The sequence below is a fragment of the Baekduia sp. genome (assembly GCF_035996765.1).
GTDB lineage: Bacteria > Actinomycetota > Thermoleophilia > Solirubrobacterales > Solirubrobacteraceae > Baekduia.
Map to the genome: position 1 here is coordinate 1 of NZ_DASYJG010000033.1, position 44,216 is coordinate 44,216.

General features: G+C 70.5%; 42 protein-coding genes. 21 read left to right on the plus strand and 21 right to left on the minus strand.

Annotated features, from left to right (window positions below; genetic code table 11):
* The 4 genes from VGO10_RS07065 to VGO10_RS07080 form a co-directional block, all read left to right on the plus strand.
* Positions 1-499: hypothetical protein (locus VGO10_RS07065; RefSeq protein ID WP_327466613.1), on the plus strand; the 499-nt coding region annotated here is incomplete at its 5' end.
* Positions 499-963: a YbaB/EbfC family nucleoid-associated protein gene (locus tag VGO10_RS07070; protein ID WP_327466615.1), complete on the plus strand. Its 465-nt coding sequence runs from the start codon at positions 499-501 to the stop codon at positions 961-963. The genes VGO10_RS07065 and VGO10_RS07070, both read left to right, overlap by 1 nt.
* On the plus strand, positions 964-1,566 hold the full coding sequence (recR, locus tag VGO10_RS07075; RefSeq protein ID WP_327466617.1) for a recombination mediator RecR: 603 nt from the start codon (positions 964-966) through the stop codon (positions 1,564-1,566).
* Positions 1,567-1,595: 29 nt separating this feature from the next.
* Entirely contained in the window at positions 1,596-2,018 is a 423-nt protein-coding gene (locus VGO10_RS07080) for a cupin domain-containing protein (RefSeq protein WP_327466619.1), read from the plus strand.
* A gap of 58 nt (positions 2,019-2,076) precedes the next feature.
* Here the strand turns inward: VGO10_RS07080 and VGO10_RS07085 are convergent, their stop codons facing one another.
* The 4 genes from VGO10_RS07085 to VGO10_RS07100 all read right to left on the minus strand — a co-directional run bounded on the left by VGO10_RS07085 (position 2,077) and on the right by VGO10_RS07100 (position 8,084).
* Positions 2,077-3,705: a metallophosphoesterase gene (locus VGO10_RS07085; RefSeq protein ID WP_327466621.1), complete on the minus strand. Its 1,629-nt coding sequence runs from the start codon at positions 3,703-3,705 to the stop codon at positions 2,077-2,079.
* Entirely contained in the window at positions 3,702-6,092 is a 2,391-nt protein-coding gene (locus tag VGO10_RS07090; RefSeq protein ID WP_327466623.1) for an FtsX-like permease family protein, read from the minus strand. Before VGO10_RS07090 ends, VGO10_RS07085 begins: the two co-directional genes overlap by 4 nt.
* On the minus strand, positions 6,089-6,838 hold the full coding sequence (locus VGO10_RS07095) for an ABC transporter ATP-binding protein (RefSeq protein WP_327466625.1): 750 nt from the start codon (positions 6,836-6,838) through the stop codon (positions 6,089-6,091). Before VGO10_RS07095 ends, VGO10_RS07090 begins: the two co-directional genes overlap by 4 nt.
* Before the next feature lie 64 nt (positions 6,839-6,902).
* The gene (locus VGO10_RS07100) at positions 6,903-8,084 is read right to left on the minus strand and encodes a glycoside hydrolase family 3 N-terminal domain-containing protein (RefSeq protein ID WP_327466627.1); all 1,182 of its coding nucleotides are present in this window, start codon (positions 8,082-8,084) and stop codon (positions 6,903-6,905) included.
* 35 nt (positions 8,085-8,119) lie between these two features.
* Here VGO10_RS07100 and VGO10_RS07105 point away from each other — a divergent pair, with 35 nt between their 5' ends.
* Positions 8,120-9,400: an aspartate kinase gene (locus VGO10_RS07105; protein ID WP_327466629.1), complete on the plus strand. Its 1,281-nt coding sequence runs from the start codon at positions 8,120-8,122 to the stop codon at positions 9,398-9,400.
* 37 nt (positions 9,401-9,437) lie between these two features.
* Entirely contained in the window at positions 9,438-10,490 is a 1,053-nt protein-coding gene (locus tag VGO10_RS07110; RefSeq protein WP_327466631.1) for an aspartate-semialdehyde dehydrogenase, read from the plus strand.
* On the opposite strand, the gene VGO10_RS07115 is transcribed toward VGO10_RS07110, so the two are convergent.
* From VGO10_RS07115 to VGO10_RS07145, 7 genes are all read right to left on the minus strand, one after another.
* Complete coding sequence (locus tag VGO10_RS07115; protein WP_327466633.1) at positions 10,487-11,620, minus strand: PP2C family protein-serine/threonine phosphatase; 1,134 nt, start codon at positions 11,618-11,620, stop codon at positions 10,487-10,489. The genes VGO10_RS07110 and VGO10_RS07115 overlap by 4 nt on opposite strands.
* Positions 11,617-12,417 carry an alpha/beta hydrolase gene (locus VGO10_RS07120; RefSeq protein WP_327466635.1) on the minus strand — a complete coding sequence of 267 codons (801 nt, stop codon included), beginning with the start codon at positions 12,415-12,417 and terminating at the stop codon, positions 11,617-11,619. Before VGO10_RS07120 ends, VGO10_RS07115 begins: the two co-directional genes overlap by 4 nt.
* A gap of 25 nt (positions 12,418-12,442) precedes the next feature.
* Entirely contained in the window at positions 12,443-12,646 is a 204-nt protein-coding gene (locus VGO10_RS07125; protein ID WP_327466638.1) for a hypothetical protein, read from the minus strand.
* Positions 12,643-13,563 (minus strand): CoB--CoM heterodisulfide reductase iron-sulfur subunit B family protein, encoded by a 921-nt coding sequence (locus tag VGO10_RS07130; protein ID WP_327466640.1) that lies wholly within the window; start codon positions 13,561-13,563, stop codon positions 12,643-12,645. The genes VGO10_RS07125 and VGO10_RS07130 overlap by 4 nt, the downstream gene beginning before the upstream one ends.
* A 52-nt stretch (positions 13,564-13,615) precedes the next feature.
* A complete protein-coding gene (locus VGO10_RS07135; protein ID WP_327466642.1) occupies positions 13,616-14,770 on the minus strand; it encodes a succinate dehydrogenase/fumarate reductase iron-sulfur subunit in 1,155 nt (384 codons plus the stop codon).
* A gap of 2 nt (positions 14,771-14,772) precedes the next feature.
* Positions 14,773-16,470 carry an FAD-binding protein gene (locus VGO10_RS07140; RefSeq protein ID WP_327466644.1) on the minus strand — a complete coding sequence of 566 codons (1,698 nt, stop codon included), beginning with the start codon at positions 16,468-16,470 and terminating at the stop codon, positions 14,773-14,775.
* A gap of 80 nt (positions 16,471-16,550) precedes the next feature.
* Positions 16,551-17,699, minus strand: coding sequence for a site-2 protease family protein (locus VGO10_RS07145; protein ID WP_327466646.1), 1,149 nt, complete (start codon positions 17,697-17,699; stop codon positions 16,551-16,553).
* Positions 17,700-17,737: 38 nt separating this feature from the next.
* Between VGO10_RS07145 and VGO10_RS07150 the strand changes: the two genes are divergently transcribed.
* Positions 17,738-18,328, plus strand: coding sequence for a leucyl/phenylalanyl-tRNA--protein transferase (locus tag VGO10_RS07150; protein WP_327466648.1), 591 nt, complete (start codon positions 17,738-17,740; stop codon positions 18,326-18,328).
* Positions 18,329-18,369: 41 nt separating this feature from the next.
* Here the strand turns inward: VGO10_RS07150 and VGO10_RS07155 are convergent, their stop codons facing one another.
* The 5 genes from VGO10_RS07155 to VGO10_RS07175 all read right to left on the minus strand — a co-directional run bounded on the left by VGO10_RS07155 (position 18,370) and on the right by VGO10_RS07175 (position 25,769).
* Complete coding sequence (locus tag VGO10_RS07155) at positions 18,370-22,284, minus strand: hypothetical protein (RefSeq protein WP_327466650.1); 3,915 nt, start codon at positions 22,282-22,284, stop codon at positions 18,370-18,372.
* Between the two features lie 231 nt (positions 22,285-22,515).
* On the minus strand, positions 22,516-22,914 hold the full coding sequence (locus VGO10_RS07160) for a nuclear transport factor 2 family protein (RefSeq protein WP_327466652.1): 399 nt from the start codon (positions 22,912-22,914) through the stop codon (positions 22,516-22,518).
* 46 nt (positions 22,915-22,960) lie between these two features.
* Complete coding sequence (locus VGO10_RS07165) at positions 22,961-24,643, minus strand: isovaleryl-CoA dehydrogenase (protein ID WP_327466654.1); 1,683 nt, start codon at positions 24,641-24,643, stop codon at positions 22,961-22,963.
* Positions 24,644-24,645: 2 nt separating this feature from the next.
* On the minus strand, positions 24,646-25,254 hold the full coding sequence (locus VGO10_RS07170) for a TetR/AcrR family transcriptional regulator (RefSeq protein WP_327466656.1): 609 nt from the start codon (positions 25,252-25,254) through the stop codon (positions 24,646-24,648).
* A gap of 86 nt (positions 25,255-25,340) precedes the next feature.
* Positions 25,341-25,769, minus strand: coding sequence for a hypothetical protein (locus VGO10_RS07175; RefSeq protein ID WP_327466658.1), 429 nt, complete (start codon positions 25,767-25,769; stop codon positions 25,341-25,343).
* A gap of 55 nt (positions 25,770-25,824) precedes the next feature.
* Between VGO10_RS07175 and VGO10_RS07180 the strand changes: the two genes are divergently transcribed.
* Complete coding sequence (locus VGO10_RS07180) at positions 25,825-28,002, plus strand: NADP-dependent isocitrate dehydrogenase (protein WP_327466660.1); 2,178 nt, start codon at positions 25,825-25,827, stop codon at positions 28,000-28,002.
* A 42-nt stretch (positions 28,003-28,044) separates the two neighbouring features.
* Complete coding sequence (locus tag VGO10_RS07185; protein WP_327466662.1) at positions 28,045-29,022, plus strand: malate dehydrogenase; 978 nt, start codon at positions 28,045-28,047, stop codon at positions 29,020-29,022.
* A 97-nt stretch (positions 29,023-29,119) separates the two neighbouring features.
* Here the strand turns inward: VGO10_RS07185 and VGO10_RS07190 are convergent, their stop codons facing one another.
* From VGO10_RS07190 to VGO10_RS07200, 3 genes are all read right to left on the minus strand, one after another.
* Entirely contained in the window at positions 29,120-29,533 is a 414-nt protein-coding gene (locus VGO10_RS07190) for a hypothetical protein (protein ID WP_327466664.1), read from the minus strand.
* 129 nt (positions 29,534-29,662) lie between these two features.
* Positions 29,663-30,109, minus strand: coding sequence for an SRPBCC family protein (locus tag VGO10_RS07195; RefSeq protein WP_327466666.1), 447 nt, complete (start codon positions 30,107-30,109; stop codon positions 29,663-29,665).
* A gap of 30 nt (positions 30,110-30,139) precedes the next feature.
* Positions 30,140-31,099, minus strand: coding sequence for an NAD(P)H-binding protein (locus tag VGO10_RS07200; RefSeq protein WP_327466669.1), 960 nt, complete (start codon positions 31,097-31,099; stop codon positions 30,140-30,142).
* A gap of 228 nt (positions 31,100-31,327) precedes the next feature.
* Between VGO10_RS07200 and VGO10_RS07205 the strand changes: the two genes are divergently transcribed.
* From VGO10_RS07205 to VGO10_RS07245, 9 genes are all read left to right on the plus strand, one after another.
* Positions 31,328-31,558, plus strand: coding sequence for a hypothetical protein (locus VGO10_RS07205; protein ID WP_327466671.1), 231 nt, complete (start codon positions 31,328-31,330; stop codon positions 31,556-31,558).
* Between the two features lie 25 nt (positions 31,559-31,583).
* Complete coding sequence (locus VGO10_RS07210; RefSeq protein WP_327466673.1) at positions 31,584-32,690, plus strand: alcohol dehydrogenase catalytic domain-containing protein; 1,107 nt, start codon at positions 31,584-31,586, stop codon at positions 32,688-32,690.
* 129 nt (positions 32,691-32,819) lie between these two features.
* Positions 32,820-33,755, plus strand: coding sequence for a LysR family transcriptional regulator (locus VGO10_RS07215; RefSeq protein ID WP_327466675.1), 936 nt, complete (start codon positions 32,820-32,822; stop codon positions 33,753-33,755).
* A 49-nt stretch (positions 33,756-33,804) separates the two neighbouring features.
* On the plus strand, positions 33,805-34,611 hold the full coding sequence (locus tag VGO10_RS07220) for an MBL fold metallo-hydrolase (RefSeq protein ID WP_327466677.1): 807 nt from the start codon (positions 33,805-33,807) through the stop codon (positions 34,609-34,611).
* A 29-nt stretch (positions 34,612-34,640) separates the two neighbouring features.
* Positions 34,641-35,099: an Hsp20/alpha crystallin family protein gene (locus VGO10_RS07225; RefSeq protein WP_327466679.1), complete on the plus strand. Its 459-nt coding sequence runs from the start codon at positions 34,641-34,643 to the stop codon at positions 35,097-35,099.
* Positions 35,100-35,120: 21 nt separating this feature from the next.
* Positions 35,121-37,508 (plus strand): endopeptidase La, encoded by a 2,388-nt coding sequence (gene lon / locus VGO10_RS07230; protein WP_327466681.1) that lies wholly within the window; start codon positions 35,121-35,123, stop codon positions 37,506-37,508.
* A 65-nt stretch (positions 37,509-37,573) separates the two neighbouring features.
* Positions 37,574-38,032 (plus strand): hypothetical protein, encoded by a 459-nt coding sequence (locus tag VGO10_RS07235; protein ID WP_327466683.1) that lies wholly within the window; start codon positions 37,574-37,576, stop codon positions 38,030-38,032.
* A gap of 151 nt (positions 38,033-38,183) precedes the next feature.
* The gene (locus tag VGO10_RS07240; RefSeq protein WP_327466685.1) at positions 38,184-38,786 is read left to right on the plus strand and encodes a TetR/AcrR family transcriptional regulator; all 603 of its coding nucleotides are present in this window, start codon (positions 38,184-38,186) and stop codon (positions 38,784-38,786) included.
* 139 nt (positions 38,787-38,925) lie between these two features.
* Positions 38,926-39,288 (plus strand): hypothetical protein, encoded by a 363-nt coding sequence (locus tag VGO10_RS07245; protein WP_327466687.1) that lies wholly within the window; start codon positions 38,926-38,928, stop codon positions 39,286-39,288.
* Here VGO10_RS07245 and VGO10_RS07250 read toward each other — a convergent pair.
* On the minus strand, positions 39,285-40,655 hold the full coding sequence (locus VGO10_RS07250) for a glycine--tRNA ligase (RefSeq protein ID WP_349258927.1): 1,371 nt from the start codon (positions 40,653-40,655) through the stop codon (positions 39,285-39,287). The two genes, VGO10_RS07245 and VGO10_RS07250, sit on opposite strands and share 4 nt — an antisense overlap.
* A gap of 154 nt (positions 40,656-40,809) precedes the next feature.
* Between VGO10_RS07250 and VGO10_RS07255 the strand changes: the two genes are divergently transcribed.
* A complete protein-coding gene (locus tag VGO10_RS07255; protein ID WP_327466691.1) occupies positions 40,810-41,196 on the plus strand; it encodes an FmdB family zinc ribbon protein in 387 nt (128 codons plus the stop codon).
* On the opposite strand, the gene VGO10_RS07260 is transcribed toward VGO10_RS07255, so the two are convergent.
* Positions 41,193-42,374 carry an LCP family protein gene (locus tag VGO10_RS07260; RefSeq protein ID WP_327466693.1) on the minus strand — a complete coding sequence of 394 codons (1,182 nt, stop codon included), beginning with the start codon at positions 42,372-42,374 and terminating at the stop codon, positions 41,193-41,195. The genes VGO10_RS07255 and VGO10_RS07260 overlap by 4 nt on opposite strands.
* A 21-nt stretch (positions 42,375-42,395) precedes the next feature.
* Between VGO10_RS07260 and VGO10_RS07265 the strand changes: the two genes are divergently transcribed.
* On the plus strand, positions 42,396-43,355 hold the full coding sequence (locus VGO10_RS07265) for an ROK family protein (protein WP_327466695.1): 960 nt from the start codon (positions 42,396-42,398) through the stop codon (positions 43,353-43,355).
* Positions 43,352-44,179, plus strand: coding sequence for a 16S rRNA (cytidine(1402)-2'-O)-methyltransferase (gene rsmI / locus VGO10_RS07270; protein WP_327466697.1), 828 nt, complete (start codon positions 43,352-43,354; stop codon positions 44,177-44,179). The genes VGO10_RS07265 and rsmI overlap by 4 nt, the downstream gene beginning before the upstream one ends.
* Positions 44,180-44,216: the final 37 nt, after the last annotated feature.

The following is a 44,216-nucleotide window of genomic DNA, read 5'->3' on the forward strand; positions in this document are numbered from 1 at the left end:
CGCCGGCGAGCTGGCGACGGCGGACGATCCCACGCCCGCCGTCGCCGCCCTGGCGCTCGTCGAACCCGAGGCGGACGCGCCCGCGCCGAGCTTCTCGGCGGGCGTCGAGTTGTCGCTGGACGCGTTCGGCGACGTCTGGCCGGCGGTGGTCGACGCCCTGCGCGCGCAGTCGCCGATGCTCGCCGCGTCGCTCGAGGACGCGCGGCCGGCGGCGCTCGCCGACCAGGGCCTGACGCTCGCCTGGCCCGAGTCTTCGGCGTTCTCCAAGCGCAAGGCCGAGGTTCCCGCCAACCGCGAGCTGATCGCCCACGCGAACCGCACCGTCACCGGCAGCTCGCTGCGGCTCGCGTATGCGCTGCACGCGGACGCCGACGTCGCGGCGGCCGCCGCGGCCGGACCCGCCGCCGTCCCGGCGATGTCGGAGGATGATCTCGTGAAGCGGTTCATGGACGAATTCGACGCGGAGGAGCTCCCTCCGGAGCCCGAGGAGACCAGCTGATGCCCCAGCCGCCCAACCTTCAGAAGATGCTCGCCGACGCCCAGGCGATGCTCGCCGCCCAGCAGGAGGCCCAGGAGGCGCTGAAGTCCGAGCGCGTCGAGGCCAGTGCCGGCGGCGGCATGGTCAAGGTCACCTTGACCGGCGACCTGCGCATCGAGGCGCTCACGATCGACCCCGACGCGGTCGATCCCGAGGACGTCGAGATGCTCCAGGACCTCGTTCTGGCCGCGACCAACGAGGCGCTGCGCCAGGCCGTCGAGCTGCAGGAGAAGGCGATGGCGGGCGCGTCGGGCGCCGGTGGCTTTGACCCGATGGAGGCGCTGCAGGGGCTCGGCCTGGGCGACGCGCTCGGAATCGGGCCCGCCCACCCCGGCGGCGCTCCCGGCGGCCTTCCTGGCGGTGGGGCGGGTGGGGCCGGTCTCAACCGCGCGGCCCGCCGCGCCGCAGCGAAGAAGAACCGCTAGTTGTTCGCGCCGCCCGTCCAGCGCCTGGTCACCGAGCTGGGCAAGCTCCCTGGGATCGGCCAGCGCACGGCGCAGCGGCTTGCTTTCCACATCCTCGGCACCGACCCCGAGGACGCCAACGCGCTCGCTGATGCGATCCGCGAGGTCAAGGAGAAGATCCGTCCCTGCGAGATCTGCTTCAACTTGGCCGACGAGGCACGCTGCCGGATCTGTCAGGACGAGCGGCGAGACCCCGCGATCATCTGCGTGGTCGAGGGCCCGGGCGACATCGTTCCGATCGAGCGCACCCACGAGTTTCGCGGCCGGTACCACGTGCTGGGCGGCGCCCTCTCGCCGATTGACGGCGTCGACCCCGAAGACCTCAAGGTCGCCGAGCTGTACCGGCGGATCGAAGGCAGCGAGGTTCGGGAAGTGGTCATCGCCACCAACCCGACGACGACCGGCGAGGCGACAGCGCACCACATCGCCGCGGCGCTGCACGAGCGTACGCCGGACGTCGCGGTCACGCGCCTGGCCTCCGGCCTGCCGGTCGGCGGCGACCTGGAGTACGCCGACGAGGTCACCCTCGGCCGCGCGTTTGCCGGTCGTCGTGAGATCGCCTGAGCGGTCGCGCTCCTCGTAGGGTCGTCGGCATGGCCGAGCCCGACATCGCGTTCACCACGATCAAGACCAACGGCGCAGATCGCTTCCAGCCGCTGCGCCGGGAGCTCGGTGTCACGAGCTTCGGGATGAACCTCGTCACGCTGGCGCCGCGCCAGCGCGGGCGCATCCACGCCCACGAGCGCCAGGAGGAGGTCTACCTCGTGCTTGAGGGTGAGCTGACGCTGGGCGTCGAGGGCGTCGAGCACACGGTCGCGCGCAACGGGCTCGTCCGCGTGGGGCCGGGCGTGCGGCGCCAGCTGGTCAACCGCGGGACGACGACGCTGGTGCTGATCGCGCTTGGCGGTTCCGGCGAGCACGTGGGGCGTGACGGCCGCGCCTGGGAGTCCTGGGAGGAGAGCGGCGACGGCCGCTCACCGCAGGAGGTCCCGCTGCCGGTGGACCTGCCGGTGTAGGTCGATGCGGGGCGTCTCGTGGCGAATTATTGACCACGAGGCGACCCGGACCTCGGTCCTAGGAGGACGCGACCGCGTCGCCGGCGCCGAGGCGCTCGGGTGCGGTGGGCGGCGGGAGCGCGCGCGGCGTGCCGAGCGTTGCGGGCGCGCGCGGCGCGCGTGGCGGCAGGAAGAGGCGGACGTTGCGCGCGGTGGGTGGGCCTGCGGCGTGGGCGGGCCGGCCGCCTTGGGGATCGAGGAACGCGAGGTCGCGGGCGATCCCCGCGAGCGAGCCCTCGTCGTTGGGGCGGCCGGTGTGGTCGACCATCCACGTCTCCAACGCGACGCCGCCGCCCGCCGTCTGCACGAGGCGCAGCGCGCGCCACTGCTGCGGCCAGTCGATGATCGAGGCGGTGGTGATCAGCCAGTAGCCGCCGGCCGCCGAGCGGCGGGGCGCGATCGCGTTGCGGTGGGTGTGGCCGGCGAGGACGGCGACCACGCGCGGGTCGGCGTCGAGGAGGTCGAAGATCGCACCGCCGCCCGCGGTCTGGTCCAGCGGTTGATGGACGGCGACCAAGATGTAGCGGTCGCCCGCTGACGCCAGCTCACGCTGCAGCGTGGCGAGCGTCGCGGCGGTGACGAGGCCGCCAGAGCCCGCGTCGCGGCGGACGAGGTCGAGGACGATGACGCGCAGGTGGTCGGCGACGTCGACGGCGTAGTCGAGGTGGTCGTGCGCTCCGGTGCCTGGACGCAGTCGTGCCACGACGTCGGCCGCGTCGAGCTGGGTCCGATCCGGGTCGGGCGCGACGCGGATCGCGTCGCCCTGCAGGCCGGCGTGCAGGAGCGTGTCGATCTGCGCGCGCGTCGGCTGAGCGCCGCGCAGTTGCTGCAGGAGCTCCGGCGCCGGGGTGACCAGCAGGCGGTCGCCGGTCGCAGCCGCGCGCGTCGCGGCGGTGGGCGCGATCTCGCCGGCGACCAAGATGTCGTGGTTGCCCAGGACCGGATACCAGGGCGCGCGCAGACCGGCGCTGCGGACGGGCTGCACCGCGCGGGCAAGCAGGTCGGGATGACGCGGCGCGTCGACCGCGGGGCGGTAGTACAAGGGGTCGGGGATCGACGCGGCCTGGACGCCCTGGTAGCCGCGCCGGCCGGAGTCGGTCCGGACCGTCCCGCCGCGCAACAGCGTCAAAGCCCACAGCAGTTCGTTGCGCTGCGCTGAGTCCACGAGGTCGCCGGTGACGAGGACGGCGTCGGGATCGGCGGCGTTGACGGCGTCCACGGTCGCGGCGACGGTCTGCGCGGTGAGCGTCTCGTGCCAGCGAAACGCCGAGCCAAGCCGCGGGCCGAGCCGGTCCAGGAAGGCGACGCGGCCCGGGGATTGCGCGTCGCGGATGTGGAGATCGGAGAGTTGGGCGAACGTGGCGAGCGTCGCGCCGGTCCGAGCTCGGGGCGCAAGCTCGGTGCGGTCGCGCAGCGTCAGCGCCGGTCCGGTCTCCAGCAGGCCGTCACCGTCGGGATCGACGAGCGTGCGCTGCAGGGTGGAGCCGGGGGCCGCGGTGCTGCCGTTGCCGCAGCCCGGCAGGAGCGCCGCGGCGGTCGCCGCGCCGGCAGCGACAAGCAGCTCACGCCGGTTCGTCCGCGTGTCGACCTGCCATGGCCATGCGGCACCCGCGGGGCGAGCCGGCAGGATCCGACGCTCCGCCTTCACGCCTCCTCCCGCAGTCCCGCCACGACCGGCTCGCGCACGAGCCGGCGGCCGGTCAGCGCGGCAGCGGCCCAGGAGAGCAGCAAGAGGCCGCCGGCGACCAGGGCGATCTGGCCGGCTGTCGCGCCCAGCGGCAGGTCCGCGTAGCCCGCGGCGAGGTGGGCGACCAAGGGCGACAACAACGTCGTCTCCAGGACGACCGCCACGACGGCCGCGGGCGCGACCACGACGAGTGCCGCACCGCCGAGCAACCGGCGCAGCGCCCGTGCGTCGGCGCCGGCCGCACGCAACGTCGCGACGGCGCCGCGCCGCTCGCGGGCCGTCAATGCCAGCGCGCTGACCAGCGCGTGCAGGCACACGAGCGCGACCGTCGCCGCGACGATCTGCAGCAGGCCGGCGAGGACGTCGAGGAAGGCGGAGCTGTCGCCCGTCGCCCCGCGGACGGCATCAGCGCGCGCACCGAGCGCGTTCAATCCTTCAGCGATTCGTGCGCGGTTTGCGCCCGGCTTCAGCCGCAGGACCATGGGGCCGTCGAGCGCAACGCCGGCCGCCAGCAGCCGATCGGGGGCGACGTAGGCCACACGGCCCTCATCCTGCAACGCGCGCACGATGCCGACGACGCGGAAACGCACCTCCTGCTGTGCGAGTGGCTGGATGGCGAGCGTCGACCCGGGCCGCAGGCCGAGCGCGTCAGCGAGGCCGAGCCCGACCTCCGCCTCGTTCGGCGCCCGTGCTCGGCGTCCCGACGCCAGCGGCGGCGCTTCGAAGCGCGTGCGGTCGCCCGAGGAGTAGGCAATCACCTTGAGTGGCGAGCCGAGCGAGAACGCGCTGACCGCATCGGTCGAATAGCGCACGGCGGCCGCCTCAACGCCCGGGATCGCCTCGACCGCGGCGGTCGCCGAGTCGGGGAGCCGTGTCGTCAACTGGTAGCGCTTGCCGAGTGTCGCGGGGTCGTCACGCAGCGCCTGCAGCAGCGAGGCCAGCGCGAGCAGCAGCAAGACGACGCTCGCCGCCGCACCGAGCACTGCGACAACCGAGGCAAAGCGCAGGCGTCGGGCGACGACCAGCCGCGCGCCAAGCGCGGCGAGGCCGCCGCGCGTCGGTCTTCTGCGCGCCTCCCGGGTACGTTGACCGGGAATGGCCCGGCCAACGCGCCCGGCTCGGGCGTGGCGGTCGCGTTGACCGGCAAGGTGCCGCCTAAGTCGACCAGCACGCCGCGGCGTCGCGACATCGCCCCCGCGTAGCAGCGCCGCGGGCGTGCGCCGCGCCGCGCGCCAGGCGGGCAGCGCCGAGGCGGCCGCGACCAGCGCGACCGCGCAGAGCCACACCAGCGCCAGCAGCGCCACGAGCCGCCCCACACTCGGCGGCAGCTCGTTGAGCGACGCGAGCACGCGCTCGGTTGGCGCCCGGCCTACGACGGCGCCGACGCTCAGCCCCAGCGCCGCGGCCGGCGCCGCCACCAGCGCACCGCGCACCGCGTGCACGGCCACCACGGCACCCGACGTCACGCCGAGCGCCCGCTGCAGCCCGATCCGGTCCAGCGCGCGCTGCACCTCGGATTGCGCGCCCGCGCCCAGCAGCACGCCCGCCAGCCCCGTGGCCACCACACCGAAGGCCACCAACAACGCAACGACGATCCCGGCCGCCTGGCCGACGAGCGCCTCCACGCCGCTGCGCGTGAGGAAGCGCAGCCCGCGCAGGCCAAAGGACGATTGGCGTGCGGCCGAGACCAGGACGTCGGCGCGCGACCGATCCTGGGCCCAGAGCAGCGCGGTGTTGACCGGAAAGTGCCGCCCAGGAGGCGCGCCGAGACGCTTTAGCAACGGCCCCTCGCCGACCATCACCCGCGCGGTCTTGGCCAGCGGATAGGCGACGTTGTCGGGCGCGACCGAGATCCCGACGATCGGCACTGAACCGACCCGACCAATCTCGAGCTGATCACCGACGTGCAACCCCCACTGCGTCGCCAGCCCACGTTCGACCACGGCCTCCAGCGGCGCGCCGGCCGCCGAGCGGACGTCGCGCCCGGCGACGATCACGTAGCCACGCCGCCCGCCGCGCACGACCTCGATCACGCCCTGGTCGAGGCGATGCTCCCCTGCCGTCAGCCGCACCCGCGTCTGCTCAAAGCGGTAGGACGCCGCGGCGAGGTTCGGAAGATCACCGACGGCTGCAGCGACCGTTGCGGCATCCTCATCGTCGAAGCGCGCGACGATCGTCGGCAAGTCCGCCCGGTCGGCCGCGCGGTCAAAACCGGTCGACAGCGCATAGGCGACCGTCAACGCCACGCCGAGCACCAGCCCCGATGCGACGATCCCGCCCGCCGTCAGCGCTGCGCGCCCTGGTCGGCCGCGCAGCGAAGCCCACGCCGTGCGCAGCGCGAAGCTCATCCGGAGGCGTGGATCTGGTCGTCGTCGCGACCGCTGCGCCCATCGCCGGCGGCCTCGGCGAGCACGCCATCCTCCAGCCGCAGGACGCGATCGGCGCGCGCGGTCGCCTCAGCCTGATGGGTGACCATCACGACCGCGCGCCCCTGGTCGGCGACGCCCCGCAGCAGGTCGAGCACGACCTCGCCGGCGGCCGCGTCGAGGTTGCCGATCGGCTCGTCGGCGAGCACCAGCGAGGGGTCGCCGACCAGTGCCCGCGCCAACGCGAAGCGCTGCTGCTCACCGCCCGACAGCTGGTGCGGTCGCAACCCGGCGACATCGCTCAGACCCAGCTGCGCGATCAGCGCGCGGCCGCGCGCGGCGCCGCCACGGTCGGCGCCCGGCAGCGTCGTCGGCAGCAGGACGTTGGCCTCGCCGTCGAGCTCGTCCAGCAGGTGAAAGAACTGAAAGACGAACCCGATCTCCTCGCGGCGCAGCGCGCTGAGCTGCCGTTCCGACGGTGCCGGCGACCCGGCCACCGGGCGGCCCATGACCGCGACGGTGCCCGCGTCGGCACGATCCAGCCCGCCGAGGAGCTGCAGCAGCGTCGACTTCCCGCTGCCCGAGCGGCCGACGATCGCGACCAACTCGCCCGCGGCGACCTCGAGGTCGACGCCATCGAGGATGCGTCGCTCGCCGCGGCCGGAGCCGTGGACCTTCACGAGCCCGCGAGCCTGCAGCACCGGATCGGGGGTCGAGTCGAGCGCCATCACGCCCGGCCCAGTGTGACCGCTCAGCGCGCGGCGCACGCCGAATTGGCGTGCCAGGAGGCAGCTACTCCACGCCGTAGTCGGCCCGCAGCTTGCTCACGCGCGCGAGCGCATCGGCCACGCGCGAGGCCGGGATCGTCCCGTCGCGCAGCGCCCGGACCACCGCGCGCCAGGCCGCATCCTGGGCGGCCACGTCACCCGGGATCCAGACCAGGTCGACGCCCGCCTTGACCGCCCGCACGGCGAGCTCAGCGATCGAATCGCCGCCGGTCAGCGAGGCCGCAGCGAGGTCGCCGCTGACGATCACGCCGCCGAAGCCGAGGTCGTCCCGCAGCAACCTGACGACCTCGCGCAAGAGCGTCGCGGGCGTGACGCCGTCAAACGCCACGTAGGTCGCCGCGCTGAGCTGGATCGCCGGTGCGTGCTTGGCGATGGCCGCAAACGGCTGCAGGTCGCGGGCCTTCAACTCGTCGAGCGAGAGGCCGACGGTCGCGGCCTCCATCGACGGGTCGCCCGAGGCGGCGCCCTCGCCGGGGAAGTGCCCGGGCGCCGGCGCGACCTTGCCGACCTTCCAGCCCGCGACCGCGGACGTGACCATCGCCGAGACGGTCGCGGGATCGTCGGAGAACGCCAATCCCTCCCAGGGGCCGCCGGCCAGAGCGATGTCGGCGTCGGGCGCCAGCACCATCCGAACCCCGAGCGGGCGCAGTGCCTTGGCGGCGCCGACTGCCGCCGTCAGCGCCTGCGCCGGGGTGGCCGCGTCGGCCTGCGGGCGCGAGCCGATCGGCACCGCATCGCGCTCACCGCCGAGCTGTGAGGCGGCGACCAGCGGCGGGACGTGGCCGGCGCTGCGCGCGGTGCCCTGGATCGTGCCGATCAGGTCGGCGACCTGCTGCGGGGAGACGCCGTTGCCCGGCTCGAGGACGACGCCGCCCCACTCGTGCTGCGCGAAGCTCTGCAGGACATCCGGCGGCGCCTGCGTTCCGCCGAGCCCCACCAGGAACAACCGCGCCGCCGCGCGCGCCGCGGCGACGGGCAGGTGATCGCTGGCCGTCGAGACGTTGGTCGCCGGCACCGTCGTCGTCGTCGTCGGCGCGGCGGCACTTGCGGCGTTCGGGCTCTGCGTGGTGGTGGTCCTCGCGGTGCCGTTGGGGACCGTGTGGTCTTTGCCGCAGCCGCCGAGCGTCAGCACCACCATGACAATCGTCAAGGACCCGGCCAGGCGGGCGCTTCGGCGTCGGGTCATGGCTTCGCGCATCGACGCTCTAGCATTGCCCGTCCATGCCGGGCACCGTCGTCATGAAGTTCGGAGGAACGTCCGTCGCCGATGCGGGGCGGCTCAAGCGCGCCGCGCAGCGCATCGTCGCCAAGCGCGAGGAGGGCACGCGCGTCGTCGCCGTGCTCAGCGCGCGCGGCAAGGAGACCGACCGGCTGATCGCCGACGCGTTCGAGGTGTCCGCGCATCCCGACCCGCGGGAGATGGACATGCTCCTCTCCACCGGAGAGCGGGTGTCGTGTGCGCTGTGTGCCATGGCCATCAACGATCTCGGTCATCGGGCGATCTCGCTGACGGGATCGCAGGCGGGCATCGTCACAGATACGAGCCACACGAAGGCCCGCATCCTCGAAGTCCGCGCCGATCGCATCCGCGCGGCGCTCGACGAGGACTCCATCGTCCTGGTCGCCGGCTTCCAGGGCGTCAGCACCGCCAAGGACGTCACGACCCTCGGTCGCGGCGGCTCGGACACCACCGCCGTCGCGCTCGCGGCCGCCATCGGCGCTGATGAGTGCGAGATCTACACCGACGTGCCCGGCGTCTTCAGCGCCGACCCGCGCATCGTGCCCGACGCCCGCAAGCTCGACGTCGTCACCTTCGACGAGATGCTCGAGATGGCCGCCTCCGGCGCGGGCGTGCTGCAGCTGCGCAGCGTCGAGTACGCGCGCAACCACGGCGTGCGCATCCACTGCCGATCAAGCTTCGACGACTCCCACGGGACCCTCGTCGTCTCCGACGAAGAGGCCAAGGACAAGGACATGGAGAACCCCCTCATCACCGCCGTCACCCACTCGCGCGGCGAGGCGCGCGTGACGCTGATCGGCCTGCCCGACACGCCTGGCGTCGCGGGGCGCGTCACGACGGCGCTGGCCGACGCCAACGTCAACATCGACATGATCATCCAGAACGAGCCACGCACCGAGGGCGCGAAGGCCGAGCTGTCGTTTACCGTCCCGCAGGAGGACGTCGATGCGGCGCGCGCCGCGCTGCAGCCGATCGCCGATGAGATGGGGATCGAAGAGGTCCAGACCGACCCAGCGATGGGCAAGGTGTCGATCGTCGGCGCCGGCATGAAGTCCCACCCCGGCGTGGCGGCCAAGGTCTTCACCGTCCTCGGCGCCAACAACATCAACATCGAGATGATCTCGACCTCGCCGATCCGGATCTCCTGCGTCGTGCCGGTCGACGACGTCGAGATCGCGGTCAAGGCGCTGCACACGGCCTTTGACCTGCAGGGGGCGGACACGATCCGCCCGGAGCAGCCGTTTGGAGAATTTGCCTCATGAGCAGCTACCACAACGAATTTGTCATGAGGTTCGCCTCATGAGTGGCCAGTACCGCGTTGCCGTCGTCGGCGCCACCGGCGCCGTGGGCACCGAGATGCGCCGGTTGCTGCGCGACCGCGCGTATCCGGCGGCCGAGATCGTCCCGTTCGCGAGCGAGCGCTCCGCGGGCAAGGAGCTCGACGACGGCCTCGTCGTCCAGGGCCTGGCCGACGACGACCGCCTCGACGGCTTCGACGTCGCGATCTTCAGCGCCGGCGGCTCGATCTCGCGCGAGTGGGCGCCGCGCTTCGCGGCCCGCGGCGCGATCGTGGTGGACAACTCCAGCGCGTTTCGCATGGACCCCGACGTGCCGCTCGTCGTCTCCGAGGTCAACCCGGAGGCGCTGAACAACATCAACAAGGGCATCGTCGCCAACCCGAACTGCACGACGATGGCGATCATGCCGCCGCTGCACGCGCTGCACGTCGAGTTCGGGCTCACCGCGATGGTCGCGACGAGCTTCCAGGCTGCCGGCGGCGCCGGGCAGAAGGGGATGGACGAGCTGATCGCCCAGGTTCCGGGTCTGCTCGCCGACCCCTACGCCTTGCAGACGCGCGGCGCCGACGCCGCCGCCAAGGTCGGCGAGACGCCCGTCTTCGGCAAGCCGCTGGCCTTCAACGTCGTGCCGCTGTTGGGCACCGACACCGGCAACGGCTACACCGACGAGGAGATGAAGCTCCAGAACGAGTCGCGCAAGATCCTCGGGATTCCAGAGCTGGCCGTCTCGCCCACGTGCGTGCGCGTCCCGGTGATGGTCGGCCACGCGGTCGAGGTGCGCGCGCAGTTCGAGCGCGAGCCGTCGGTCGCTCGGGCGCTGGAGGTCATGGGCGCGCACGCGGGCGTGGAGCTCGACGACGTCCCGACGCCGCTGGAGTGGGCGGGCAAGGATCCTGTGGCGGTCGGCCGCGTCCGCCAGGACCTCAGCGACCCGTATGCCTTGAACCTCTTCATCGTCGGCGACAACCTGCTCAAGGGCGCGGCGCTCAACACGGTGCAGATCGCCGAGCTGCTGCACGAGCGCGGATTGCTCGGCACGCGCGCGGCGGCTTAGACCCCCACGTAGCGCAGGGCGAGCAGGCAGACGTCGTCGGTCGTCTGCCTCCCGGCGAGCGCGGCCTGGGTGACGGCGCCGGCGAGCTCGTCGGCCGGCTCGTGGCGGTGCTCGTCCAGTGCGGCGAGGACGAGGTCGAGCCCTTCCTGCAGCGGCCGGTCGACGCGCTCGAAGAGCCCGTCGGTGAAGAGGACGACCGTCGCGCCGGGCGTCAGCGTGATCGTCGCCTGCGGGCGCGCCGACGGCCGGTTGGCGGCGTCCAGCGGCGTCGAGCGCCCGTCCCAGAGGAAGCGCGCCGGATCGCCGGGCGCCGTCACCGCCGGCGGCGGATGGCCCGCGCAGGCCAGCACCAGGATGCCACTATCGAGGTCGAGCTCGGCGTAGGCGAGCGTCGTCATCTGGCCGACCTCGTGGCGGCGCGCGTAGCCGTCGAGCGCATCCAAAAGCGGCCCGGGCGTCAGCTCGGTGGAGGCCAAAGCGCGAACCGCGCTGCGCAGCTGCCCCATCGTCGCGGCGGCCACGATTCCGCGACCGACGACATCGCCGACGACCACGCCGATCCGTCGCTCGTCGAGCCAGAACGCGTCATACCAATCGCCGCCGACATCGAGGCCGGCCACGGCGGGGCGATAGCTGACGGCGAGCTCGAGCGCCGGATCGTGCGGCAGCCCGCCGGACAGCAGGCCGCGCTGGAGCTCGGCGGCCACGGCGTGTTCGCGGTCGCGCGCCGCCAGCAACTCCTGCTCGTAGCGACGCCGGTCGGTGGCCTCGAAGACGACGGTGCGGATCGACTGCGGCTGTCCGTCCTCGTCGCGCTGCAGCACCGAGTTGACCAGCGCGGGCAGCTTGGCGCCGTTGGCGCCGACGACGTCGACGGCGATCTCGCGCACCCAGCCCTGCATCTGCAGCAGCGGCGCGTAGTGCGTCTCGTAATAGATCCGGCCCCCGACCGTCAGCAGCTCCTGGAAGCGGCGCCCCACCAGCGCGTCCCGCTCGTAGCCGGTCAGCGCCTCCAGCGTGCGGTTGACCTGCAGGATCGTGCCGTCCAGTGCGGTCGTCAGATAGCCGCACGGCGCGTTTTCGAAGAGCTCCTCGGGACTGTCGCGGATCAGGTCGTCGCGCCCGCTCACGACGCGGCGAGAAACGCCTGGATCGCGGCGGTGGTCTCGCCGGGCGCGCTGAGATTCGGGCAATGCCCGGTCGCCTCGAGCTGGACGAGCGTGCTGTCGGGCAAGTGCTCGTCGACATAGGCGCCCACGCCGACCGGGGCGATCACGTCGGCCGAGCACTGCAGGACGAGCGTCCGGACCGGCACGCTCGCAAGGTCTGCGCGGTTGTCGGACAGGAACGTGACGCGCGCGAAGTGCGCGGCGATCTCCGGATCGGTCGCGCAAAACAGCTCGGTCAGTTCGCCGCCGAGCTCGGGACGGTCCTCGTTGCCCATGATCACTGGCGCCATCGCGCCCGACCAGCCCAGGTAGTTGCTCTCCAGGGACTCCAGCAGGCCGTCGATGTCCTCGCGCGAGAAGCCGCCCGTGTAATCGTCGTCGTCGATGTAGCGCGGCGACGGCCCGACCATGACCAGCCGTGAGAAGCGCTCGGGCTCGGCGACGGCGGCCAGCGCGCCGATCATGGCGCTGACGGAGTGGCCGACGAAGATGGCGTCCTCGACGTCCAGCGCGGCCATGACCTCCAGGACGTCGGTGGCGTAGCCGTCCAGCGACCGGTAGCGGTCCGGATCGAAGGCCGAGTGGTCCGAATGGCCGTGGCCGATGTGGTCGAACAGGATCACGCGGTACTCGTCGGCGAACGCGGGCCAGACGAAGCGCCACATGTTCTGATCGCAGCCGAAGCCGTGGGCGAAGACGATCGGCGGACCGTCGGGCTGGCCAGCGACGCTGACGTTGTGGCGAAGGAGAACGTCCATGCGCGAACGATCCTACGCCGGGCTGCTACTCGTCGTCTGCGACCGGCGGGATCGCGCGGCGCAGGCGCTCGCGGGCGGCGTCGATGTCGCGCGCCAGCGGCGTCGCCGCACCATCGACGATCGGGATGATCGTCGTCGGCCCATCAGGGCGCACAGGGCGCCGCCGACGGCGAGGCGGCGAGGCCTCGCGCGCCGACGGCGCCCCACGCAACAGCTTCGAGAGCTTCACCAGCCGCCGCTGCCCGCGCCCACGCCGGCGACGACCGACGTCGTCCAGTCGATCACGGCGGTGGGCTTGACGACGTGCTTGTCGAGGCCGAGATCCTTGGGCTCCAGGCCCAGGGCCAGCCCGACGAGCTGGGGGAGATGCAGGACCGGCATGTTCAGCGACCGGCCCACCTGGCGCTCGGCCAGCGGCTGCTGGAGGTCCAGGTTGAGGTGACAGAGCGGGCACGGCGTCACCAGGCAGTCGGCGTCGGCATCTGCCGCGTCGCCGAGATGGCGGCCGGCTTGGGCCAGCGAGGCCGCCTTGTTCATGGTGATGATCGGGAAGCCGCAGCACTTGTGCGAGCCGGCATAGTCGATGACCGTGCCGCCGAGCGCCTCGATGACGAGCCCGAGGTAGGTATCGCGCGGGTTCTCCTCGTCGATGCCCAGCCGGTCGGTCGGGCGGACGATGTAGCAGCCGTAGAAGGGGCCGACCTTGAGGTTGGTCAGCGGCCGCCGGACGCGCTCGCGCAGGTTGTCGAGGCCGAGCTCCTCCACCAGCACCCAGAGGAAGTTCTTGTTGGCGATGCCCGCGCGGTACTCCAGGTTGTACTTGGCCAGCGTCTGGTTGATCTGGCCGCGGTACTCCTCCGAGGCGTCCAGGCGCTCCTGGCACTCGCCCTGCGCGCCTTGGCAGGTCGAGCAGATGTTCATCATCAACTCGGCGCCTTCGACCTGCTGGGCCAGCGCGAAGGTCCGTGCGTTGAGCGTGTCGGCCAGCTCGGTGTTGTGCTCGGCGATGACGCCGGCGCCGGTGCAGCAGGCGCGGTCGAGCTCAACCAGCTCGATGTCCAGCATCGGCGCGATCTTGGCCATCGAGCCGTGCAGCTCCGGGGTGAAGCCGCGGCTCACGCAGCCGGGCCAGTACGCAACCTTCATCAGCGAATGTCCTTCCGCGACGTGCGCGCTTCGGTTGTGGCGGCAACCTTCATCAGGCCTTGTCCTCTGCCGTCGGGTTCTCCGCGTTGTCCTCGTCGGTCCCGGAGATGTACAGGTTGAACTCGATCCGCTGCTCGCGGCCCTCGATCTCCTCGTAGATCTCCTGGACCTGCTTGAGGTCGGCGGCGGGGATCTTGTGGGGCTTGAGCGCGCCCATCGGCGTCACCTTGCGGCGCAGGACCGCCTTGGTGATCGCCGGCAGCGAGCTGAGCAGCTCCTGGCCGGCGGCCGGGTGGAACTTGCCGAACCACGAGTTGCCGCCGTAGGAGCGCGGCAGCAGCTCGGCCTCCCAGAGCAAGCCATAGTCCTTGATCAGCTTGATGAACACCGCCTCGTGGCGCTCGCCGTTGTTGCGGTCGACGATGTGATGGTCGCTGCCCGCGCGCCGGCGCAGGCGCATGATCTGGTTCATCGGGGCCACGCCCTTGGGGCAGGCCTCGATGCACTTGAAGCAGTGCGTGCAGTCGTAGATGCCGTGCGGGTCCTCGGCGAGGTCCTTGAGCCGCTCGTACTGCTCGGCGTCCCGCGGGTCCCCGACGAAGCGGTAGGACTTGGCCAGCGCAGCGGGGCCGATGAAGAGCGGGTCGACCTCCATCGCCAGGCAGTCCGAGACGCAGGCGCCGCACTGGATGCAGGCCATCGTCTGGGTGACGTCGACCATCGACTCACGGTCGACGAGGTACTCGCGCTCGGGAATCGGCTCCTTGTTGATGAGCCACGGCGTGACGCGCTGGATCTTTTTCCAGTGCACAGCGTCCATGTCCACGATCAAGTCCTTGATGACGGGCATGTTGCCCATCGGCTCGATCTCGATGACGCCGTCCTTGGACGTGCGCTTGGCCTTGTCGAGGTGGGTGTGGCACGCCAGGCCGGGCTGGCCGTTGACGCGCACGCCGCACGAGCCGCAGATCGCGGCCTTGCACGAGCAGCGGATGCCGATCGAGCCGTCGAAGCGGCCCTTGGCCTGGAGGATCCCCTCGAGCACGGAGCGGTGGGGCTCCAGCTCGATGGTGTGCTCGACCCAGTACGGCGCCTCGCCGGACTCCGGGTCAAAGCGGCGGATGCGAAGCGTGAAGCTTTCCGACTGGTCGTCGCGCACCGGCTTGGTGGCGACGTCTTCAGTGGGGCTGAGCGGTTCGGCGGCCATGGCTAGTACTTCCTCTCCTCGGGCTGCCACTGGGTGATGGTCACTGGCGAGTAGGCCACGCTGGGCTCGTCGCTGCCGTTGCGCGAGAGGGTGATGTGCTTCTGCCACTCCTCGTCGTTGCGCTCGGGGAAGTCGGTGCGGAACTGCGCACCGCGCGACTCCTTGCGCTCGATCGCGCCGACGACCGTGCACTCGGCGCAGTCGAGCATGTACCCCAGCTCGATCGCCCCGAGGACGTCCTGGTTGAAGACCGTGCCCTTGTCGTCGACGTAGGCGGTCTTGGCCTCCTCCTTGAGCCGGCGGACGACCTCGAGCGCGTGCTCCAGGCCGGCCTGCTCGCGGAAGACCGCGACGTTGCGGTTCATCTCGGTGCCGAGGTCGTCCTTGATCTCGGAGATCCGGCGGCCGGTCTTGGGCCGGTCGAGGATCGCGTCGAACATGGCCTGCTCATCGTCGAGGCGGGCCTGGCCGGCGGCCTTGGGCAGCGCCATCCCGGCAGCGCGCTGGGCGGCGTGCTCGCCGGCACGGCGGCCGAAGATCAGCGTGTCCAGCAGCGAGTTGGCGCCGAGGCGGTTGCCGCCGTGGACCGAGACGCAGGCGACCTCGCCCGCGGCGTAGAGACCCTCGATCGGCGTCGCGCCGTCGATGTCGGTCTTGACGCCGCCCATGATGTAGTGCTGGCCGGGGCGGATCAGGATCGGCTCGCGCGTGATGTCGACGCCGGCGAAGTCCTTGCCGATGTTGACGATCTCGCGCAGCGCCTCCAGCGTGCGCTTCTTGGGGACGACGGTGATGTCGAGGTAGATGCCGACGCCGCCGGGCCCGACGCCGCGGCCCTCGTTGATCTCGGTCTGCTCGGCGCGGGAGACGACATCGCGCGAGGCCAGCTCCATCTTGTTGGGGGCGTACTTCTGCATGAAGCGCTCGCCCTCGGAGTTGAGCAGGTGCGCGCCCTCGCCGCGGGCGCCCTCGGTGATGAGGAAGCCGTTCTCGACCAGACAGGTCGGGTGGTACTGGACCATCTCCATGTCCATCAGCGGCGCGCCGAGACGGTAGGCCTGGGCGATGCCGTCGCCCGTGCAGATCAGGCCGTTGGTCGTCGGCTTGAAGCACTGGCCGGCGCCGCCGGTGGCGAGGATGACGTTCTTGGCGGTGAAGATCTCCAGGCGGCCCGTGCGGATGTCGCGAGCGATGCAGCCCGAGACCGCGCCGGCCTCGTCCTGCAGCAGCGAGGTGGTGAACCACTCCTCGTAGCGGTCGACGCGCTCGTGGTACTTCATGAGCTGCTCGTAGAGCACGTGGAGGATCGCCTGGCCGGTGATGTCGGCGACGTAAGCGGTGCGCTTCATCGAGGCGCCGCCGAACGCGCGGAGGTCCATCTGGCCGGTCTCGTTGCGGTGGAACGTGACGCCGATGTGCTCGAGGTGCATGACCTCGTGCGGCGCCTCGCGGCACATGACCTCGATCGCGTCCTGGTCACCGATGAAGTCGGAGCCCTTGACGGTGTCGTAGGCGTGTGAGCGCCAGTCGTCGGCGGGGTTGATGGCGGCGTTGATGCCGCCGGCGGCAGCGACCGAGTGGGAGCGGACCGGGTGGACCTTGCTCATGATCGCGACCGACGCGCCAGCGTCCGCGGCGGCCAGCGCGGCCCGCTGTCCGGCAAGGCCGGCGCCGAGGATGAGGACGTCATGTGCAGGCATGTATACGGCTCTTCGTCTCGAAGTTCGGGGGCTGGGACTCTATACGTCGGGCCCTTTTAGGCCCGCCTACGTCGAGGGCCTCAGGTGGACCCCACGCTCGCCGCCAAGGCCCGGCGCACGCGGTCCAGCGTCAGCACCCCGCACAGCCGTCCGTCGCCGTCGACGACGGCGAGCGCGCCGAAGCGCCGCAGCGGCTCGGAGCCCAGCAGCGTCTCCAGCGGCGTGTCACGTGCGACGCTGGCCTCGTCGCTCTCATCGCCCTCCAGCAGGTCGTCGGCGGTGAGGGTGGGTTGGCCACCGGCGACCGCGACATCGACGCGCTCCTGGCGCAGCAGGCCGACCAGCCGGCCCGAGGTCGTGTCGATCACCGGAAACCACGGCAGCTGGTAGCGCAGGAAGAACTCGTCCTGGGCCGCGAGCGCGGTCGTGTCGCGCGGGACCGCGACCGGCTCGTCGTCCATCAGGTCGGCGGCGGTGACGCCCTCGATCCGCTCGGCGAACTGCGAGGACACGACCGCGCCGCGCGCGCCTTGGCTCAAGAACCACCCGAGGATCGCCAGCCAGATGCCGTCGGCGGCGTCGCCGGAGGCCAGCAGGAAGAGGCCGAGGCCGATCAAGATGTAGGCGAAGGCCTGGCCGAGGCGGCCGGCGAAGCGCGTCGCGCGGTGGCGGTCGCCCGTCGCCCTCCACGCGATCGCGCGGGCGATCCGGCCGCCGTCGAGCGGGAAGCCCGGCACGAGGTTGAACACCAACAACCCGGCGTTGACGAGCGCGAGCCAGCTCAGCAGCGCCAGGACGGGGGTGCTGTCCTCGGAGTCGGCAAAGAGGCTGACGCTCCAGTCCGGATGCGAGAGCAGCGCGACGCCGACCGCGGAGAGGACCGTGATCAGGAGCGTCACGGCGGGGCCGGCGGCGGCGATGCGGAACTCCTCGCCCGGCGACTGCGAGTCGCGCGAGAGCTTGGCCAGGCCGCCGAAGACCCACAGGTCGATGCCGAGCACCTCGATGCCGTTGCGGCGCGCGACGACCGCGTGGCCGAGTTCGTGCAGGGCGATCGACAAGAAGAACAGGAGCGCGCCGGCGACGGCCGTCACGTAGGTGGTGGTGTTGGACGCGTCGGGCAGCGTGGTGGCGAACTGGTCTGACAGCCACCAGATCATCAAGAACAGGAAGACGAACCAGCCTGGGCTGGCCCCGATGCGGATGCCGAACACCCGCGCGAGCTGCATCGATCCACCGCCGCCGAACATCGGGCACAGTGTGACGGGTGCAGCGGGCCACCATCCTCGGTCTCTATGCCCAGGGGCTCTTCCCGATGGATGAGTCGGGGGAGTCGCCACCCGCTGAGCTGCCGTGGTGGATCGCCGATCCGCGCACGATCTTCGAGCTCGACGAGGCCTCACGTGCCGCCGTGCGCCGCCGTGTGCGCCGCTCGCTGAGGGCGCGCGGTGACTGGCAGCTGCGGATCTCGACGGCCTTTGACGCCGTCATCGCGCACTGCGCTGCGCCCCGCGGCGCCGGCGATGGGGTCTGGCTGACGGAGCGGATGCAGCGGCTCTACCGGCTGCTGCACGCCAGCGGCCACGCGCACACGTTTGAGATCTGGGTCGGCGACGAGCTCGCGGCCGGCCTGATCGCGGTGACGCTTGGGCGCGCGGCGATGCTCGAGTCGATGTGGCACCGCGTGCCGCACGCGGGCAACGTCCTGGTCTCGCGGACGCTCGACGTGCTGGCCGACGGCGGCGCGGAGCTCTGCGACATCCAGACCGCGACCGAGCACACGCTGCGGCTCGGGGCGGTCCAGATCTCGCGCGCGGAGTACGAGGCGCGGCTGCGCGCCGCGCTCGCCTACGGGTGAGTTGGTTCACTCGGTAAGGCCGCGCTCGACCTACAGCTCGGCTAGTCGCGGCGCAGCAATCGGCCGCGATGTTCGGCGATCAGGGCTCGGATGCCCTTTGGGATGCCGGGAGACGAGGTCAACGCATCGAGCAAGCGCTGGAGGTCATCCCGTGCCTGTTCGTTGAATGCCTCGCGCAATTCCCTCCAGCTGTCGTCGTCGGTGGCCGGAGGAGAGAAAAGCGCGTGGCCGTAACGCAGGAAGTCCGCTGAGATGTGCCAGTGACCCCTGGAGTCGCGGACCATTGCGGACGGAATCTCTCCGCCCGCATCGCTGAGCTGCTGGAGCGTGTCGGCCCGAGCGTCATCGTCGTAGATCTCCTGCCCGCCGATCTCAGGCTCGGTTCTGAAATCGAAGATACGCAACGTCTCCCAGTAGTGCCAGAAGACAAGGAAATACCGGCCGGAGTCAACCAGCTGCGGGAGCTTTTGGAGGCCGTCGCGCTCCTGGCGTGCGACCTCCCAAGTATCGCGGTAACGGAGGAGATCGTCGCGCGAGCCGGTCTCGTAATCCAAGAGGGTGTCGATCATGTCGATGTTGGCCTCGATCGACAGGCGCAGCTGCCACTCCGGAAATTGTGCGCGCAGGTAGCCGAGAGCCGTGGACATCGATGCGTCACGGTTCGGGAGCAACGTGTTCTGGTCCAGCCGGGTGAGAAGCTCCTGCGCCAGCAGCAGTGGCCCGGACGTCGTCGGGTTGTCGGGAGCGTTCTCGAGGTACTCGATTGCAGCTTCGAGGACCTCGCCGAGATCCTGGGCATTGGCGTGCAAAAGCAAGAGATACAGCGCGAATGGATAGTGGCGGCTCTCCTTCCAGGCGCTCCAGCGGGTAAGTGTCGCGCCGACGTCGAGGGAGTGGCTTCGGCGCTTCTGCTTGATCAGGTGGATGTCAAACAGTTGCGCGATCTCGGCGCTCGCCACCGGATCTTGGCAGCGATCGGTGCGACGCTGGAGGGACGCGAGAACGGTGTCCCGAACCTCGGTGGAGAGGTTCTGATGGGAAACGGCGTTGAGGATGAACATCGTCATCTGCTTAACGCGGCGATCCGTAGCTCCATCAAGGACCGTCTCGAGCGGGGTCGGCGTGGCGCCGGGAGCGGATAGGCGCTCGAGGAACCCTTCGTGGTGGAGTTGCGGATAGGAGTGAGCCAGCGACAGCGCTGCGAGGCAAAGGTCGGTTTCGAGCCTCGGCCCGTAGCCTGCCATCAGCGCACCGTGTACCGCGTCGATTCCAAGGACGGCGGTCAACTCGACGCTACTCTCGTCAGCTGCTGTGGCAGCTACGCCATGGGCGAGCAAGCTGATGACGCCCCGTGCGCCGAGCTGGCTCGCAAGTGCGGACAAGGCATTGTGGACGCCTCCGACGCCGCCGCCGCGCGATTGAGTCAGGACGGCGAAATGCGCGCGCCGAATCGTCGCGTAGGAGGAGAGTTGCTCGAAACCCAGCGGGCTTTTCGGGCTGTAGCCGAGCTGGACCCACAGGTACGCCAAGAGGCTCAGGCGCCCGTCAATCGCCCGCGCACGCCCCTTGGACGTCGACGCATCAGGGACCATGTCGATGAGGTGCTGTTCCAGCCGTTTCCGCTCAGCGGCTGGAGCAATGCGTGCCGCGATCGTGTCCGCGACGATCAGCGCCGCGGCGGCCGCAACGACCTCTAGCTCCTGGACGAAGGCGCGCAATACGAAGTCTTCGGTAGCGCCCGTCGCGCGGGCGTCGCGGAGGTTGTCTGCTAGCTGTCGGCCTGCGAGATAGACATCCTCCAGCAGTTCGTTGGCATCCGTGAGCATCGCGTGCTCCGCGTGAAAGGCGAGGGCGTATGACCATAGGCCGAGTGAGGTCGTCAGCGCGTCAATCGCGGTGCGACCGTGATGCGGATCCAGGAGCCGACCGAGTGCCTCACGCGTGATCTCCGCTGCGTCCTGTAGGGGACGCTTCGCCGCCGGGAAGATGAGCGAAACCTGCCCACCGAGCGGCTTGCCGAAGGTGAGGTCCAGCAGCAGAGCCCGTACCCGGCCATAGGCGCGGACGTCGGGGTCCAGCGACTGCAGCCGGCTGACGGAGAGTGCCCGATGTCCGTTGTGGCCGTTCTTCACCAGGCTTAACGACTCCAGGAACAGCTCGTCCAGGGCCGACGGCTGCGGGGCCTTGCTGCTGGGTGCTCGGTGCAACTGCAGCAGTAGTCCGAGCACTTCCTCATCGCCCAGGACGGCGTATGCCTGCCAGCAGACCGTCCGTAGCTGTCGACGGTGGCGGTCGCTGCGTGCCTGCTGCTCGGCGTGCCGCAGCAGCCGTGGTATGTCGTTAGGAAGGGAGGCACGGAGCAAATGCCGCGTGGTCCAGATGAGCGCCTCGACGTAGCGGCTGGTTGCCTGTTTGCCCGGCGGGCTCTTGAACCCGCCAGGCGCCGTCGCTGTGGCGAGGTGCCGGCCAAGCTTCTGTAGGCGATACGCGTCAACTTCAGCGGCGCCGGCCAGGCGACGATGCCAATAGAGCCCCCAGAAGAGGTGCACGGCGCCGGGGTCCACGAGGTCATAGGCCCCGCGGCGTTCCCGGATCAGTTCGGACGCCTCGCCGCTTAGGTCGAAGACCCGAACGGCGAGCCGGTCCTCGTCCAACGTCCGGCGCAGTTCGTCGCCGAACCGCTCGACCGCGCGCAGCACCCCTTCGTAAGAGGGCCAGCCGGGGAACACGTGGCGGAGGACCTGGCCATCGGGCGTAGTCGCGTTCGTCCCGAGAAGCTGAGCCAGCTCGGCCGCGCTGAACGGCAAGGACCCCGTCGACTGCTCGATGGCCAACAGGTAGAGAAGCGTTAGGGAGCCGGGCGGACCGTCACCATGTTCGTCGATCACATGCTGCTCATCGAGAAGCTGCCCGTAGGCATCCGACGCATCGGCGATGCGCCGAGAGATCCACTTCACGCGGCGATAGTCGGCGCGGTCTGGTGCGCCGACGGTTTGGGCGAGCTTGAGGCGCTGCGTGTCGTCGAGGTTCCGCTGGCGTAGGTACGTGCGCTTAACGACGTATGGGGGCTTGCGGTGGGTGGTTTCGATGAGTATGTGCTTGCTGGCGGTCCGGCGGTCTGCCTCCTCGAACACACACCAGAGCTCCCGGTGTTCCGGGAGGACGTCGACGCGGCTGAGACGGCGTAGGACGACGGCACGCGTGACCGGGTCAAGACGGTCGATGTCGTCGATCACCACGAGGCGGTCATGCTGGGGTACGGCCAAGGCATTGGCGAGCTGCTCGATGAACCGCACCCACGCGTCGACGCGCTCGCACGGCGCGGACTCCAGAGCATCGAGAAGCGTGCGGCGCGCCTCCTCACGCGCCGTGCGGCGGACGACATACACGAGTTCCTGGCCCGCCGTCAGTGTCACCGCGATCACACCGCTGAGGACCGGTAGCCACCATGTGGACCCGCCGCCCTTGACCACCGCCGCCAGGAACGCGCCCAAGACGCTGAGCAGGAAGAACCCGACTGCGGCCAAGACAACGAGCCGGTGGCGGAACGCGGGCAACCGGGCCACGACCCCTGTGTCCTGGGCGAGTTGTATGAGCGTTCGCCGCCGGATGAGCTCGACGATCCGCGGGTAGCCGTCTGGGGTCCGGTCGGCCGGGAGCCAGCAAGGCTGGAAGCTGGGCAGCTCCTCGGCGAGGTACCGCTGGGCGGTTTCGGCCGACCATGTCATCCCGTCACCCTCCTCGACGGCGACGAAGATGGCTGTCCAGGCCCCTGCCGCGAGGCCGTGTAGCCGCTGTGTCTGGTGGCGCAGCGCCGCGACGAGAGCTTCGGGGGGCTTCCCAGGTGAGGCAGACGGCCCGATGTCGACCACTCGACGCGGGAACTGCGCGTGCAAGCTCTCGAATCGTTCGAGTTCCTCGGATGAACCGATGATCGAGTCCTTGATCTGCTTCACCGAGATAGTCGCTCCTCCTTGTGACCGCCTGATCGGCTTCGCGAAAGTCGCGAGCGTACAGAATTAAGGCACAGCGGAGCAACAGGATGATCGATCATCATCGATCAGGGAAGATTTATCACTAGCCTTGCCGGACTGGCAAGACGATCAGGCTCGATCGCGTGCGCCCGAACTCGCATGGGTGCAGCACGCCAGCCCGATGAACGACCGTCGCGCAGTCGTCGTTAACGGCTAGCCGGCCTTCAGCCCCGCGGCCTCCACCTTCGGCCCCATCGCCTGGGCCAGCGCGATGAGCCCCGACAGCGGCCGGACCATGACCGTGAAGTCGGCGATCAGCCCGTCGGGGCCGATGCGCAGCAGGTCCATGCCCTCCAGCGTGCGCTCGCCGACGCGTGCCCGGAAGATCAGCGCGTGGACCGGGTCGTCGCCGCTGCCGGCGAGTTCGTCGGTGTAACGAAAGTCCTCGAAGGTCTCGAAGACCAGCCGCAGGAGTCCGCTGACGGTCTCCACACCGCGGTACTCCTGAAAGACCGCGGGGCTGTGGAAGGTGATGTCCGGTGCCAAGGTGGCGAGCCCGGCTTCGAGGTCTCCCGCCTCGACCGCGGCGCGGAACCGCTGCGAGGCGCTCATGCTGACCGCATGATGTTGGACTCGTTTGCTTTCCGGTATTTGGTCATCATGCGGCTGCTACCGGAGCGTGGCGGTCGAGGATCGCGTCGACGTTCGTCCCGGGCGGCAGCGTGCCGTAGTGCATCCCGCCGTCGCCGGCCAGCCGCGTGGCGACGAACGCGTCGGCGACCGCGGCGGGCGCGTGGCGCAGCAGCTGGGAGGCCTGCAGCGCGAGCGCCATCTCTTCGACGACCAGCCGCGCGCGATGCTCCAGCTCGGCCGGTCGGGAGAACTCACCGCGCACGGTCTGCACGTAGGCGTCGTAGCGCGTGTCCTGGCCGGTGGCGGCGTCGAGCTCCTCCAGGAAGACGTCGAGCGACTCGGGCGAGCGCGCGAGCGCGCGCAGGACGTCCAAGGCCATCACGTTGCCCGAGCCCTCCCAGATCGAGCACAGCGGCGCCTCGCGGTAGAGCCGCGGCATGCCCGACGCCTCGACGTAGCCGTTGCCGCCGAGGCACTCGAGCGCCTCGAAGGCGTGGTTCGGGACGCGCTTGCAGACGTGGTACTTGGCGACCGCGGTGGCCAGGCGCTTGAAGAGGTCGGCGCGCTCGTCGCCGGCGGCGGCCTCGTCGTAGGCGCGGCAGAGGCGCAGCGTCAGCGCTGTGGCGGCCTCGCTCTCAACCGCGAGGTCGGCCAGGACGTTGCGCATCAGCGGCTGGTCGATGAGCGTCTTGCCGAACGCGGCACGGTGCATCGCGTGCCAGGTCGCCAGCGAGACCGCGGTGCGCATGCCGCCGGCGCCGCCCATCACGCAGTCCAGCCGCGTGTGGCCGACCATCTCGATGATCGTCGGGACGCCGCGGCCGGGCTCGCCGAGCATCTGGCCCCACGCGCCCTTGAACTCCACCTCGGAGGACGCGTTGGACTTGTTGCCCAACTTGTCCTTGAGGCGCTGCAGCTGGAAGCCCTCGTTCTTGGTGCCGTCGGGCAGGAAGCGCGGGACGGCGAAGCAGCTGAGGCCTTCGTCGGTTTGGGCGAGGACGAGGAAGAGGTCGCTCATCGGCGCGCTGCAGAACCACTTGTGGCCGACCAGCTGGTACTCCGCGCCCTCGCCACCGCCATTGAGCGGGGTCGCCACGGTCGTGTTGGCGCGGACGTCGGAGCCGCCCTGCTTCTCGGTCATCGCCATGCCGCAGATCGCGCCCGGCTTCTCGGAGGCGGGCTTGAGTGCGCCGTCATAGCCGCGGGCGGTCAGGCGCGGGATCCACTCGTCGGCGATGCTCTGCGTTGCCCGTAGTGCCGGGACCGCTGCGAACGTCATCGTGATCGGGCAGCCGAAGCCGGCGTCGGCCTGCGTGCCCGACATGTAGATGGCGGCGCGCGCGACCTGCGCGCCCGGCTGCGGGTCGTTCCACGGCAGCGCGTGCATCTCGTCGTGGACGCCGCGCGCCATCAGCTGATGCCAGGCGGGGTGGAACTCCACCGCGTCGAGGCGGTTGCCGAAGCGGTCGTGGGTGTGCAGCAGCGGTGGGTTGCCGTTGGCCTGCTCGCCCCACGCCAGCGGCTCGCCGCCCCAGAACGCGCCGACCTCGACGGCGCGTTCATGCGCCCAGCCGCCGCCCTCACGCGCAAGTCCTTCAACAAGGGCGGTGTGGTCGAGGAAGAGGTTGCGGCCCTCCAGCGGCGGCACCTGGTTGCGGACCTCGTGGGTGGCGTACGTCTCGGCCTCAGGCCGCGCGACGGTGGACATCTTCAGTCGACCTCCTGATCGGTGGTGGAACGCAGGCAAAAGGTGATGAGCCGGGAGACCAGCACGTCGACGTCGGTGTCGGCGTGGGTGGGGGAGAGCGGGCCGACGAGCGCCTCGCCGATCGCGCCGACGAGCGCGGTGGCGGTGAACGCGGGGTCCTGAGGCGGCAGTTCGCCGCGCGCGACGCCCTCGGCGATGGTCGACGCGAACGCGTCGGCGTAGGCGCGACGGAACTGCAACCGCTCGGCCTCGACGGCGGGGTCGACCGGCTCGGCCAGCAGCGCCCAGGCCAGCCGCCGTCCTTGCAACGCGCGGCGGGCGAAGGTGTCGACGGCGGCGATGAGCCGCTCCTGTGCGGTCTCGCCGCCGGCCTGGGCGACCGCATCGACCTCACGCTGCGAGGCGACCCGGAAGACCTCGGTCAGCAGGTCGGCCTTGGACGGAAAGTGGCGGTAGACGGTGCCGGTGGCGACACCCGCGCGCTTGGCGACCGCAGCCACCTGCGCTTCGCGATAACCGCCTCGGGCGACGAGCGCGAGCGCCGCGCGCACGATCTTCTCGCGCGTCTGCGTACGGCGGGCCTCGGTGCGCTCGGTGGGTCGATAAGCCATGGCGGTCACCAAGAAGTGAACCACCGTTCAGGCTTTGAAGCAACTCGACGACACCGAACCCGCGATATACGCGGGTTCGGTGTCGTTCAGCGACTGATGGTGCGGCGCGCTCGCCGCCGCCGGCGCGCGCCTTCGATCGCCATGCCGGTAAAGCCGATCGAGGTCGTGATGAAGGAGGCGCCGGCGAACGCCTTGTACACGGGCGACTTGTCGACCTCCGGCGCGAAGGCGAGCGGGAGGAAGGACATGGCGTTGGTCCACGCGCCGACGCCGAGGGGGATCGACGCCCAGCGTGGAGCGTCCGGCACGGCGGAGCCGACGGCGACGGTCAGGCCACCGAGCATCGCGAGGTCCAGGTGCCACTGCTTGATGCGGGCGCCGGACTTGATCCCGATCTTCCGCGCGGCCTCCGGGTTCTGGCGCACGAGCGTGTACGGCCAGCCCGCGAGGGCGCCCACCGCGACCTCCGCGAGGCCGGAGACGACGAGCGCGCTGGGAACGTGCGTGGTGGCCATCCGCGGGATCTTGACAGAGTGTCAAGCCGCTGCGTCGATAGCGTGCGGCGCGCCCATGAAGATCATCTACACCCACACCGACGAAGCACCGGCGCTCGCGACGAAGTCGCTGCTGCCGATCGTCGAGGCGTTCGCCGCCACGGCCGACATCGAGCTCGAGCTGCGCGACATCTCCCTTGCGGGCCGCATCTTGGCGCACTTCCCCGAGCAGCTCACGCCCGAGCAGCGGGTCGCCGACGCGCTCGCAGAGCTCGGCCAGCTGGCTCAGACGCCCGAGGCCAACATCATCAAGTTGCCGAACGTCAGCGCCTCGGTGCCCCAGCTGAAGGCCGCGATCACCGAGTTGCAGGGTCAGGGCTACGCGATTCCCGACTACCCCGAGGATCCCTCCACCGACCAGGAGCGCGACATCCGCGCCCGCTATGACGCGGTGAAGGGCAGCGCGGTCAACCCGGTGCTGCGCGAGGGCAACTCCGACCGCCGCGCGCCCGCGTCGGTCAAGGCGTTCGTGCGCAAGCACCCGCACTCGATGGGCGCGTGGAGCAAGGACTCCAAGACGCACGTCGCCACGATGAGCGACGGCGACTTCCGCTCCACCGAGCGCTCGACCACCGTCGCCGCGCCGACCGACGTGCGGATCGAGCACGTCGCGGCCGACGGCACGGTCACGGTCCTCAAGGCGTCCACGCCGCTGCTGGCGAGCGAGGTCATCGACGCGTCGGTGATGCGTCGCGCCGCGCTGCAGCAGTTCTTCACGGAGCAGATCGCCGACGCCAAGGCCCACGGCGTGCTCTTCTCCGTGCACCTCAAGGCCACCATGATGAAGGTCTCCGACCCCGTCATCTTCGGCCACGCCGTCCGGGCGTTCGTCGGCGACGACGTCTTTGCCGGACTCGGCGACGTGCGCCCCAACGACGGCCTGGCGAGCCTGCTCAGCGCCCATCCCGAGGTCCAGGACGCCGTCGACCGCGCGCTCGCCGCCGGACCGGACCTCTTCATGGTCGATTCGGACCGCGGCATCACCAACCTGCACGTGCCGTCTGACGTGATCGTCGACGCCTCGATGCCGGCGCTGATCCGGGCCTCCGGCCAGGGCTGGAACGCGGCGGGCGCCCAGCAGGACACCAAGTGCGTCATCCCCGACTCCAGCTACGCCTCGCTGTACGCCGAGACGATCGCGCACTGCAAGGAGCACGGTGCCTTTGACCCCACGACCATGGGCACGACGCCGAACGTCGGCCTGATGGCCCAGAAGGCCGAGGAGTACGGCTCGCACGACAAGACGTTCGAGATCGCCGGGCCGGGCGTTGTGCGGGTCGTTGACGCCGCCGGCACCACGCTGCTCGAGCACGACGTCGACACCGGCGACATCTGGCGCATGTGCCAGGCCAAGGACGCGGCGATCCAGGACTGGATCGGCCTCGCGGTCGCTCGCGCACGCGCGACGGGCGCGCCCGCGGTCTTCTGGCTCGACGAGACGCGCCCGCACGACGCGCAGCTGCTCGCCAAGGTCCGTCCGGCGCTCGATGCCCTCGACACCGACGGCCTGCAGCTCGAGATCCTTCCCGTCGCCGAGGCCACCCGCTTCACGCTGGAGCGCGCGCGCCGCGGGCAGGACACGATCTCGGTCACCGGTAACGTCCTGCGCGACTACCTCACCGACCTGTTCCCGATCCTCGAGCTCGGCACCAGCGCGAAGATGCTGTCGATCGTCCCGCTCATGAACGGCGGCGGCCTGTTTGAAACCGGCGCCGGCGGCTCGGCACCCAAGCACGTCCAGCAGTTCCTCAAGGAGAACCATCTGCGATGGGACTCGCTCGGCGAGTTCCTGGCACTGGCGGTCTCCCTGGAGATGCTCGCCGAGAAGACGGGCAACGCGCGCGCCCAGCTGCTGGCCGACACGCTCGATCGCGCGACCGGCAGCGTGCTGGAGGAGGGTCGCTCACCGTCGCGCAAGGTCGGCGAGCTCGACAACCGCGGCAGCCACTTCTACCTCGCGCTGTATTGGGCGCGGGAGCTGGCCACCCAGACCGACGATGCCGACCTCGCGGCGCGCTTCGCGCCGCTGGCCCAGCGACTGGCCGACGAGGAAGCGACGATCGTGGCCGAGCTCGACGGCGCCCAGGGCTCGCCCGTGGACGTCGGCGGCTACTACCGGCCCGATCCGGACCGCGCCGCAGCGGCCATGCGTCCCAGCCCGACGCTCAACAAGGCGCTGGCCTCGCTCGTCTGAGCCACCACGCGGCAAGCGTTCGGCCCCGATAGGTTTTGGGCTATGCCCAAGACTGTCACGGTGACCGGCGCGGCCGGCGCCATCGGATACGCCCTCCTCTTCCGCATCGCTTCAGGCCAGCTGCTCGGTCCCGACGAGAAGGTCCGGCTCCGCCTGCTGGAGATCGAGCCCGCGCTGAAGGCCGCTGAAGGCACCGCCATGGAGCTCGTCGACTGCGCCTTCCCGCTGCTGGAGGCCATCGACATCACCTCCGATCCCAACGAGGCCTTCGACGGCACGAACGTCGGCCTGCTCGTCGGTGCCCGTCCGCGCACCGCCGGGATGGAGCGCGCCGATCTGCTCGAGGCCAACGGCGCGATCTTCAAGCCCCAAGGCAAGGCCATCAACGACCACGCCGCCGACGACATCAAGATCCTCGTCGTCGGCAACCCGGCCAACACCAATGCGTTGATCGCCATGAGCAACGCGCCGGACGTCCCGAACGAGCGCTTCACCGCGATGACGCGCCTGGACCAGAACCGCGCCTACGGGCAGCTCGCCAGCAAGCTTGGTATCGCACTGACCGATATCCAGGATCTCGTCATCTGGGGCAATCACTCACCGACGATGTTTCCCGATCTGTTCACCGCAAAGATCAACGGCAAGCCGGCCGTCGAGGCCGTCGACGACATGGCCTGGTACGAGAACGAGTACCTGCCCAACGTCGGCAAGCGGGGCGCGGCGATCATCGAGGCGCGTGGCGCCTCCAGCGCCGCGAGCGCGGCCAATGCAGCGATCGACCATGTTCACGACTGGGTGCTGGGCGCCGATGGCCTGGTCTCGATGGCGGTGCCGTCGGGCGGCCAGTATGGCGTCGACGAGGGCCTGATCTCGAGCTTCCCGGTCCGCGTGAGCGGCGGGAGCTATGAGATCGTCGAGGGCCTCGAAGTCGGCGAGTTCGCGCAGTCCAAGATCGACATCACCGTCGACGAGCTCAAGGGCGAGCGCGACGCGGTCAAGGGCCTGGGCCTCATCGGATAGGACTCGGGGGCGGCTCAGCCTCAGTCGTCCGATGAGGCCGGGCCTCATCTAGGTACTACGCCGGAGGGCTCGCGCAGGCGAGCCCTCCGGGGATGCTCTAGGCCGTCTCGTCCATGGCGTGCCAGCCGCGGCCCTCCTTGCGGATGAGCCCCTCCTTCTGGAGGCCGGGAAGCACCCGGTAGAGGTAGTTCTGCTGGATGCCCATCTTCTGGGCGATCTCCGGGATGGTGATGCCCGGATTGGCCTTCACGAGCTCCAGCGCCTGCTTGCCGCGCGTGCCCGAGCCGCGCGGGCGGCCACGACGGCCATTGCTCGATCCGCTTGGCGCGGCTCCACCGGTGGAGGCCCTGGACCGACGGCGAGGCGCCGGGGTGGGAACGGCGGCGTCGTTGCCGACGCCATCTAGTGCGGAGACGGCGGCCTCCAAGCGGTGGAACTCGTCCACCAACGGGCGAAGCTCCTTGAGACGCTCTTGGAGCTCGCGTCGCTTCTCGTCCAGGAAATCTGCCATGACAGGGGTCGTTGCCTTCGTCAGAGTTACTATTAGTGGAAGTGAGTGTCACATGGAAGTAGGTGAAGGTCAATGCGAAGCACGGGAACGTGCACCGCTCAGACATTCACGGGGAACCGCTGGTAGCCGTCAGGCGCGCGAGCGCAGGGAGCCCTCGACCAGCGCCTTGAGCTTGCGCAGCGAGGCGTCGGCCTCCTTGGCCGGCAGGCCGCCGACCAGCGCGTGGCTGGCAAAGGCGCCGAGCGGACCGAGCGGGGCCTTGAACTCGTTGCGGTAGTCGAAACGCGTGCCGCCGTTGCCGTTGTCGGTCAGGCGGTACTCGGTCTCGGCGTGCGAACGCGCGGGGCCGCGACCCTTCCAGGTGGCGTGGTGCGGCGCCCGGCTGGAGTCCAGGTGCCACTTGACCTTGAAGCTGGCGCCGCGGAGATGCAGCACCTGCTCCATCTCGTCATCGGAGTACGACACCAACTTGCGGTGGATGGTCACCCACTTCTCCAGGCGCGTGGGGTCCATCACGGTGCGCCAGACGTCCTCGGGGGACGCGTCGATGTCGATGCTCGTGGCCACGTCGCTCACGTCGGAAGACCCTAGACGGTGGGGCGCGCGTCAGCGCGCCCGCAGCACCTCCGTCGCCTCCCAGTCGCGCAGCGCGCGCTCGATCGCCGCGTCGAGGCGGTGCAGCCGGACGCCGAGGAGCTCCGCGGCGCGGCTGTCGCGTGGCAGCAGGTCGCCTTCCAACCCCTCCATCAACGGCCCGATCAGCGCATGGTCCTCGCCGGCGATGGCCGCGGCGACGCGGCTGGCCACCGGCGTCAGGCTGAAGCCCAGCCGGATCGGCGCGCGGCCCACCAGCAGCGCATCGCGGATCCGCGTGACCAACTCGCCGTAGGTGACGATGTCGGGGCCGGCGATGTCCAGCGACAGCGGCCCGTCGATCGCCGGCGAGCGGCCACCGGCGACCAGCAGCGCCAAGACGTCGCGGCCGTCGATCGGCTGCGTCCGGTTCTCCCGCCAGGCCGGCAGCGGCATGACCGGCACGCGCTCGACCAGGCGCACCAGGAATCGAAACGAGCGCGAGCGGGCGCCGATGACGATCGAGGCGCGCAGCGCCAAGACCTCCGGCGCAGCGTCCAGCAGCGTCTGCTCGACCTCGAGCCGGCTGGCGAGGTGGGCGGACGCCATGCCGGTCTCGGGCACGAGCCCGCTGAGGTAGACGACCCGCCGCACGCCGGCGAGCCGGGCGGCAGCGGCGAAGCGCTCCGCGGCGCGGCGGTCGCGTGAGCGGAAGCCGTCGGGTGGGTCGAGACTGTTCCCACCCACCCTGCCGCTCTCCATCGAGTGGATCAGGAAGTAGGCGACGTCGATGCCGTCCAGCGCGGCGTCGAGCCCAGCGCCGCTGACGGCGTCGCCGGTGGCGATCTCCAGCCCGGCGACGTCGACGCCCGCTGCGGCGACGCGTGCCGGGTCACGGGCGAAGGCGCGCACCGTCTGACCGTCTGCCTGCAGGCGGGGAACGAGCGCGGCGCCGACGTAGCCGCTGGCGCCGGTGACGAGGACACGCGACATCGCATCCATCAAGATATAGGACTTCGATAGCAGGTCGTCCTCGGTCGCGCGGGCCTTCGCGCCATCCTCGCCGCAAACACCGGTAAACGGCGCCAAATTCCCGCTCTTAGCAGGTATTTCCGCATTTGTCGGCATTTGCGGGAAGGGCCGTTGCAGGGGTCGGTCCGGACGTGGTTCGATGGCTCTGTCGTGAACGGGCCGGTCGAGCAGAGGGAGTCGGGACCACGGATGTCGAAGGCGCGCGCCAAGGCCAAGAAGCCGAGCTGCGAGGAGTGCTACTTCCGCTGCAACATGCTCTGCGCGCTGGCGCTTGACGAGCCCTGCTCGACGTTCCGTCCGGACCATCCGGAGGGGCTGCGACCGGCACGTCAGCTGCGCTTCCACTTCCGCCAGCAGGGTCGCACCACCGCCGCCTGGGCGTTCCCCAACGCCCAGGAGCAGGCAGCGCTCCACAGCTGACCCGCACGGCGTTAAGGTCGGCGCCATGAAGATCCGCGCCGCCGTCCTCGAGGAGTTCGCTGCACCGCTGGTGGTCCAGGAGGTCGACCTCGACGGTCCGGGGCCGGGCGAGGTTCTTGTTCGCCTCCACGCGTGCGGTGTCTGCCACACCGACATGTACACGGCGTCGGGCGCCGACCCCTCGGGCTATGCGCCGACGGTCCTCGGCCACGAGGGCGCCGGCGTCGTCGAGGCGCTGGGCGAGGGCGTCACGGATCTGGCGGTGGGCGATCACGTCGTCACGCTCTTCTCGCCGCAGTGTCGCGAGTGCCTGCACTGCCGCAGCGACAAGACGAACCTCTGCCTGGCGATCCGCGAGCAGCAGAACCTCGGCTACCTGCCCGACGCGACGACGCGCCTGCATCGCGGCGAGGAGCGCATCCGTCACTTCATGGGGACCTCGACGTTCGCCGAGGCGACCGTCATGCCGTCGATCGCGCTGGCCAGGATCAACCCGGAGGCGCCGCTGGACGTCGTCGCGACGCTCGCGTGTGGCGCGACCACCGGCATCGGCGCCGCGCTCTACGTCGCCAAGGTGGAGCGCGGCTCGACCTGTGCGGTCTTCGGCGCGGGTCTCGTCGGCCTCGGGGCCGTCGCGGGCGCGCGGCTGGCCGGTGCGGAGCGGATCATCTGCGTGGACTTAGACGAGGGCCGGCTGGAGCAGGCGCGCGAGCACGGAGCGACCGAGACGTTCATTGGTGGGGAGGACGCCGTTGCGCGCATCCTCGAGATGACCGACGGCTTCGGCGCCGACTACACCTTCGAGGCGACCGGCAACGTGAAGGTCATGCGTCAGGCGGTCGAGGCCGCGCGAATGGGTTGGGGGCTGGCGACGGTCGCCGGCGTGGCCGGCAAGGGCGAGGTCCTTGAGGTCGTTCCGCGGTTCCTCATCACCGGGCGTCGGATCGCCGGCGCGTCGTTCGGGGGCGCCAAGGGGCGCGACCGCGTGCCCGAGCTCGTCGAGCTCTACCTCGCCGGTGACCTCGACCTCGACGCCTTCGTCACCAACCGCATCGCGCTCGACGAGGTCAACGAGGCCTTCGCGGCGATGGATCGTCACGAGGGCGTGCGGACGGTCATCACCTCCTTCTAGCCGCCACGTCCCTCGCGTCGAGGGACGATCTTTGGTCGCTATGGACCCATAAGTCGTCCCTCGACGCGGAACTTGCCGGAATGGATCAAGTCCGTTGATGGCTTGACCTGACTGAGATCATGGTTCGTGATGCTCGATCTCAAGCTCCTGACGACGTTTCGTGAGGTCGCGCTGCGGCGGTCGTTCAGCGACGCGGCCACCGTCCTGGGTTACACGCAACCGGCGGTCTCTCAGCACGTCGCGCGCCTTGAGGCTGCGGTCGGCGTCCGGTTGCTGGACCGCGATGCGCGCGGCGTGCATCCGACGCCCGCAGGCGAGCTGCTGCTCACCCGCGCGGCCGCCCTGCTCGATGCCGCCCGTCGGGCCGAGGAGGACGTTCGCGAGGCGGCGGGCGCCGGCCGGCCGACCGTGCGCATCGGCGCCTTCGCGACCCTGGCGGCCGGCCTGCTGCCCGGCGCGACTCGCGACCTGCGCGCGCGGCGCCCCGACCTGCGGGTGGACGTCAAGGTCATTGAGCCCGAGGACGCGATCGACGCGATGCTCGCCGACCGCCTCGACCTCGCGACGATCATCGACTCCGAGCTGCTGCCGATGGGCGTGCGGCCCGGCGTCGAGCACGTCCACCTCTGCGAGGACCCGCTGCTGCTCGTCGTCGCCAGCGACCACCCGATGGCCAACCGTCCGTCGGTCGGCCTCGAGGAGCTCGCCGGCGAAGGCTGGCTGATGCCCGACGTCGGTGGCACGTGCCCGGACTCCAACATCGTGCTCCGCGCGTGCCGCGACGCGGGCTTCGAGCCCGACGTCCGCCTCGCCTTCGACGACTACCCGGCGCTGCAGGGGATGGCGGCCGCCGGCGTCGGCGTGGCGCTGATCCCGAGCCTGTCGACGGCGAACATCCGCGCCGACGTCGCGATCATCCCGCTGCGCGGTCAGCCGCCCGCACGCCGCATCCAAGCCGCCGTCCGCGTCGGCGAGGTCAACCCCCTCGTCGACCACGTCATCGAAGCGCTGCGCGCCGCAGCCCGCGCACTGCCGACCGGCCGCGCGCTGGCAGCCGTCGCCTAGACGCTCCCCGGCGTTTACGCTCTCGCCCAGCGGAGAGAGGGGGTCGAGGGTGCGAATCACCGTGCTGGGCAAATCGCCTTCCTGGCAGGACGCCGGAGGGGCATGCAGTGGGTACCTCGTCGAGGAGGATGGGACGTTCCTGCTGTTGGACTGCGGCAACGGCGTCTTCTCGAAGCTGCGGCGCTTCCGCGACTACGTGGCGGTGGACGCGATCGTGATCTCGCATCTGCACGCTGACCACTTCCTCGACCTCGTTCCCTACGCCTATGCCTTGACCTACGCGCCGCGCCAGCAGCCGGTGCCGGTCGATCGCTGGCCGGGCACGGCGCAGCCGGCCAGGCCCAAGCTGTTCGCGCCGCAGGGCGCGCGGGAGGTCTTTCGGCAGATCGTCGGCGCGTGGGGCGCGGAGGAGCTGATCGACGACGCCTTCGACATCCACGAGTACGCGCCTGACGAGGAGCTGGCCGTCGGCGCGCTGGCGCTGCGGTTCCAAGAGGTGCCGCACTGGCTGCCGACCTGCGCGATCGAGGTGCGCTCCGCAGAGACCGGTCCCCACCCACCCGGCCGCTTCACCTATGGCGCCGACAGTGCGCCGACCGACGAGCTGGTGCGCTTCGCCGAGGGCTCTGACCTCCTGATGATCGAAGCGACGCTCCCGCGCCCGGAGCGTGACGGCGTGCGCGGGCACCTGACGCCCGCCGAGGCCGGCGAGCACGGCAGACGCGCGAATGTCGGCCGCCTGGTCATCACGCACTTCTCCGACGAGCTGGACGAGCTGTGGGTGCGCCGCGAAGCCGAGCGTGGCTTCGGAGGTCCCGTGTCCGTTGCCCGCGAGGGCGCCGTCTACGAGGTCTGAGCGCCAGCGCGCGCGGTACATTCGTGCGCGTGGCCCCCGAGCGCGATCTCTTCGCCAACTTCGAGCGGATGCGCCGCGAGATGGACGAGCTGTTCGGCGACGTCTTCGGCGCCGGCGTCCTGGGGCCCCGCCATCGCGGCGGCTTCTCGCCGGCGGTCGACGTCTTTTACGAAGGCGAGCCGCCACGCGCCGTGGTCCATGCCGAGCTTGCCGGGATCGATCCCGACGAGATCGGGCTGGAGATCGAAGGTCGTGAGCTGGTCATCGCCGGCCATCGCCGCCCGGCCGACAGCGAGGGCCGCGTCTACCAGCAGCTCGAGATCGACTTCGGGCCGTTTCGGCGCGTGATCCCGCTCGGCGCTGATGTCGTCGCCGAGGAGGCGCGCGCCACCTACCGCGACGGGATCCTGCGCGTCGAGCTGCCGCTCGTCCGGCCCGAGCCGCGCTCGCGGCGCGTGCCGATCGAAGTCGCCGATGACGCCATCTAGGTCGGCGTAAGGTCCGGACTGGTGATCGAGATCAGCGCCGAGGGCAGCGGTCGCCCGGTCGAGGTTGGGACACGCAGCCGCGTGCCCGACACGCTGCCCGTGCTGCCGCTGCGCGAGACGGTGCCGCTGCCCGACACGCTCATGCCGCTGGCCATCGGCCAGGAGCGCTCGATCGAGCTCATTAACAACGTCCTGGCTGGCGACCGTCTGCTGGTCATGGTCGCTTCTCGTAGCCCCGAGCTCGAGACCCCGGGCCCCGACGAGCTTCATGACGTCGGCGTGGTCGGTGCGGTCGCTCGCATGATCAAGGTTCCTGATGGGTCGCTGCGGATTCTCGTGCAGGGAGCCCAACGGGTGAAGCTCACCGAGTGGGTCGGCGAGCTTCCGTATCTGGTGGCGCGCGTGGAGGAGCTGCCCGACGTTGTCCGCGAGTCGCCCGAGCTGACCGCGCTGACGCGCAACGTCCAGGAGACCTTCACGCGCATCGTCGAGTTGGTGCCCTACCTGCCCGAGGAGCTGCAGCTCGCGGTCGCCAACATCGACGACCCCTCGACACTGAGCCACCTGATCGCCGGCTCGCTGCGACTGCCGACCGAGGAGAAGCAGGGGCTGCTGGAGGAGGTCGACGTCGGCCGCCGGTTGCGTCGCCTCGTTGAGGTGCTCGCGCGCGAGCTGGAGGTCATCTCGATCGGAACCGAGATCCAGTCCCAGGTCCAGTCCGAGATCGACAAGGGCCAGCGCGAGTACGTCCTGCGCCAGCAGCTCAAGGCGATCCAGGACGAGCTGGGCGAGTTCGACGAGTCCGTCGAGGAGGCGCGCGAGCTGCGCGACCAGCTCGCCGATGTGCAGCTGCCCGCCGACGTCCGCAAGCAGGTCGACCGCGAGCTGCACCGCCTCGAGCAGCTGCCGGCCCAGGCCGCCGAGCACGGCGTGATCCGCAGCTACCTGGAGTGGATCGCGATGCTGCCCTGGGGCGTCAGCACCGAGGACGACCTCGACCTCGTCCACGCGCGCGAGGTCCTCGACACCGACCACTACGACATCGAGCAGGTCAAGGACCGCATCCTGGAGTTCCTCGCCGTCCGCAAGCTCAAGCCGGACGCGAGAGGGACCATCCTCTGCTTCGCCGGCCCGCCCGGCGTCGGCAAGACCTCGCTGGGCAAGTCGGTCGCCCGCGCGCTGGGGCGCAAGTTCGAGCGCATCAGCGTCGGCGGCGTGCGCGACGAGGCCGAGATCCGCGGCCATCGCCGCACCTACATCGGCGCGATGCCGGGAACGATCATCCGCGCGCTGCGCGACGCGGGCTCCGACAACCCGCTGTTCATGATCGACGAGATCGACAAGATGGGCGCCGACTTCCGCGGGGATCCGTCCAGCGCCATGTTGGAGGTCTTGGACCCCGAGCAGAACGCGACGTTCCGCGACCACTACCTCGACGTGCCCTTCGACCTGTCCAAGGTCATGTTCATCTGCACGGCCAACGACCTCGACCGCGTGCCGGGCCCGCTGCGCGACCGCATGGAGATCATCCAGCTCGCCGGCTACACCGAGGACGAGAAGCTGCAGATCGCCAAGCGCTACCTCGTCCCGCGCCAGATCGAGCGCAACGGGCTCAAGAAGTCGTGGATCGGCTTCGGTGACAAGGCGCTGCGCCGGATCATCTCCGACTACACGCGCGAGGCGGGCGTGCGCGGGCTGGAGCGGGAGATCGGGACGATCTGTCGCAAGGTGGCGCGCGGGGTGGCGGAAGCGAACGGTTCGACGACCCCGAAGAAGACGACGGTCACGCCCGAACGCGTCCGCGAGCTGCTCGGCCGCGCCAAGGTCCACGCCGAGGCCAAGCGTCGCACGCAGACGCCGGGCGTGGCGACCGGCCTGGCGTGGACGCCGGTCGGCGGCGACGTCCTGTTCATCGAGGCCAGCGCCACGCCCGGGACCGGCAAGCTGCAGCTCACCGGTCAGCTCGGTGACGTCATGAAGGAGTCCGCGCAGGCCGCGTTGACGTGGGTCAAGGCCAACGCGCACCTGATCGCTCCCGAGCTCGGCGACGCGTGGTTTGCCGACCACGATGTCCACGTCCACGTGCCCGCCGGCGCGACGCCCAAGGACGGCCCCAGCGCAGGCATTACGATGGCGACCGCGCTCGCCTCGTTGATCTCCAAGCGCACGGTGCGCGAGGACGTGGCGATGACCGGCGAGATCACGCTGACCGGCCAGGTCCTGCCGATCGGCGGGCTGAAGGAGAAGGCGCTTGCGGCACAGCGCAACGGCGTCAAGACGATCCTCGCGCCCGCCCTCAACGAGGCCGACGCCGAGGACATCCCCGAGCATCTGCGCAAGCGGCTGCGGTTCGTGTGGGTCGCCGAGATCGGCGACGTGCTGGCCGCCGCGCTCCAAAGCCCTGCGTGACGAACCACGAACGGCGGGTATGCTCGGCGCAGAGCCACGACCCCGACCCAAAGAGGGACAGCTGCATGGCCAAGAAGAAGCAGAAGGCGGCCGTTGCCGCCGGCGCCGTCGAGGCGGCCCGCCAGAACCCCTACGTCCAGCGCGTCATCGAGGACGATGACCTGCGCGACAACGTCCGTGTCGCCTTCGAGGCTGCGCGGGATGCCTACGAGCGCCTGTCGCACGGCAAGGCGCCCACGAAGATCCTCACCGACGACAAGAAGTTCCACAAGGACCTCCACACCGCGGCCGAGGCGTTGAAGGACGCCGGCTCGTCGCTGCGCGAAGGCCCCAAGAAGAAGAAGCGCAAGGGTGGCCTCGGCCGCAAGCTGCTGGTGCTCACGATCGCCGGTGGCCTGGCCATCGCGCTCAGCGCCGACCTGCGCTCCAAGGTCCTCGACGCGCTCTTCGGCGCCGAGGAGGAGTTCGACTATACGTCGACCACGGCTCCAGCATCTGCGCCGTCGGGAGCTACCGCGGCGTAGGAGGCGCCCGGCGTGGGTGCTCAGCGTCGACGCCGACGACCGGCACCGCGGCGTAGTCGCACCGACATCTGTTGCGTTGAGAGGGCGTCCCGGCTGGGGCGCCCTTTCTGTTAGCGGTGGACGGGTTGGCCGGCCAGCTAGGATCGGCTCCATGGAGGCCACCGAACCGCGGTCGCAACTGAGCGGCGAGAAGGCCCAGCGGATCGTCGACGCGATGCGCGCGTCGGTCGCGCTGCGGGGCGTGGCGGGCTCGACGTTCGACCACGTCGCTCGCGAGGCCGGCGTCTCGCGCGGGCTGCTGCACTACTACTTCGGCTCCAAGGAGCGGCTGCTGGCCGAGGTCGTCAAGCGCGACACCGACCTGCGGATGGCCGCGCTGGACGAGCAGCTCGCCGCCGCCTCCAACGCCGCGGACTTCATCGCGATGCTGGGCCGCACGCTCGAGGCGATGCTCCGCGACGACACCGAGTTCCTCACGCTCTCCTTCGAGGTCTTCACGCTCTCGCGCCGCAATCCCGAGATCGCGATCGAGTTCAGCGAGCTGGTCCGCCGCACGCGCCAGCACGTCGCCGGAGTGCTCGCGGCCAAGCAGACCGAGGGCGTCCTCGTGCTGCGCGCCGACCCGGAGGCGATCGCCGAGATCATCTTCGGCCTGGGCGACGGCCTCGCGCTGCGCATCCTCGCCGAGCCCGACCGCGACCATCGCGGAACCGTGGCGGCGGGCACGCTCGCGGTCGCGGCGCTGATCGGCTGACGCACCGGGTTTTCGCGCCCGGGCTGCGCGAAGCTCCACATCTTGGTCTGAAAAGTTGCGCGTGTCGTGCTCGAACCCGTGCAGAGTCATGCGCCGCATGGACAACGGTGTCACGCGCGTGGAGGCTGCGGCTTTCCCGATGACCGATCGTGCCGACCCCTATCGGAGCGTCGCCCGTGAGCTGCTGTGCGTGCTCGCCGACGCCGGCCGTCCCATGAGCTTGCGCGAGCTCGAGGAGCCCGGTTGCCTAGCGGCCGCCGACGCGGCCTTCCAGCTCTCGGTCGCCCGCGTCGCGGGTTTCGTGCGGGCGGTGCCGAGCCTCGAGGCGCGCCCCGAGCCCAGCTACCAGCCCACGACGCTGGGCTGGATGATCGCCCGCCGCACGTCCCGTGTGGGGATGCTGGCGCGGCAGCTGCGTGCGGCTGACGATGCGCCCTGGGCGCCCGAGCCGCCCGCGCACCCGTCGCGCCGCCGCACTGACGGCACCCCGCGCGCCGCTTAGCCCGCCGACTTCGGTGACGACCACGGTCCGGCCAGACGGCCTGACAGCAGCTCGCCGAGGTCGTCGATCGCGATGCGCTCCTGGGCCAGCGAGTCGCGATCGCGCAGCGTGACCGTGCGGTCCTCGAGCGACTGGTGGTCGATCGTCACGCACCACGGCGTGCCGATCTCGTCCTGGCGACGGTAGCGCTTGCCGATCGAGCCGCCCTCGTCGTACTCGGTCTGCATCCGCTTCTTGAGCAGCGCCTGGACCTCGGCGGCCAGCTCGGGCTGGCCGTCCTTCTTGACCAGCGGCAGGATCGCAACCTTCACCGGCGCCAGGCGCGGGTGGAGCCGCAGGACGGTGCGGATGTCGCCGTCGCCGAGGTCTTCCTCGTCGTAGGCGTCGGCGAGGAAGGCCAGGACGGAGCGCCCGACGCCGGCGGCCGGCTCGATCACGTGCGGGACGTAGCGGGTGCCGTCCTGCTCGACGACCTCGATCGCCTTGCCCGAGCCGGCGGCGTGGGCCTTGAGGTCGAAGTCACCGCGGTTGGCGATGCCCTCCAGCTCGGACCAGCCAATGGGGAACAGGTACTCGACGTCGGCGGTGGCGGAGGAGTAGTGCGACAACTCGTCGGCGTCATGGTCACGCAGACGCAGGTGGTCGGCGCGTAGGCCGAGCTCGACGTACCACTCGAAGCGCGCCTGCTTCCAGTGGTCGTACCACTCGTCGGCCTGGTCGGGCGGCACGAAGAACTCCATCTCCATCTGCTCGAACTCGAGCGTGCGGAAGATGAAGTTGCCGGGCGTGATCTCGTTGCGAAACGACTTGCCGACCTGCGCGATGCCGAACGGGGGCTTGCGGCGGACGAATGTCAGGACGGTCTTGAAGTCCAGGAAGATGCCCTGCGCGGTCTCGGGCCGCAGGAAAACGCGCTGGCCACCGCCCTGGATCGGGCCGATCGCCGTCTCGAACATGAGGTTGAACTCGCGCGGCTCGGTGAGCTCGCACTCCTCGGTCTCGCCGGGGAGCTTGGAGGGACGCTTGCCGCAGCGGATCTCGGGCTGGGAGTCCGGATTTTCCCGCGCTTCGGCCAGGTGGTCGGCGCGGAAGCGGCGCTTGCAGGTCTTGCAGTCGACCAGCGGGTCGGTGAAGCCCGCGAGGTGGCCCGAGGACTCCCAGGTCTTGGGGTGCTGGATGATCGCCGAGTCCAGCGCGACGACGTCATCGCGCTCCTGGAGCATCGCGTCCCACCACGCATCGACGACATTGCGCTTGAGCAGCACGCCGTAGTGTCCGTAGTCATAGGTGTTGGCGATGCCGCCGTAGATCTCCGAGGCGGGGAAGATCAGGCCGCGGCGCTTGCACAGCGCCACGATCTTGTCCATCGTCACAACGTCCTGGGTGGGCACGCGCGCCACTTTACCCAGGGGCTGAATCCGCAGTGCCCGCCGCCGTGCGAGCGAGCCTCTGGCGAGCTCGCGCCCGGAACCTGGCCCTCTGGGCCAGTGTTCCGCTGGCACTCCTATACTCAGAGTGCCAATGCCGATCTACGAATATCGACGCCCGGACGGCACGACCTTCGAGGTCATGCAGCGCATGACCGACGACCCGCTCACCAAGGACCCCGAGACCGGCGTCCCGCTCGAGCGCGTCTTCCATCCCGTCGCCGTCCACTTCAAGGGCAAGGGCTTCTACAACACCGACTACGGCACCAAGCGCCGCAACCGCGAGTTGCGCGAGTCCGCCGAGTCGGGGGCCGACAAGTACGAGGCCGGGCAGGCCGACAAGAAGAAGGAGAAGGAGAAGGCCGCCGCGTCCTCCTCTTCTTCGGATTCGTCGTCGGCCGCCGCGAAGCCCAAGGCCGAGAAGAAGTCCTCCTCGGGCTCGGGCTCGGGCGACAAGAAGTCCTCCAAGAAGTCTGCTTAACCCCTTAGGAACCGCGCGACGTCGCGGGCTTTCTCCGCATCGGACACATGCAGCCCGGCGCCGCCGTCGGGTGCGGTCTCGACACCGTCGGGCTTGAGGATCCGTGGTGCCGGCGAGCCGCTGGTGGCCAGCGCCCCGAACAGGCCGAGCAGGGTCGGGCCGGACATGTCGCTGCGCAGTGCCTTGGGCGTGTTCCAGGCGATCCACGGCAGGCGCGGGAAGGCGAACGGCGACAGCAGCCGCGACTTCATCGCGCTCAGGATCTTCTGCTGGCGGCGCGCGCGGGTTAGGTCGGACTCCGCCTTGTTGCAGTCGTTGTGGCGGGTACGCGCAAGGGCCAGCGCCTGCTTGCCGTTGATATGGGTCTTGCCCTCCTTCAAGCGCAACGTGTAGCCGCCGTTCTTGAAGCCGCCGTTGATCTTGGAGACGACGCAGCCGCCCTTGTAGGTGATGCCGCCCATGGCGTCGATCAGCTGCGGGAAGTTGTTGAAGTTGACCTCGATCAGGTGGTTGACCTGGATGCCGAGGTACTGCTCGAGCGTCTGGACGGCGAGCGCGGGGCCGCCGAAGGCGTAGGCGGCGTTGATCTTGTTGCGGCCGTGGCCGGGGATGTCGACCACCGTGTCGCGCGGGATCGAGAGCCGCGCGTTCTTGCCGCCGCCGACGCGCATCAGCAGGATCGAGTCCGAGCGGCTGCCGCTGCTGGAGGCGCCCGGCTCCTTGGAGTCCTTGGGACGCGCGTCAGAGCCGAGCACGAGGATCGTGTTGGGGCTCGTCAGCGGGAAGCCGGCGCCGCCGAGGTCGACCTTGCCGCTGAGGTCGCCCTGCTGGAGTTGGGCGCTGATCAGGAAGAGGACGAGCGAAAGGGCGACCCAGCCGATGGCGGCAAGGACGAGCCACTTGATGACGCGTCCGATAGAGAGCGGCCCTCTGGGGTGGCGCCGTCTTGGGAGGTGGAACGGCAGGCGCCAGCGGGGGCGGGCGGGACCGCTTCCCCGCCGGTCGTCGTCCTCGGGAAGTCCGGGCCCGGACGGCGTTCTCGGTGGGCGCGGTGGCGTGGCTGGACCGGCGCCGAGGTCGCCGATCAGCGGCTCCCCGGGCTTGGGTCCGCGGCGCAGGAAGCCAGGGCCCGATCGGTACTTCGTGTACTCGGGTGGGGGGTCGGAGGGGGTCGACATCCAGCGGATAGGGTGACGCGCATGTCCGCCGGGTGCGTGATCGGCGTCGATCTCGGTGGCACCAAGCTGCTTGCGGGGGTCGTCGGGCCCGACCTCAACGTCCGCCATCGTGTGTTCCGTCACGCCCGCGAGGGCAAGGGCACCGAGCAGCTGCTGGACGCCTTGGTGGAGGCCGTCGAGGAGGTGCGCAACGCCGCCGGGCGTGAGCTGACGGCGGTCGGCTTCGGCATCCCGTCCCTGGTTGATGTGCGGACGGGCACCGCCGCCACGACCGTCCATCTTCCGCTGCGCGACGTGCCGTTTCGCGACGTGATGGCCGAGCGGCTCGGGGTCCCGGTTGCGGTCGACAACGATGCCAATGCGGCGATGGTCGCCGAGCACCGCCACGGCGCGGCGCGCGGCACGCGGACGGCGGCGCTGCTGACGCTCGGCACCGGGATCGGCGGCGGCATCCTCGTCGACGGGCAGGTGCTGCACGGGGCGCACGGCGGCGCGGGCGAGTGGGGCCACATGGTCATCGACGTCGACGGCCCGTTGTGCACCTGCGGCAACCGCGGCTGTTTGGAGATGTTGGTGTCGGGGACTGCGCTGGGTCGTGCCGCGCGGCTTGCCGCCGAGGAGCTGCCGGACTCGGGCTTCGGGCAGGCGTTGCGGGCCGGACGTGAGATCACCGGGATGCTCGCGACCGAGCTTGCACACGATGGGGATCCAGTGGCGCGTGAGGTGGTCACGGTGGTCGGCCGTCACCTCGGCGTGGGTCTGAGCAACGTCATCAACATCCTCAACCCGGAGGTCGTCGTCGTGGGCGGTGGGGTGATCGCGGCCGGTGAGCTGCTGCTGGAGCCTGCGCGTGAGGTCGTCGCTCAGCGAGCCCTGGCGCCGTCGCGCGACCAGGTGCGGATCGTGCCGACGCGATTCGGAGACGCGTCGGGGATGGTCGGCGCGGCGCTGCTGGCGATGGATCTCGTGGACGCCCGATGACCGGCTCGCTGGTGGTCTGTCCGACGCCGATCGGCAACTTGGAGGACATCACGCTGCGGGTGTTGCGCGCGCTGCGCGAGGCTGACGTGGTGGCGTGCGAGGACACGCGCCACACGCGCGTGCTGCTCGATCGCCACGGTATCTCAGCCCGGACGGTGAGCTACCACGAGCACAACGAGGTTGCGCGGGCCGCCGAGCTGGTGGGGCGGATGCAGGCGGGGGAGACGGTGGCGCTCGTGAGCGATGCGGGGATGCCGCTGGTCAATGACCCGGGGTTCCTGCTGGTGGGCGCGTGCGTGGCGGCGGGGGTGGGGGTCGAGGTCTTGCCGGGGCCGTCGGCGGCGCTGACGGCGCTGGTGGTGTCGGGGCTGCCGGCGACGACGTGGCGCTTCGTGGGGTTCCTGCCGCGCAAGCGGGGGGAGCTGGAGACGCTGTTTCGGGGTGCCCGCGAGACGCTGGTGGCGTTCGAGTCGCCGCGGCGCGTCGGCGCGTCGTTGGCCGCATTGGCCGCGGTGGATCCCGATCGGGTGGTCGCGGTCTGCCGCGAGCTGACCAAGCTGCACGAGGAGGTGCGGCGCGGGAGCGCCGCGGAGCTCGCCGAGCACTACCGCGAGCACCCCGCGCGCGGGGAGGTTGTGCTCGTCTGCGGCGCCGCCGCGCCCGGGACGGCGTGGCGCGAGGAGGCGCTCACGGCGCTGCGCGAGCTCGTCGAGGCCGGCGCCAAGCCGCGGCCCGCGGCGGCGGCGATCGGGAGGCTCACCGGGCTCGCGGCCAACGAGCTCTACCGGGAGCTGACCGGGCGCGGCAGCGCAGCGCGCCAGTAGCCTGGAGGCGCAAAATGTCGTTTTACGTCACCACGCC

Bases quoted from the DNA above. Each gene is read 5' to 3' on its own strand.
- VGO10_RS07185 (WP_327466662.1), top strand. From the start codon at position 28,045: ATGCCCAAGACTGTCACGGTGACCGGCGCGGCCGGCGCCATCGGATAC.
- VGO10_RS07080 (WP_327466619.1), top strand. From the start codon at position 1,596: ATGGCCGAGCCCGACATCGCGTTCACCACGATCAAGACCAACGGCGCA.
- VGO10_RS07215 (WP_327466675.1), top strand. From the start codon at position 32,820: ATGCTCGATCTCAAGCTCCTGACGACGTTTCGTGAGGTCGCGCTGCGG.
- VGO10_RS07235 (WP_327466683.1), top strand. From the start codon at position 37,574: ATGGCCAAGAAGAAGCAGAAGGCGGCCGTTGCCGCCGGCGCCGTCGAG.
- VGO10_RS07100 (WP_327466627.1), bottom strand. From the start codon at position 8,084: ATGACCCGACGCCGAAGCGCCCGCCTGGCCGGGTCCTTGACGATTGTC.
- VGO10_RS07105 (WP_327466629.1), top strand. From the start codon at position 8,120: ATGCCGGGCACCGTCGTCATGAAGTTCGGAGGAACGTCCGTCGCCGAT.
- VGO10_RS07120 (WP_327466635.1), bottom strand. From the start codon at position 12,417: ATGGACGTTCTCCTTCGCCACAACGTCAGCGTCGCTGGCCAGCCCGAC.
- VGO10_RS07090 (WP_327466623.1), bottom strand. From the start codon at position 6,092: ATGAGCTTCGCGCTGCGCACGGCGTGGGCTTCGCTGCGCGGCCGACCA.
- VGO10_RS07170 (WP_327466656.1), bottom strand. From the start codon at position 25,254: ATGGCTTATCGACCCACCGAGCGCACCGAGGCCCGCCGTACGCAGACG.
- VGO10_RS07250 (WP_349258927.1), bottom strand. From the start codon at position 40,655: ATGGACAAGATCGTGGCGCTGTGCAAGCGCCGCGGCCTGATCTTCCCC.
- VGO10_RS07190 (WP_327466664.1), bottom strand. From the start codon at position 29,533: ATGGCAGATTTCCTGGACGAGAAGCGACGCGAGCTCCAAGAGCGTCTC.
- VGO10_RS07240 (WP_327466685.1), top strand. From the start codon at position 38,184: ATGGAGGCCACCGAACCGCGGTCGCAACTGAGCGGCGAGAAGGCCCAG.
- VGO10_RS07135 (WP_327466642.1), bottom strand. From the start codon at position 14,770: ATGGCCGCCGAACCGCTCAGCCCCACTGAAGACGTCGCCACCAAGCCG.
- VGO10_RS07160 (WP_327466652.1), bottom strand. From the start codon at position 22,914: ATGAGCGCCTCGCAGCGGTTCCGCGCCGCGGTCGAGGCGGGAGACCTC.
- VGO10_RS07130 (WP_327466640.1), bottom strand. From the start codon at position 13,563: ATGAAGGTTGCGTACTGGCCCGGCTGCGTGAGCCGCGGCTTCACCCCG.
- VGO10_RS07255 (WP_327466691.1), top strand. From the start codon at position 40,810: ATGCCGATCTACGAATATCGACGCCCGGACGGCACGACCTTCGAGGTC.
- VGO10_RS07260 (WP_327466693.1), bottom strand. From the start codon at position 42,374: ATGTCGACCCCCTCCGACCCCCCACCCGAGTACACGAAGTACCGATCG.
- VGO10_RS07210 (WP_327466673.1), top strand. From the start codon at position 31,584: ATGAAGATCCGCGCCGCCGTCCTCGAGGAGTTCGCTGCACCGCTGGTG.
- VGO10_RS07245 (WP_327466687.1), top strand. From the start codon at position 38,926: ATGACCGATCGTGCCGACCCCTATCGGAGCGTCGCCCGTGAGCTGCTG.
- VGO10_RS07165 (WP_327466654.1), bottom strand. From the start codon at position 24,643: ATGTCCACCGTCGCGCGGCCTGAGGCCGAGACGTACGCCACCCACGAG.
- VGO10_RS07175 (WP_327466658.1), bottom strand. From the start codon at position 25,769: ATGGCCACCACGCACGTTCCCAGCGCGCTCGTCGTCTCCGGCCTCGCG.
- VGO10_RS07070 (WP_327466615.1), top strand. From the start codon at position 499: ATGCCCCAGCCGCCCAACCTTCAGAAGATGCTCGCCGACGCCCAGGCG.
- VGO10_RS07180 (WP_327466660.1), top strand. From the start codon at position 25,825: ATGAAGATCATCTACACCCACACCGACGAAGCACCGGCGCTCGCGACG.
- VGO10_RS07265 (WP_327466695.1), top strand. From the start codon at position 42,396: ATGTCCGCCGGGTGCGTGATCGGCGTCGATCTCGGTGGCACCAAGCTG.
- VGO10_RS07095 (WP_327466625.1), bottom strand. From the start codon at position 6,838: ATGGCGCTCGACTCGACCCCCGATCCGGTGCTGCAGGCTCGCGGGCTC.
- rsmI (WP_327466697.1), top strand. From the start codon at position 43,352: ATGACCGGCTCGCTGGTGGTCTGTCCGACGCCGATCGGCAACTTGGAG.
- VGO10_RS07200 (WP_327466669.1), bottom strand. From the start codon at position 31,099: ATGTCGCGTGTCCTCGTCACCGGCGCCAGCGGCTACGTCGGCGCCGCG.
- VGO10_RS07145 (WP_327466646.1), bottom strand. From the start codon at position 17,699: ATGCAGCTCGCGCGGGTGTTCGGCATCCGCATCGGGGCCAGCCCAGGC.
- VGO10_RS07110 (WP_327466631.1), top strand. From the start codon at position 9,438: ATGAGTGGCCAGTACCGCGTTGCCGTCGTCGGCGCCACCGGCGCCGTG.
- VGO10_RS07205 (WP_327466671.1), top strand. From the start codon at position 31,328: ATGTCGAAGGCGCGCGCCAAGGCCAAGAAGCCGAGCTGCGAGGAGTGC.
- VGO10_RS07140 (WP_327466644.1), bottom strand. From the start codon at position 16,470: ATGCCTGCACATGACGTCCTCATCCTCGGCGCCGGCCTTGCCGGACAG.